General features: G+C 64.4%; 57 protein-coding genes, 3 pseudogenes and 2 riboswitches (1 of these 62 cut by a window edge). Of the genes and pseudogenes, 32 read left to right on the plus strand and 28 right to left on the minus strand.

Annotated features, from left to right (window positions below):
- Positions 1–3: 3 nt before the first annotated feature.
- Both WA965_RS05855 and WA965_RS05860 read right to left on the minus strand, forming a co-directional pair.
- A complete protein-coding gene (locus WA965_RS05855; RefSeq protein ID WP_526303102.1) occupies positions 4–939 on the minus strand; it encodes a 3'-5' exonuclease in 936 nt (311 codons plus the stop codon).
- Positions 940–1012: 73 nt separating this feature from the next.
- The gene (locus tag WA965_RS05860) at positions 1013–2125 is read right to left on the minus strand and encodes a UvrD-helicase domain-containing protein (RefSeq protein ID WP_526303047.1); all 1113 of its coding nucleotides are present in this window, start codon (positions 2123–2125) and stop codon (positions 1013–1015) included.
- Positions 2126–2506: 381 nt separating this feature from the next.
- Between WA965_RS05860 and WA965_RS05865 the strand changes: the two genes are divergently transcribed.
- From WA965_RS05865 to istB, 8 genes and pseudogenes are all read left to right on the plus strand, one after another.
- Positions 2507–2857, plus strand: a complete 351-nt coding sequence (locus WA965_RS05865; protein WP_526303048.1) for a hypothetical protein — start codon at positions 2507–2509, stop codon at positions 2855–2857.
- Between the two features lie 510 nt (positions 2858–3367).
- Positions 3368–3502: a hypothetical protein gene (locus tag WA965_RS05870; protein WP_526303049.1), complete on the plus strand. Its 135-nt coding sequence runs from the start codon at positions 3368–3370 to the stop codon at positions 3500–3502.
- A 1378-nt stretch (positions 3503–4880) separates the two neighbouring features.
- A complete protein-coding gene (locus tag WA965_RS05875) occupies positions 4881–7277 on the plus strand; it encodes an AAA family ATPase (RefSeq protein ID WP_526303050.1) in 2397 nt (798 codons plus the stop codon).
- On the plus strand, positions 7274–7618 hold the full coding sequence (locus WA965_RS05880; protein ID WP_526303051.1) for a hypothetical protein: 345 nt from the start codon (positions 7274–7276) through the stop codon (positions 7616–7618). The genes WA965_RS05875 and WA965_RS05880 overlap by 4 nt, the downstream gene beginning before the upstream one ends.
- An 11-nt stretch (positions 7619–7629) precedes the next feature.
- Positions 7630–8469, plus strand: coding sequence for a DUF6884 domain-containing protein (locus WA965_RS05885; RefSeq protein ID WP_526303052.1), 840 nt, complete (start codon positions 7630–7632; stop codon positions 8467–8469).
- Positions 8454–8627 (plus strand): hypothetical protein, encoded by a 174-nt coding sequence (locus WA965_RS05890; RefSeq protein ID WP_526303053.1) that lies wholly within the window; start codon positions 8454–8456, stop codon positions 8625–8627. Before WA965_RS05885 ends, WA965_RS05890 begins: the two co-directional genes overlap by 16 nt.
- A 227-nt stretch (positions 8628–8854) precedes the next feature.
- Positions 8855–9486: pseudogene (locus WA965_RS05895) on the plus strand (Mu transposase domain-containing protein); the annotation flags it as partial.
- Between the two features lie 59 nt (positions 9487–9545).
- Positions 9546–10279 (plus strand): annotated as a pseudogene (gene istB / locus WA965_RS05900) (IS21-like element helper ATPase IstB).
- Between the two features lie 426 nt (positions 10280–10705).
- On the opposite strand, the gene WA965_RS05905 reads toward istB, so the two are convergent.
- Both WA965_RS05905 and WA965_RS05910 read right to left on the minus strand, forming a co-directional pair.
- Positions 10706–12976, minus strand: a complete 2271-nt coding sequence (locus WA965_RS05905) for a GmrSD restriction endonuclease domain-containing protein (protein WP_526303054.1) — start codon at positions 12974–12976, stop codon at positions 10706–10708.
- 276 nt (positions 12977–13252) lie between these two features.
- Complete coding sequence (locus tag WA965_RS05910; RefSeq protein ID WP_526303055.1) at positions 13253–14590, minus strand: hypothetical protein; 1338 nt, start codon at positions 14588–14590, stop codon at positions 13253–13255.
- A 399-nt stretch (positions 14591–14989) separates the two neighbouring features.
- Here WA965_RS05910 and WA965_RS05915 point away from each other — a divergent pair, with 399 nt between their 5' ends.
- Entirely contained in the window at positions 14990–15487 is a 498-nt protein-coding gene (locus WA965_RS05915; RefSeq protein ID WP_526303056.1) for a hypothetical protein, read from the plus strand.
- Between the two features lie 228 nt (positions 15488–15715).
- Here the strand turns inward: WA965_RS05915 and WA965_RS05920 are convergent, their stop codons facing one another.
- From WA965_RS05920 to WA965_RS05950, 7 genes are all read right to left on the minus strand, one after another.
- Complete coding sequence (locus WA965_RS05920) at positions 15716–16360, minus strand: VWA domain-containing protein (protein ID WP_526303057.1); 645 nt, start codon at positions 16358–16360, stop codon at positions 15716–15718.
- Between the two features lie 23 nt (positions 16361–16383).
- Positions 16384–16764 carry a hypothetical protein gene (locus WA965_RS05925; RefSeq protein WP_526303058.1) on the minus strand — a complete coding sequence of 127 codons (381 nt, stop codon included), beginning with the start codon at positions 16762–16764 and terminating at the stop codon, positions 16384–16386.
- A gap of 64 nt (positions 16765–16828) precedes the next feature.
- Entirely contained in the window at positions 16829–17533 is a 705-nt protein-coding gene (locus tag WA965_RS05930) for an endonuclease/exonuclease/phosphatase family protein (RefSeq protein ID WP_526303059.1), read from the minus strand.
- 425 nt (positions 17534–17958) lie between these two features.
- Positions 17959–18363, minus strand: coding sequence for a hypothetical protein (locus tag WA965_RS05935; RefSeq protein ID WP_526303060.1), 405 nt, complete (start codon positions 18361–18363; stop codon positions 17959–17961).
- Positions 18364–18434: 71 nt separating this feature from the next.
- Positions 18435–19880, minus strand: a complete 1446-nt coding sequence (locus WA965_RS05940; RefSeq protein ID WP_526447232.1) for an ADP-ribosylglycohydrolase family protein — start codon at positions 19878–19880, stop codon at positions 18435–18437.
- Positions 19881–19967: 87 nt separating this feature from the next.
- On the minus strand, positions 19968–20579 hold the full coding sequence (locus WA965_RS05945) for a hypothetical protein (protein ID WP_526303062.1): 612 nt from the start codon (positions 20577–20579) through the stop codon (positions 19968–19970).
- A 33-nt stretch (positions 20580–20612) separates the two neighbouring features.
- A riboswitch (SAM riboswitch) is annotated at positions 20613–20724 on the minus strand.
- Positions 20725–20764: 40 nt separating this feature from the next.
- Complete coding sequence (locus WA965_RS05950) at positions 20765–21736, minus strand: metallophosphoesterase (RefSeq protein WP_526303063.1); 972 nt, start codon at positions 21734–21736, stop codon at positions 20765–20767.
- 158 nt (positions 21737–21894) lie between these two features.
- Here WA965_RS05950 and WA965_RS05955 point away from each other — a divergent pair, with 158 nt between their 5' ends.
- Complete coding sequence (locus tag WA965_RS05955) at positions 21895–22548, plus strand: NrtR DNA-binding winged helix domain-containing protein (protein WP_526303064.1); 654 nt, start codon at positions 21895–21897, stop codon at positions 22546–22548.
- A gap of 88 nt (positions 22549–22636) precedes the next feature.
- Here WA965_RS05955 and WA965_RS05960 read toward each other — a convergent pair whose 3' ends face one another.
- Entirely contained in the window at positions 22637–23914 is a 1278-nt protein-coding gene (locus tag WA965_RS05960) for a type II toxin-antitoxin system HipA family toxin (RefSeq protein ID WP_526303065.1), read from the minus strand.
- Positions 23904–24155, minus strand: a complete 252-nt coding sequence (relB, locus tag WA965_RS05965) for a type II toxin-antitoxin system RelB family anti-toxin (RefSeq protein ID WP_526303066.1) — start codon at positions 24153–24155, stop codon at positions 23904–23906. Before relB ends, WA965_RS05960 begins: the two co-directional genes overlap by 11 nt.
- A gap of 232 nt (positions 24156–24387) precedes the next feature.
- Between relB and WA965_RS05970 the strand changes: the two genes are divergently transcribed.
- Both WA965_RS05970 and WA965_RS05975 read left to right on the plus strand, forming a co-directional pair.
- A complete protein-coding gene (locus WA965_RS05970) occupies positions 24388–25065 on the plus strand; it encodes an SIMPL domain-containing protein (protein WP_526303067.1) in 678 nt (225 codons plus the stop codon).
- Positions 25066–25251: 186 nt separating this feature from the next.
- Positions 25252–26337, plus strand: coding sequence for a fatty acid desaturase family protein (locus WA965_RS05975; RefSeq protein WP_526303068.1), 1086 nt, complete (start codon positions 25252–25254; stop codon positions 26335–26337).
- A 26-nt stretch (positions 26338–26363) separates the two neighbouring features.
- Here the strand turns inward: WA965_RS05975 and WA965_RS05980 are convergent, their stop codons facing one another.
- Entirely contained in the window at positions 26364–26936 is a 573-nt protein-coding gene (locus WA965_RS05980; RefSeq protein WP_526303069.1) for a Uma2 family endonuclease, read from the minus strand.
- A 259-nt stretch (positions 26937–27195) separates the two neighbouring features.
- On the opposite strand from WA965_RS05980, the gene WA965_RS05985 reads away from it, so the two are divergent.
- On the plus strand, positions 27196–28176 hold the full coding sequence (locus WA965_RS05985) for a hypothetical protein (RefSeq protein WP_526303070.1): 981 nt from the start codon (positions 27196–27198) through the stop codon (positions 28174–28176).
- Positions 28177–28424: 248 nt separating this feature from the next.
- Here WA965_RS05985 and WA965_RS05990 read toward each other — a convergent pair whose 3' ends face one another.
- A complete protein-coding gene (locus WA965_RS05990; protein ID WP_526303071.1) occupies positions 28425–29078 on the minus strand; it encodes a nucleotidyl transferase AbiEii/AbiGii toxin family protein in 654 nt (217 codons plus the stop codon).
- Positions 29079–29106: 28 nt separating this feature from the next.
- Positions 29107–29556 carry a helix-turn-helix transcriptional regulator gene (locus WA965_RS05995; protein ID WP_526303072.1) on the minus strand — a complete coding sequence of 150 codons (450 nt, stop codon included), beginning with the start codon at positions 29554–29556 and terminating at the stop codon, positions 29107–29109.
- 133 nt (positions 29557–29689) lie between these two features.
- A riboswitch (cobalamin riboswitch) is annotated at positions 29690–29822 on the plus strand.
- A 48-nt stretch (positions 29823–29870) separates the two neighbouring features.
- Here WA965_RS05995 and WA965_RS06000 point away from each other — a divergent pair.
- Genes WA965_RS06000 through WA965_RS06010 form a run of 3 tightly spaced genes read left to right on the plus strand, consistent with a single transcriptional unit; the run spans position 29871 to position 32691 of the window.
- Entirely contained in the window at positions 29871–30911 is a 1041-nt protein-coding gene (locus WA965_RS06000) for an ABC transporter substrate-binding protein (RefSeq protein WP_526303073.1), read from the plus strand.
- Positions 30908–31933 (plus strand): FecCD family ABC transporter permease, encoded by a 1026-nt coding sequence (locus WA965_RS06005; protein ID WP_526303074.1) that lies wholly within the window; start codon positions 30908–30910, stop codon positions 31931–31933. Before WA965_RS06000 ends, WA965_RS06005 begins: the two co-directional genes overlap by 4 nt.
- Positions 31930–32691, plus strand: a complete 762-nt coding sequence (locus WA965_RS06010; RefSeq protein WP_526303075.1) for an ABC transporter ATP-binding protein — start codon at positions 31930–31932, stop codon at positions 32689–32691. Before WA965_RS06005 ends, WA965_RS06010 begins: the two co-directional genes overlap by 4 nt.
- A 16-nt stretch (positions 32692–32707) precedes the next feature.
- Here WA965_RS06010 and WA965_RS06015 read toward each other — a convergent pair whose 3' ends face one another.
- Positions 32708–33643 carry a ribonuclease HI gene (locus WA965_RS06015; RefSeq protein ID WP_526303076.1) on the minus strand — a complete coding sequence of 312 codons (936 nt, stop codon included), beginning with the start codon at positions 33641–33643 and terminating at the stop codon, positions 32708–32710.
- 107 nt (positions 33644–33750) lie between these two features.
- Between WA965_RS06015 and WA965_RS06020 the strand changes: the two genes are divergently transcribed.
- The 4 genes from WA965_RS06020 to WA965_RS06035 all read left to right on the plus strand — a co-directional run bounded on the left by WA965_RS06020 (position 33751) and on the right by WA965_RS06035 (position 36433).
- On the plus strand, positions 33751–34860 hold the full coding sequence (locus WA965_RS06020; RefSeq protein ID WP_526303077.1) for a hypothetical protein: 1110 nt from the start codon (positions 33751–33753) through the stop codon (positions 34858–34860).
- 103 nt (positions 34861–34963) lie between these two features.
- A complete protein-coding gene (locus WA965_RS06025; RefSeq protein ID WP_526303078.1) occupies positions 34964–35209 on the plus strand; it encodes a type II toxin-antitoxin system VapB family antitoxin in 246 nt (81 codons plus the stop codon).
- The gene (locus WA965_RS06030; protein ID WP_526303079.1) at positions 35206–35601 is read left to right on the plus strand and encodes a type II toxin-antitoxin system VapC family toxin; all 396 of its coding nucleotides are present in this window, start codon (positions 35206–35208) and stop codon (positions 35599–35601) included. The genes WA965_RS06025 and WA965_RS06030 overlap by 4 nt, the downstream gene beginning before the upstream one ends.
- A gap of 85 nt (positions 35602–35686) precedes the next feature.
- Positions 35687–36433, plus strand: coding sequence for an alpha/beta fold hydrolase (locus tag WA965_RS06035; RefSeq protein WP_526303080.1), 747 nt, complete (start codon positions 35687–35689; stop codon positions 36431–36433).
- Between the two features lie 21 nt (positions 36434–36454).
- Here WA965_RS06035 and WA965_RS06040 read toward each other — a convergent pair whose 3' ends face one another.
- Genes WA965_RS06040 through WA965_RS06050 form a run of 3 tightly spaced genes read right to left on the minus strand, consistent with a single transcriptional unit; the run spans position 36455 to position 38872 of the window.
- Positions 36455–37267 carry a hypothetical protein gene (locus tag WA965_RS06040; protein ID WP_526303081.1) on the minus strand — a complete coding sequence of 271 codons (813 nt, stop codon included), beginning with the start codon at positions 37265–37267 and terminating at the stop codon, positions 36455–36457.
- Positions 37219–38583, minus strand: a complete 1365-nt coding sequence (locus WA965_RS06045; protein WP_526303082.1) for a WXG100 family type VII secretion target — start codon at positions 38581–38583, stop codon at positions 37219–37221. The genes WA965_RS06040 and WA965_RS06045 overlap by 49 nt, the downstream gene beginning before the upstream one ends.
- A 4-nt stretch (positions 38584–38587) precedes the next feature.
- Positions 38588–38872: a hypothetical protein gene (locus WA965_RS06050; RefSeq protein WP_526303083.1), complete on the minus strand. Its 285-nt coding sequence runs from the start codon at positions 38870–38872 to the stop codon at positions 38588–38590.
- A 218-nt stretch (positions 38873–39090) separates the two neighbouring features.
- Here WA965_RS06050 and WA965_RS06055 point away from each other — a divergent pair, with 218 nt between their 5' ends.
- Positions 39091–40749: an NERD domain-containing protein gene (locus WA965_RS06055; protein WP_526303084.1), complete on the plus strand. Its 1659-nt coding sequence runs from the start codon at positions 39091–39093 to the stop codon at positions 40747–40749.
- Between the two features lie 119 nt (positions 40750–40868).
- Positions 40869–41675: a hypothetical protein gene (locus WA965_RS06060; RefSeq protein WP_526303085.1), complete on the plus strand. Its 807-nt coding sequence runs from the start codon at positions 40869–40871 to the stop codon at positions 41673–41675.
- 230 nt (positions 41676–41905) lie between these two features.
- Here the strand turns inward: WA965_RS06060 and WA965_RS06065 are convergent, their stop codons facing one another.
- The 3 genes from WA965_RS06065 to WA965_RS06075 form a co-directional block, all read right to left on the minus strand.
- Positions 41906–42259: a type II toxin-antitoxin system PemK/MazF family toxin gene (locus WA965_RS06065; RefSeq protein WP_526303103.1), complete on the minus strand. Its 354-nt coding sequence runs from the start codon at positions 42257–42259 to the stop codon at positions 41906–41908.
- Positions 42256–42468 carry a ribbon-helix-helix domain-containing protein gene (locus WA965_RS06070; protein ID WP_526303086.1) on the minus strand — a complete coding sequence of 71 codons (213 nt, stop codon included), beginning with the start codon at positions 42466–42468 and terminating at the stop codon, positions 42256–42258. The genes WA965_RS06065 and WA965_RS06070 overlap by 4 nt, the downstream gene beginning before the upstream one ends.
- A 94-nt stretch (positions 42469–42562) precedes the next feature.
- Positions 42563–43579, minus strand: a complete 1017-nt coding sequence (locus WA965_RS06075) for a TIGR03617 family F420-dependent LLM class oxidoreductase (protein WP_526303087.1) — start codon at positions 43577–43579, stop codon at positions 42563–42565.
- Between the two features lie 115 nt (positions 43580–43694).
- Between WA965_RS06075 and WA965_RS06080 the strand changes: the two genes are divergently transcribed.
- The 3 genes from WA965_RS06080 (at position 43695) to WA965_RS06090 (ending at position 45228) form a co-directional block, all read left to right on the plus strand.
- Complete coding sequence (locus tag WA965_RS06080) at positions 43695–44567, plus strand: hypothetical protein (RefSeq protein ID WP_526303088.1); 873 nt, start codon at positions 43695–43697, stop codon at positions 44565–44567.
- A gap of 74 nt (positions 44568–44641) precedes the next feature.
- Complete coding sequence (locus WA965_RS06085; RefSeq protein WP_526303089.1) at positions 44642–44839, plus strand: antitoxin Phd; 198 nt, start codon at positions 44642–44644, stop codon at positions 44837–44839.
- Positions 44836–45228 (plus strand): type II toxin-antitoxin system death-on-curing family toxin, encoded by a 393-nt coding sequence (locus WA965_RS06090; protein WP_526303090.1) that lies wholly within the window; start codon positions 44836–44838, stop codon positions 45226–45228. Before WA965_RS06085 ends, WA965_RS06090 begins: the two co-directional genes overlap by 4 nt.
- Before the next feature lie 2 nt (positions 45229–45230).
- Here WA965_RS06090 and WA965_RS06095 read toward each other — a convergent pair whose 3' ends face one another.
- Positions 45231–46196: a hypothetical protein gene (locus tag WA965_RS06095; protein WP_526303091.1), complete on the minus strand. Its 966-nt coding sequence runs from the start codon at positions 46194–46196 to the stop codon at positions 45231–45233.
- A gap of 126 nt (positions 46197–46322) precedes the next feature.
- Here WA965_RS06095 and WA965_RS06100 point away from each other — a divergent pair, with 126 nt between their 5' ends.
- From WA965_RS06100 to WA965_RS06110, 3 genes are all read left to right on the plus strand, one after another.
- Positions 46323–47111, plus strand: coding sequence for a maleylpyruvate isomerase family mycothiol-dependent enzyme (locus WA965_RS06100; protein WP_526303092.1), 789 nt, complete (start codon positions 46323–46325; stop codon positions 47109–47111).
- A complete protein-coding gene (locus WA965_RS06105; RefSeq protein WP_526303093.1) occupies positions 47108–47806 on the plus strand; it encodes a mycothiol-dependent nitroreductase Rv2466c family protein in 699 nt (232 codons plus the stop codon). The genes WA965_RS06100 and WA965_RS06105 overlap by 4 nt, the downstream gene beginning before the upstream one ends.
- Before the next feature lie 148 nt (positions 47807–47954).
- Complete coding sequence (locus WA965_RS06110) at positions 47955–49343, plus strand: WS/DGAT/MGAT family O-acyltransferase (protein WP_526303094.1); 1389 nt, start codon at positions 47955–47957, stop codon at positions 49341–49343.
- Positions 49344–49463: 120 nt separating this feature from the next.
- Here the strand turns inward: WA965_RS06110 and WA965_RS06115 are convergent.
- A pseudogene (locus tag WA965_RS06115) lies at positions 49464–51067 on the minus strand (MFS transporter).
- Positions 51068–51256: 189 nt separating this feature from the next.
- Between WA965_RS06115 and WA965_RS06120 the strand changes: the two are divergent.
- Complete coding sequence (locus WA965_RS06120) at positions 51257–52693, plus strand: sensor domain-containing protein (RefSeq protein WP_526303095.1); 1437 nt, start codon at positions 51257–51259, stop codon at positions 52691–52693.
- 10 nt (positions 52694–52703) lie between these two features.
- On the opposite strand, the gene WA965_RS06125 is transcribed toward WA965_RS06120, so the two are convergent.
- Both WA965_RS06125 and WA965_RS06130 read right to left on the minus strand, forming a co-directional pair.
- A complete protein-coding gene (locus WA965_RS06125; RefSeq protein WP_526303096.1) occupies positions 52704–53558 on the minus strand; it encodes an NAD(P)H-binding protein in 855 nt (284 codons plus the stop codon).
- A complete protein-coding gene (locus WA965_RS06130) occupies positions 53551–54009 on the minus strand; it encodes a nuclear transport factor 2 family protein (RefSeq protein WP_526303097.1) in 459 nt (152 codons plus the stop codon). The genes WA965_RS06125 and WA965_RS06130 overlap by 8 nt, the downstream gene beginning before the upstream one ends.
- Before the next feature lie 107 nt (positions 54010–54116).
- Here WA965_RS06130 and WA965_RS06135 point away from each other — a divergent pair, with 107 nt between their 5' ends.
- The gene (locus WA965_RS06135; protein WP_526303098.1) at positions 54117–54725 is read left to right on the plus strand and encodes a TetR/AcrR family transcriptional regulator C-terminal ligand-binding domain-containing protein; all 609 of its coding nucleotides are present in this window, start codon (positions 54117–54119) and stop codon (positions 54723–54725) included.
- 85 nt (positions 54726–54810) lie between these two features.
- Here the strand turns inward: WA965_RS06135 and WA965_RS06140 are convergent, their stop codons facing one another.
- A complete protein-coding gene (locus WA965_RS06140) occupies positions 54811–55809 on the minus strand; it encodes a TerC/Alx family metal homeostasis membrane protein (protein WP_526303099.1) in 999 nt (332 codons plus the stop codon).
- 140 nt (positions 55810–55949) lie between these two features.
- Between WA965_RS06140 and WA965_RS06145 the strand changes: the two genes are divergently transcribed.
- Positions 55950–56495, plus strand: a complete 546-nt coding sequence (locus WA965_RS06145; RefSeq protein ID WP_526303100.1) for a YceI family protein — start codon at positions 55950–55952, stop codon at positions 56493–56495.
- A 75-nt stretch (positions 56496–56570) separates the two neighbouring features.
- On the plus strand, positions 56571–56761 hold part of the coding region annotated (locus WA965_RS06150) for a serine/threonine-protein kinase (RefSeq protein ID WP_526447234.1) (this coding region is incomplete at its 3' end). The annotated region continues 643 nt past the right edge of the window; 191 of 834 annotated nt are visible.

Here is a 56761-nt window from a genome sequence, read left to right on the forward strand (position 1 = left end):
TTCTCACTGACCGCGACCCTGCCATCTTCTGCGGCTAACGTCGCCCCACCGACGCGGACGTCCGAACCGACCGAGGTGGAGCCAAATCACGCCGTCACACCGGGGCCAGTTCAAGTTGACATTGCCAGGCGACGCGCCGCGGTTATTTCCATTGTCCTGTAGCGAGAAGCTCGAGAGCAGCACCGCATCGCGCGCCCGTGTGATCGCCACGTAGAACAGTCGGCGCTCGTCGGCGTCGGTCCCTTCGTAACGTTGTCGGTCGAACCGGCCGAGTAGGTCTTTGGGGAAGCCCAGTGAGCGTCCCGTCATGCTGGACGGGAACCGCTTCTTCACTAGTGACGGCAAGAAGACGACAGGCCACTCAAGGCCTTTGGAGCCGTGAACCGTTCCGAGAGCGACGGCGTCGGCGAGATGGCCTTCTTCACCCGCGAAGTCGTCGTAGCTCCCCACCGCGTAGTTGGTTAGCAGGATGGCGAGGTTCTTGTAGAACCACACCCCGCCGCTTCGGCCACCGACCTGCTCACCCGGATTGTCTTTGTCCTTGCGGGCGCGCCAGCTGACCCCCTCGTAATCGGCGAGAACCGTAGTGAAGCGGGCGATCGTTCCGAGGCGGTTACGCGTCAGCTCATCGGAAAGATCCCACTCGTTGACGTGGAGCAACTCCATCAACGAGTAGAAGTCACGCACCAAGCTCTCGTTGAAGTGGCTTTCGAGAGCCCTCGCCTTCCACTCCGCGAGATGCGTCGACAGCTCCGAACGCCTTGCTGTCGGGATGTTGAACGTCGCACAGTAGTCGTCGAGGAGGCGATCAAAAGTGACTTTCTGCCGCTGGGCGAATTTCGCAGTCGCCCAGTCGATGTCGGCGATCCAGGCATATGTGGCTCCGAATACCTGCGGCTCGGGTTGGGCGAACAATCCTGATCGACCGCCCGCTTGCACGGGTATGGCTGCCCTGGCAAGGGCGTCAATCAGCGCGGGATAGGCAGCCCGTCCGCGAACGAGGATCGCGATGTCACGGTAGGGGAGGCCCCTCGAGTGGAAGTCGAGGATCTGCCGGGCGATCTCGTCTGCCGCGTCGCCCTCTTTCCCCGGGTCGCGGACCAACGCAACGCTGGGGCCATTCGCCTCGCGAAACGGCAGCATTGCCGACCGACGAACCACGCCACTGGTAAATCGCTTGGTCGTCGTCGCCGACAACCACGACTTCTGCGTTGCCGAAGGGCTTCGCGAGCAGCTCAACCAGCCGCTCCTGCGCGGGGTTAACGTCCTGGTATTCGTCGACGACGAGGTGCCTTAGCGGAGAGGTCACCGCGGCGTGAACCTCGGGATCAGTCAGTGCCTCGACGGCGCGCACGATCTGTGTGCCGAACGACATGAACTGGTGACGATCGAGCGCCGCGTAGTACGACTCCACCGCGGCCTTGAGATCGCCAGCCGGCAGAGTCTCGACGTCGATCAACTCGTTCTCGATCACGTCGATTCCGCGTTGGAAAGTCGCAATGTTCTTGAACGTGCCGTCGGTAGGGACGAGTGAGGTGATGCCGATAAGCCTGCTCTGCTGGTACAGAAAATTTGTCAGCTGGTTTGCATCGAGCGGCGTGTACGTCTCGTACCGCGGTACGTACGTCTGCAGCATGCGGAAGCAGTATGCGTGGATCGTGCCGACGAACAGCCGGCCGAGTTGATCGGTTGCCTCCGCACCAATGCGGGCGGTCACGCGCTCGCGAATGCGCTCTTTCAGCTCGGCAGCGGCCTTCTCCGTGAACGTGAACGCGACGATTGACTCCGGAGGTGTGCCGTCGGCGAGCAGTGACGCCACCCGCTGGGAAACAACCTCCGTTTTGCCAGAGCCAGCCGCTGCGATGATCTGGATGTGGGTGCCACGATGCGAGACGGCCTTCGCTGCGTCGCCCTCGAGAGTCGGGATGTCGGCGGTGGTCGCCGCCGGACCTTGCGTGACCGGGTCGACGCGTGGACCGGGAACGATGGGAGCTGGAGGGGGAGTGATTGGGGGCTGCGCCTTTGGCGGGTTCGTTGCAAGCTTCGATGCCGTAGGCGCCGCGGCGAACGGCTTCGGGACCGGTCGCGCCGTCGTCTCGGTCGGAGCCACCCACTTGAACTTCACTGCACTCCTTCCACCTTCCTAACTAAGTGATTGCCCACGTCTTGGTCACTCTGCGTTCGGCCACCGGCCAGAGGAGGTGACGCTCTGACGGTAGCGGTTTGACGCAACTAGCTGTCATGGCATCCGGGCGAGGGTGGTGCTACGTCAACGGGCCTGGGTGAAGCATCATATTTTCAGCCTCGGCCACGGTCAAAACTTCTGTCGATCGACTATCTCTAAACTGAACATTTGGTGCAGACTTCAACAGCCCCGACTTGTGAATATTTAGTGTCGCTGGTGTGGTCGATCTTTACGGTCAGGATGAGGAACACAAGGCCGATCGCCCGAATCGCACAACATGCACAGTTAGTGTGTCATCGCACTGCCTCGATAGGAGTTGCCATGCCTGCGAACACCGTCTCACTGACCCGACTGAATGGCTTTTCAGCGTTTCACTGTTTGTACTGCGGAGCGGTGATCGTCGGTGAGGGCGGTCCTGGCGAACATTTCTGCGAGCACGTGTCAGTTTTCGTGGACTGGGTCGGAGAATCCCAGCTGGGGCCAGCCGCAGCAGATGGCCTCGAGGAAAAGCTTGACGAGATCGAAGCGGATGTTCTTGACGAGCTCGCTAGCCTGTTCGGTGACGACACCATCGTGTTCGAGTTGTCTGAGCAGGCTCGGGGTGGTGGGCATGACGGATCGGGGTGCCTCGTAGCACTTACCGCCGCCGAGTTCGGTGATAGCCGGGGCTAGGTTCCATATGTTTTCGCAGTGCGCGGCGCAGACCGCTTCCTGATGGGCATTCGATTTCTGCCGAACTGCGCCCGTCCAAGGGCAAGGTGTCCTGTGTCCCCGACGGAGTCACCAGAAGTCTTGCCGTAGGACAAATGCACTCAGCCGCAGGACTGAATTCCGCAGCGCACTTTAGCCCCGTTGATCAGGTAGGTCCTGCCCGTGATGTCGGTGTCGTATGCGGTGCCGCCTGCACTCAACGGATGGCATAGCGGTGGGTGAGACGGAGCTCTGACTCGGTTGAGGCCGACGACAAGGGACCTCTACGTCCAATCGGCAGACCATAACGTCGACAACTACGCGGAGAACGACCCCGTCGTGCCGTTCGGTATGGCGAGTCCCCGATACTGAGTCCACCCGGTTCGCGAGTCGGGTTGGCACTTGAATCGGTCAGGTGGCTCAAGAGAGGTCTCAAAGTTCGATATGGACAGATATCGGGACAAAGACGGAAATGAATACACCGAGGAAGAGATGCAAAACCTCTTCTCCGAGGACCTCGCAGATCTCGATTCCGAACAACGGGAGGAGATCACCTTTGAAGACTGGGTTTCCGAAAGTTGGGGCGGCTACTCCCTGATCGACGACGAAGACGAAGCCTCCAGTTAGGCAGGAGACTGCTCGGCTCGCGCTCATCTATTCACGGGGCGGTGGCGGTCTCATCTCGCCCATGCTCTCCTCAAGGACGTGCGTAACCGCATTGATCGCGTCTGCGAATCTGCCGCCATGGTCTGCGTGGTGTTGACAGATCAGGTTCTTGAACCGGCGGGGGTGCAATTCCGGCCACCAGGGTGACGCGAGGAACGCTGCTCTGACATGGTTCATGGGGGCGTTGCGACTCCATTCGTAACGGCGTGGCCAACTACGGGAGAGGCCGTTCGGGACTCCGGCAAGCGTGGCTTGCATCCACCCCGCCGGGATCGAGCGGCGCCATCCGGTGCCGTTGGCAAGCACGCAGAGCGGATTGTCATCTGCCGTGCAATTGGTGCCCTTCGAGAGGAGCCTGCCGCACCACGTGCAGGGGGCAAAGCGTTCGAGAATGAGACGGACACACGGTGCGATTCCGTCGGCGTCGGGCGTCTCCCCAATCTCGACGCCTGCGGTATTGGGTTTCGCCGAAATCCATGTCCGACCTGTACGCCCCCGGTGAATTTCCTCCTCGATGAAATGGGTGTCGACGAAACGGAATCCAAGGAGCCGGATGTTGCCCGTGGCGACTGCCCTGCGGACTCCGGCCAAGTCGGGTTCGACGTCGGGATGATCTAGCGCAATGATCTCGTCACCGCGTCTGATGACTCGGTGGTCCGCACCGCCACATATGACGGCGACTCCAGCCGCGTTATCCCAATCCGGGAGCTGGACGATTCGGGGGGGCCAAACAACCTTATTGCTCATGCCTGGTGTGTCCCTCCGCCTGGAGCAACATCCGCCACCTTGCCTGCCTACGATGACTCGGACGCCATCCCTCGATCTTAAAAATGCGGTCCCGTTTCTCACGTTTGGCGTGGCCCCAGGCGTTGCGGACAAGCGCCGGGTTCTTGACCATCGCATCGTCACCACCGGCTTCAGGCTCGATGGTCGACAACGTTCGCGTGTGTCGGAGTGGTTGGCCGTGCGGAGATATGACTTCAGGGACCATTCCGTCGTGGCGGACCGGCTTGAACGAGACCGCTGCCGACGTCATCTGCAAATCCTCCATGGTCGAGTGCTGGTCTAGACGTTAGCGGGTGCTTGGGACATGGAGGTGTGTTTGCTGGACGATCTTGCGGGCCGGAAAACCGTCTTGCATTCAGCGTTGCGAGCAGAGTGTCATGTGCGGCACGTAAGTGCATTCTTGGATGCGGTGCATCAGATTTTCCCGCATTGAACGTATGGGTCTCGTACTTATGGCTGCTCACAACGCGTTCGTTGCCGGCGCACCGTCGCTGAGTGTCTCGTCTCCCCGAACCGCCCCCGCCGTGTCAGTCGTCCGTAGTTCAATGGGGCGATGGGGGCGACAGGCGAGGAATCAGTACAAGACGCCATTCTGGAGCTGCTGAACGATGACACTGCAATTGCTGGCGACGTCAAGGATGTGGTACTGAATGCGCTTGCCGAGGTCACCGACGCTAGCGCAAACATCGAAGCCAAACCGACGCCCACCTTCCTAACCGCAATCTCCGTGGTGGGGTTCCGCGGAATTGGTGGGCAAACACAGCTCGACCTCTTTCCTGCACCTGGGCTCACCGTGGTCAGCGGCCGAAACGGTTCGGGGAAGTCCAGCTTCGCCGAAGCGCTCGAACTCGCGCTCACCGGGACCAGCTACCGCTGGTTCAACAAAAAGGAGACGCTGTGGGCGGAGTCGTGGCGAAACGTGCATCGTCCGCATCCTTGCGCCATCAGGGTGGGCTTCACCGCTGAGCAGGTCGGTTCGTTCACCGTCGGGGTGACGTGGGAAAAAGATGCCGAACTCGATGCACGCACGTCGTACACGCGGATGAGCGACGGTGAGCGCCTGCCGGGCACCACTTCCCTCGGATGGACGCGTCCGCTCGAACTCACCCGGCCAGTGCTTTCCTACGAGGAGTTGGGCCGGCTGTTCGACGGTGGCCCGTCCGCTCTGTACGACGCCCTTGCCAAGTTACTCGGCCTTGAGGTGCTCGCCGATGCCGAGCGATGGCTTTCGGCTCAACTCAAGTCCTCGAAGATTCTTCGCGATCGTGCTGACGACGAGCGCAAGCGCCTACTCGGCGTTCTCGCCGAGAGTGCTGACGAGCGGGCACAGCAGGGCACCGCGCTGCTGAAGAAGCGCGGCGGCGCGCCTTTGGACGACCTCCTGACTTTGGCCACAGGGTCAGATCCTCACGGGCAACAGGCGGTATCCGCGTTGCGTGCACTGGCAGCGCTCAGTGTCCCGACAGTCGACGACATCGCGACGGCGGCTGCGCGGCTCCGTGCGGCATCAATGGACCTGCAGGCTGTCTCGGCATCGTTGGCAGATAGCACTCGGCACCGCGTCCAGCTTCTGCAATCGGCGCTTCGCCTCCATGAGCACGACGGAGACATCGATTGTCCCGTCTGCGGTCAGGGCCGACTCGACAGTCAGTGGGTCAGCGCAGCGGAGCAATCTGTCGCCAGTACCGAGGAGGCGCTTGGGAAATACCAAGCCGCCACCGCTGAACTCACCGCGGCGCGTGCAGCTGCGATCGATCTCAGCAGCACCGGTCAGCACGCCGACGAGGTGCCGAACGTGGACCTTCCTGCACTGGCCGATTACAACGGGGCCGTAGCTGCCGCCAAAGTCATGCCCGACGACGACGTGGAATTAGCCAATCATCTCGAATCGGCGATGCTGGCCGTCTTTGAGTCGGCTGGCGCGCTACGGGTGCAGGCACAGTCCGCCCTCGACGCCCGAGAGAGCACGTGGGCGCCGATTGCCGCGCAGCTCGGCGGCTGGATCCCGCTCGAGGATGACGCCCGCGCGGTCGACGGGACTGTCAAGACCATGACCGCGGCCAAGAAGTGGCTCAACCAACACGCCGGTCCATTTCGCAATCAGAGGCTGGAAAGCATTGCCGCGCACGCGCGAAAAATTTGGGGGCAGCTCCGGCAGGAGAGCAACGTCGACCTTGGCAGCATCACACTCGCGGGCACCAACACCCGTCGCAAAGCGGTGCTCGAGGGCACGGTCGATGGGGAGTCGATCAAGGCACTGCCGGTCATGAGCCAAGGTGAATTGCACGCCCTGGCCTTGGCACTCTTCCTACCGAGGGCCACCTCCATCGACAGCCCATTTAGATTCGTCGTCCTCGACGACCCGATCCAGGCGATGGACCCCGCCAAGATCGACGGCTTCGTCCAGGTGCTGTCGGAGATTGCGCAGACCCATCAGGTGATCGTGTTCTCCCACGACGACCGACTCGCCTCGACGATCCGCGAGACGGGCACAGACGCCAGGCTCATCGAGGTGATTCGCGAAAAGGGCTCCAGGGTCACCACTCGCGACAACGTCAATCCCGCGCAGCGCCAAGTCAATGATGTCTTCGCGCTGCTCATGGATCAAGAGCTGCCGGAGGAGATTCGAAAGCGGTTGATGCCCGGACTCTTCCGACTGGCAGTGGAGGCCGCCGCTAAGCAGGCCTACTTCACCAAGCGTGCGCTCGCGGGCGAAAGCCGGGAGGATTCCGAGATGGCTTGGGCCTCAGCACCCAAGACGGGCCAGCGACTCGCGCTGGCCTTGCACGGCGACTCGACGTCTGACATTACTGCCTGGCTCGATGCGAAACCTGAACGGCGGTACACGTTCCGAGTCTGCAACGCCGTGCACGGTGATGGAATGCACATCACGAAGCCGGAGGCGAAGGAACTAGAACGCACGGTGCACACTCTGTTGGCCCTGCGTTGAAAGCCGTTGCGCTACTGGCCCAGGCGGAGTCGATTCTGACGACGCGTGCCGCCAAAGGTTTTTCCGCGAGGATGGCGGCGTTCCTTGCCCGCCGCGCGCTTGAGGAGATTATCGATGTTCGTTGCATTAGCGTTGACGCACGCGCGCCACGGGCAAACACCCGCAGTCAATTGCTGATCCTGCGAGTCTTGGATGACGCCGATGCGGCCGGTAAGGCGGCGGTTGCGTGGCACCGCTTGAGCAATGCTTGCCATGTGCACGCTTATGAATTGCAGCCGTCGGTGGCTGAGATCGAGCAGTTGTGTGGTGTGGTGGCCCGTTTGATTCCGGCCGATAAGTGAGTGGGTCTCAGGTGGCCGATGTCTTGCTGGTGACGTGCGTGAAGACGAAGCGATCGCAGCCAGCGATGGCGAAAGATCTGTACACGTCGACCTTGTTCAAGAAGCAACGAGCTTATGCAGAACGAATTGGAGTGCCGTGGTTCATTCTGTCCGCCGAGCACGGGCTGGTCGCACCGGACGAGTATCTCGCGCCGTACGAGCGTTACCTTCCGGACACGCCGGCGGCGTATCGCGACGCATGGGCCGGGTGGGTGGTCGCGAGGCTCCAGCTCCTGGCGGGGCCTTTAGCAGGACGAATAGTCGAAGTCCACGCCGGCGCCGAGTATTTGGAAGTACTCAGGCCGCGATTAGAGGACGTGGGTGCGGAAGTTGTCGAGCCGCTGCGGGGCCTGTCGATGGGTCCGCGGTTAGCGTGGTACGTGCGACAGAATGTCATTCCCGAGGACGCCGCTCTCGTTCCTCACGACGATGATCAGTCGGTCGTCGAGCGCCTTCTGCATGTGGCACTGGCGATGTCTCCCAATGACTTTCTCGCCACGGGACCAATAGCGACCAACTCACCCGGCTTGTACAGCTGGTGGGTCGATGAGGTAGGGGCGAGCGACCTCAGCCGCGGGCTCGAGATCCCAATCGCAGCTGGTCTCATCTACGCCGGTTTGGCCGGTGCGACAAGGTGGCCAAGCGGTAAGCAGTCGAACAACACTCTTTGGCTTCGCATCACGACGATGCACCTGGCGGGCAATCATGAGTTTTCCACGTTTCGGAGGACGCTCGGGGCGATCCTCGCCAGCATCGACGGATCGTCCCGTGTGGCGAAGCAGCTCTTACCGAGTGGATGCACCATCACCTGAAGGTTGTCGCGGTCCCCTTCGAGGACCGTGACGAACTCGGGCGGCTCGAGACCCGCGTCCTCAAGATTCTGGACCCCCCGCTCAATCTGCAAGGTATGACTGAAACGCCGATTCGACAGCGGCTAAAGGCGCTTCGCAGGGTTGTGGCGTCGAGATGATTCCAACAAGAGGTCGGGACAACTGAATGAGGTGTGGCACGAATACACAATTCGAGTGCGGGAGGAACGCAGCGAACCCGTATGGTTTCTCGGGGACCTGCCACGACCACTGTCACAGACGCAAGGGGATCAACGGCCTTGAGCTCGGTGACCTGCGCGCTCAGTGCTTCGATCGCAGGTCGTCCGTAGGTCGTCGTCGTGACTTCAATCTTGCTTCCTCCGATTGACTGCTGCAACCACTCCCATCGCTGCGGTTGCAGATCGGGGCACCCTCGGTGCTGCGCAAGGTCGACCGACTGTCGTGCATCCGGTACGGGTCGGCCCGCTACTCGGTGCCGATGCGGTTGATCGGCACCACCGTCGCCGTGGTCGTCGACCACGGCGCGATCGTCCTGCTGGAACCGGCGACCGGGGTGATCGTGGCCGAACACGAACTCGTCGCCCCTGGCGGCACCTCGATCCTCGACGAGCACTACGACGGACCCCGGCCCGCGCCGAGTCGCGGGCCGCGGCCGAAGACGACCGTGGAGAAGCAGTTCTGCGAGCTCGGTGAGGATGACCAAGCGTTCCTCGTGCGCCGCGGCGATCGGTAACACGCGACTGGCCTCGGAGTTGGAGGTCCTGCTCGCTCTCGGTGCCGCTCACGGCACCGAGACCCTGATCTCGGCGTTGCACCGTGCGGTGGCGTTCCGCCGGTTCCGCGCCGCCGACGTGCGTTCGATCCTGGCCGCCGGCACCGGGACACCGCAGCCCCGCCCCAGCCGGGGATGCGCTCATCCTCGACCTGCCGGTTGCCCCGACCCGCTCCCTGGACGCCTATAAGTTCAGCCCCGTCATCGACGGCGAGGTGATCCCGTAACCAAGACAACACCGCCGACCAGCGACGTCGAACCCGTTGGAGCACCATCGGTTCTACCACTGGCCGCCGACCTCGACGCGGGGTTGCGACGATTGAAGCTGGCCGCGGTGCGGCGCACCGCACCAGAGGTCCTCATTACCGCGAAGACCCAACGCTGGACACCCGAGGAGGTCCTGCGCACCCTGATCGAGACTGAACTGGCCGCCCGTGACGCCTCCAACATCGTCAACCGACTCAAGGCCGCGGCGTTCCCCGCCCCGAAGCCGTTGGAGTCCTTCGATGTGGCCGCCTCCTCGATCCCGCCGAAGACCTTCGATTACCTGTCGAGTCTGGAATGGATTTGGACACAACAGAATCTGGCATTCATCGGCCCGGCACCGGTAAGTACCACACGCTGATCGGGCTGGGGACCGCCGCGATCCACGCCGGACTCAAGGTGTGGTACTTCACCGTAGCCGACCTCGTCGAAACCCTCTACCGCGGCTTGGCCGACAACACCGTCGGCAAAATCATCGAATCTCTGCTGCGGGTGGATCTGATCATTCTCGACGAACTCGGCTTCGCCCCGCTCGACGACACCGGCACCCAGCTGTTGTTCCGGCTCGTCGCCGGCGCCTACGAAAGCCGATCCCTGGCCATCGGCTCGCTTTGGCCCTTCGAACAATGGGGACGCTTCCTGCCCGAGCAGACCAGAGCCGTCAGCATCCTCGACCGACTCCTGCACCACGCCACCGTCGTCATCACCGACGGCGACTTCTACCGCATGAAAGACGCCAAAAACCGAAAGGAGTAACCCAAGCCAACCTAGGAACTACAGCACGGGGTGGGTACTTTTATCCGGCCACCAGCGGATACTTCAACTTGGCCATTGACAGCGGCTTTGGGGATACACGCCTCCGAGCTCCTCTGGCGAACGGGTGGGAACGCGATATGGTCCGCCTCAAAGGTGGCTCGCACGATTACTTTGTAGTCGGGCAGATCGCGACTTCGACAGATTGCGAGCATTTCAGTCGATGGACGTCTAGCGCAAAAGCCACCTACAAAGACTCCGAACCATGAAAAAAGAGTTATAAGCCACTGCCTGATGGCTTTAAGATGGACTCAAGACGGACCTGAGGGGCGCCTATTCGCAGAGTGCCGCCGCGTTGCCTTTGCGCGACCTACCCGCGTGTCAAGGGAGTTTGAAACTTCGCCGAGCAAGTCAGCCGGGTAGGGCCTGTCAGCCCCAGTGCTGCTCTTGATACTCAAGCATGTCATCGCCGTGAAATTGCTTGGTCGCGTTTCCGGTCCTGACCCAGAATTCTTTGGCAGAGAGGCCTGATCCCTTCGGCGGTTCTGCGAAAACCGGCTTGCCCGATGCGGCTACAGAGACCACGCAAACAGTCGAGTCAAGGCGCGATTCGAAGCGAACCCGAACCGTGGTTGCCGTGTTCACCGATAAGCCGTTGTCCAACAGCTGCCTGACGAAGAGCTCGTATCCATCTACGTTGTTCCTGCTGCCGAGGGTCTTGAAGTCGTCCTCCAGGCCCAAGATCTTGCCGGCGTCGTCGACACCGATGAGGAGTGTTCCGCCTTCTGCGTTCAAGAAGCCGCATACAGTCTTGACAATCACGTGTTCCAACTTCGGATCAGCCTGCTGCGTATGGAGATTCCATCGCGCAGACGACTTGAATTCGATGGTCTGAGATTCACCCGCGGCTATAACGTCGTCGATCGTCGCTTCCCGTGGCGCTGGGGCTGACCCCCAAAGCGTCCCAAACCCTTCGCGCACAACCTTGGCGATCATCACGCGGCGTCGCTCCAAAAACTTTTGATAGTCAAGCTGTTCCCAGCCGACAGGCAGTGCGTGGTGGTGGATCTGGCGCTTCAGTCGATCCGCCGGCACCTGGGCCGACATCTTCGCCCAGTAGTCATAGGGGGCGCTTGCACTGATCGACGAGTTCTCCGCCCAATCGAGGAACGCCATATTGGCGATAGCGTTCATCTGGCGGGTGTTGGTGATGCCCAAAGTGGCTAGGTGTTTCTTTGGGAAGAGGTGATGGCGCTCCATTGATCGTGGCGCCGTCGTCGACGGGTCTAATAGGTAGGAGATCTTGATCTCGCTAAAGAGGACTTCAGCGTCAAGAAGGTTGAGTGCCGACAGATAGGCGAACAGAGCAGGCGAGCGAGGCGACGAATTGTCGAGCTTGTTGGGAAGCGTGATCTCCCAGTAGTCATTGGTGAAGTTGGCGGACACGATCCTATCGAGCTCCGTGATAAAGGCTTGGCCGTCGCCGATGGGCAGATCGGCGATCCGACCAAGGTCCGACTCCAACTGCGACTCGGGCGAAGATGTATATCGCCCCGTCGTGTGGGCCATAAAGAACCATCGACTGATCACCGGGCGGAGCGTATTCAAGTCGAGCCCGAAGTCAACTCGACCAATCAGCCATAGAGCATAGGCGAACAGAATTGTGTTCTGAGAGGTAATCATTCGGCCGCTGCGGTAGCCAGCCGCGTAGACGCACTTCAGGTACTCATGCCAGTTAGTCAGATCGAGGGCGCGGTCCTGAGCCCCGGACAGGATTTGGAATTGTGCCTCGCGACGCGACGCGCTTACGTTACCTGTTTCCAGATCTTTGCCGCGCAGGATGTTGTAGACGTACTGGAGTCTTGCTCGTCGGAAGGCAAGTGCGACTCCTACTCGCAACATCTGGTCCGGGCTGGGTTCGATGTAGGGATTTCGCGAGCTCGGACCAACTATGGACCGATCGACAGCAGCGCGGCTAAACGCTTCTAACTGGCGGCGCCCTTTCTCCCAGTGAACTGACATCAACGTCAGGATGAAGTCGGCCTGGTTGAGCTTGACGCCCTCAGAGTTGATACGCACGAAGATCTCGGCGACTTGCTCTTCGTCCGCTGTCTTGTCCAGTTCGATCACTTGGAAGCGAAACGCATCGAGATCGTGGACTCGATTTATGCGGTCTTCCAGCAAATCCTCGTCGGCCTCCGATAGGCCTCCGTCGCGGATGTCGTTCAATCCCTTCAGGAACTGCCTGACCGTGGGCCGATATCCGGTCGTCCAAAGTGCTGTGATGTCCGGAATGAATTCCGGGTCGCGCTCAATCGCGGCGTCGGTAACCTCGAACGTCTCGTCCGATGGCCGGAATCCGATCCGTATACGTCGACTCTCGAACGTCTTCGTAAGGACCTGCTGGCCCGTCAATACTGCGTAGAGCGAGGTCAGTCGTTGCTGTCCATCGACTATCAGAAGGCGAGGCGTACCAGTGTCACTCTCGCCGATCTTACGAGTCTCTGCGTCAACTCCGGTCTCCCACAGCATGATTGTGCCCACGGGATAGCCCCGATACATCGAGTCAAGTAGATCCCTTGCCTTCGCCGAAGACCATACGAATGGGCGCTGGATGTCTGGTAGAGCGATGCGCCCCGCCTTGATGTCGAGTACAAGGTAATCGAGCGTGTAACCAGTGTCCCGGTACAACGTAGGCATCCAGATCCTCCCCAAGTCGCTCCTGGCAAGAGTGTGCTGAGCTGGCCGCAGCCGCAAAGTTGACCCCTTGCCGACCATAGCTTGCCTGCTGGCAATGACACCACCGGTACTGCCCACCCACGATCGACCGGTGACTTCAGTTCGCAGTACAGATATCACGAGCGCAGATCCTCTATATATGAATCTGAGACGTCATTGGGGACGGGAGTTCCCGTTCAAAGGCAGGGGCCGCTGCCTACGGACCTGTTTGAGGCACGAAGGTGGGGGTGGGTTGGCTTACGTTGTTCCATCGCCTTCATCGGCACCGTCCCGACGCCAGACCTTGGTCTTCTCGCGCGAGCGGCCGAAGAGTCCGCTAATTCGATCGATGCCTTGACTCGCCGCGCCCAGCGCCAGCGTCGCCGCACCACCAGCGGCCTCCAGGCCCTTGGTGGCCGTGTCACCCACGAGATCGACTGCAGCGCTGGCGCCTTCGAATGCCGTTGGAGCCTTGAACTCCGACCATTCCTGCAATTGCGCCCGTCGCGCTTTCGCGAATCGGTCCAGATCTTCGCGCAACGCCGGAAGGCTCCGCTCCAGATTGCTCACCGACCAGAAGCGCAGGCCGTCGATGGCCTGGGTCTTTGCGACTGCCTCCAGGATGTCTCGAGCTCGTTGAAAGACTGCACCGTCCTCGGCGAGCTGGCGAGCCAATAGGTCACGGGCGTCGTCGAGAACCTGCTGAAGGTGCTGCGGCTGTGTGGCTTCGACTCGGGCAATTCGCAGCCGCTGCCATTTGAATAATGACTCTTGCGCGACGACAAGCAGGCTCAAGGTCTCGCCGAGCTGGTTGTTGTCGACTGCGTTGACGATGAACTCGGCGCGATCCTGAATGGGCTTGGCCGGGTCGAATGATTTCAGCGTGCGATCGGCATGGTGGCGAAGCTGCTCGACCGTTCGGTTGAGTGCCGGCCCGATTCCTGCGATCGCGTCCCAATCAGCATCAGAGAATGAGCCGTGCCGATCGAGATAGGCCACCATCCGGTCTACAGTGACCCGATCACCCAGCACATCGCCGGACCTGTTGGCATGAGCCAGGCGCAAGATCTCCTCGACCTTGCCCTCGACGCGGCGGACTGATTCTTCGACCTCGGCGATCGCCGACTTGAGCGCGAGCTGGACAGCCACCATTTGGAGCGACATCATGCGTGTCGGCGTCAGGTTGGCGTTTCTCCACTGCAGCTGGCTGACGAACTTCTTGTCCGCGCCGCGCGTCATCATGCGGTAGAAGCCGTCGGTGCCAGGGATCAACTGGCCCTTTTGAATGGCCTGGACGCTGTCTGGGTGCAGTTGCACGAACTTGGCTGACTGCCCCAAGAACGCTGCCGCACCTGCCGCGAGCCCGGCTGTGTTGCCGAGCGATGCTCTATCCACGCCCGAGACATCGATCGCGTGGCTGACAACGCCTTGAATCCTCTCGACGTATGCCTCGATCTCTTTAGGGTCGCCCGCGACCAGAAGGCCCTCCGACTGGACGGAAATCGCGATCTCACCGCTATCCGGGATGGTCGCCGGCAGTGAGTGTGACTCACTGTCGACGTGCGCCGGTGTCACCGGAACAAGATCATCAGCCAACAGGGTCCCCTTTGCTCGCGCCCGCAGTCTAAGGCACTGCACAACGGTCGGGGAGCGGCTGCCAACTGGTCATGAATCTCAGACGACGCGCTCTTGTCGGAGGGGTCTGCCATTCGGATCGGTGCGTCTCCGGGGGCACCTAATCTCGGACCGAGATCCCAATGACAGAAAAATGCTTGTGCGGGGCGATTGCCTCTGGCGGTGGGCTTGCGGCCGCAAAGCCACGACTGGCAGGAGTTATCGTGATCGGCGCACCCGGGTGGAGGCGATGCTGGCTGCATCTGGGTTGATGCGCCGGGCGGAGACGCTATTCGATGCGCGCCGCCGATTATGACCCGCGGTGAGGCTATGCACGTCAACCTGGCGCGTAGTCCGAACCTCGCTCCTACACTGCGGCATGTGAATGTCGAACGATCCATCGCTGCGATCACTGACAGGCACCTGGGCCGTCTCTTCAAAATAGCGGAGGCGGATCGCGAAGGACTGTTCAGGCGCAAACCCCACCTCGCTGTGTACCGCGACCGGATTCTCGTGACGGCGCTTTGCCAAGGCGCAGCCTTGCATTACGTGAACGGCACCAACGGCGTGAAGGATCTGGACGTCTACACTTTCTTCTCGGAAGATCCAGGCATCGGGTACCCGTACCGCCGCCGCGGTGTTACCGACTTCGGCGAGTCCGAGCACGGCCGCCATCCCGCCGACCATGATTTCGTAGGTAGGCGCGTGGACCTGCTCGGCCGCTCGCTCAAAGTTGCACCGTCGGCCGATCCGATCGTCGCTCTCCGCAGCTATCTCGACGCGGGCCCTACTGCGACGGCCAGGGAGCTGGCGAAGAAGGCTGTGGTGGTAATCGATCCTGGGCCGAGCTTCGGACAGATCGTGTGGCCGTCGGCCTGAACCGATCAGATAAAAGCGTCCGCTTTGAGCCACCGGGGGAATTGCCCACATAGGCTGAGCCGTCTGCTTGGGCGAGGTTTGCTTGGCAGCCAACGGAACTCATGCTGGGATCGTCCGCAGCTCTGAACTTGATCGCGTCACCCGGGAGGTGCGTGGCGGCCTGCCGGGCTCGCGGCGGGGGCACTGAGTCCATTGTGCGATAACCCTTTAGGGGCGCCCGAGCTTGAATCAGTCGTCCGTCAACTCCGACCGCTGATCCGGACTGAACGCCGGCATAGCCGCCTCCGCGTCTACCATCTTCGCGTTCCGATACCCCCGCACATTGCCCGACATCGCGGCCAGCGCCTCCCGGGACTTCCCCCGGCCGTAGGTGACAGCCTGCTCTGCCCGAACCCCGAGATCCTTGCCGACCTCCACGGCATCCTGATCGGCGCCCATGTACAGGAAATCCCAACCGAATTCGTTGGTCTGCTGCTCAACCAGCGACTTGATCGCAGGCCGGCTCCATTCGTGGCTGGCGTTCTCCAGACCATCGGTCATGATCGCGACGATGACCGAACCCGGCTTGTCGTGCTTGTCGAGTGCGGCGATTTCTGCAGCGGTGTCGGTGATCAGCTTGCCCATCGAGTCCAGCAGCGCCGTGCTGTTGCGTGGGTTCAGCTCCAGCGGAGGCACTTCATCGACAGGAACCGCGTGATAGACGACCTCGTATTCGTTGTCGAACTGCGCGAGCGTGACGCGGCATTCACCCTCGCCGGCGCGCTGCTCGGTGAGGAAGGCATCGAAGCCCCCGACCACGTCGGACTTGATCGACTGCATCGATCCGGAGCGGTCGAGCAGGAAGGCGATGAGGGTGAGGTTCTGGTTCGGCATGGTGGATCCCTTTCGGTTGTTGGTTAGCGAGGCTTGTTGTTTCGGCGCGGTTTGAACCGCATTGGTTCGGCTGGGGGAGCGGGTGGCAGTGGAGTATTGGCATGCTTGTCGTTACGGGCACGTTTGACGTCTTCGGCGGTGATCCGGTCACCGTTGCTGACGTACGGGTTCAGTCTCGGCGTACTGGCCAGGCGTGGGCCGACCGCGTTCTCGGTGAGGCCCGCACTCTTTCCGGCCGCCGCGATCGACATTTCGTCGTCGACGACAGCGCGGGCCAACTGCTCGTCGAGAAGTTGGCTGACCTCGGTCAGGACCAACCGAAGGTGTTGTAGCGCTTGGTCTGCGGATGTCGCAGTCTCGGCGTGGGTGAGGTCTGCGCGGATGCGGTCGTACCGGCTGGGCATGTACCACCATACCGCATAAAGTGCGGACTCCGCAATAACTGCGGATTGGAGGTCTGGTCATTCGTCAGTCGCTCGCCACTGCCACCAGGCCCGAGTGATCCGTCTCCCCGGCCATCCGTGGAGCGTGATCGAACTCGCAGAACCCGATGTGCTGCTGCGCCAGATCCGATGCCGCGAAGACGTAGTCGAGCCGGAACCCATTGTCGCCGGGCCTGCTGTACCACGAGTACTCACGCACATCGGGGTGCAGTGACCGCCATATATCGTTATAGCCGGACGCGATCAAGCGCCCGGGCATCTCCGGTCCGATGAATTTGGCTCCCCGCGGATCCTTGTCGAGATCGTTGTTGCCGGTGTTGAAGTCTCCGATCAACAGATCGATGCCGTTACGTCCGGCGTCGTTGATCAGCGCCTCCCAGTAGGGGAGTTTCGCGGTGTTCTGCGGCATGTAAACACCGCACACATTGGCTCCGCGGATCTCGGTGCACCACAGATGTCGCGGGTCGAGCGATTCACTGAAGGCCCAGGATCGCTCGATACCGGTGCGGGCGGCGATAAGCACGGTGTTCTCCTTCGGCCCCACCGCTGGATGCGATGTGTCGTAGTCGAGTTGCGAGAGGCGGGTGATCAGCCGCGCGCCGACAACATTGGCGCGAAACTCTGTGACCACCAGGATGTCGGCGTCGTAGCCGAGCAGCCGGGTGGCCAGGGCATCACTGGACTTGCTGCCGCCGTGGCGGATGTTGAGTGTGGCGATCCGCGTCGTCATCCCGATTTGTTTCCCCCTGCTTAGCGTGCCATTTCCAGCGAGCCGCTCAGTATGAAGATCACCACCGACAAGTCGCGCGCTGATCGCGCGCGGTCACATGGACACCCGCGGCCCAGGCAAGCTCTCCGCGCGCCAGAAGCTTCTCATGAAGGTCAAACGATTCGGTCAGACTTGGGACGTGCACTATACAGGGATCCACTTGATCTCGAGTGCCAACTTCGACTGCTTGCCGAACGCACTGGTCCCGCGCCGACTCCCGGCTTGCACTCGATCGTGTCCCCGTACGCGCGCAGCGTCGAGCGACACATTTCGTGTAGAGGTCACTCGCCCACGAGCCGGGCAGCTGCGCAGCCGATGTGATGGTCGCTGAGCGAGGCGCGGCGCCGTGTCGTTGGGACTGGTCGTATGAATCTGTTCCCCAACGCCTACTTGTCCACGGCGGCAAAGTAACTTCTCAGTGACGCGCGGAGTCTTTCAGCGTCGCCCTCGTACTCCCAATCTTTGTCGGCCGTGTACAACATGGTTAGCGCCTCGCATACTGCAGCTCCCGCTCGTAGCTCCTGCGCAAGATCGCCGGCGAACTCGCTCAGCTTCGGGTCATCAAGACCGTGCGTGTACTTGATGTCGCCGTCTGCCGCGTCGTAGACACTGCGCATCCACCATGCCAACAGTTCAAAAGCTGCTCCAATTCTGGGGTTGACCAGTTTCTGGGTGTCACGGTTGAGCTCTTGAGCCAAGGAGGCGGTCAACACCAAGCGTTGGGTGTAGTGCGCGCGAACCTCAAACCTGCTGACGTCATCCGGATTTGATGACTTGACCAATCTCAGCATGTCACACCCCTCTTTCTGAATTGCTTGCTGTTTCGACCGTGGAGGTGACTAGCAGGGCAGTCGTCCCGCGGTCACTCCCACTTCGCATTGCCGAACCGCCGCAGCGCTTCTCGGAATGCGGGATTCGGTGAAGCATTAGGGAGTGCCGCCGTCACGGCTTTGAGCGCCTCGTCGGCGCCGACCCCTTGCAGTCTCGCCCCGTACAGCGCCGCGACGGTTGGCGTGCGGCTTTGAGCCTCGACGCAGTGCAGCAGCACGGTCCGGCCCTGGCGGCGAAACCGCTCGACAGTCCGCACCGCCTCCAGCAGTACGAAGTCCAGGTGTGGATTCTCGTCGGCATCCTCGCGATCGATCAACCGCACCTCAACGTGCGGGATGTCGGTGCGAACATCATCGTCGCCGATCCGGCACAGCGACACCACTGCGCCAACACCGTTCGGCAGGTCACGCAGCGCACCGATACTGCCGAGCAGAACCTTCTCGTCGTACGGGTGCGCCGCAAGCGCTCCGGTCCGGTAGCCCTGATAGCGAAAGTCGAAGCTGTCTGGTCGTCCCCGCCGGGCGATCGCCCCGGCAAGGCTGACCACGTCCCGTGCGCTCAGATCCGGCCAGCCGTGTAGCAGTTCGCGCCAGTCCAGCGGGACCGCTGAGGCGCCGTGTGCTGCCCCCAGCAGTCCGCCCGCGATCGCCGCGACCGTGTCCGTGTCGAACCCGGCGCGCACCGCGGCGTCGAGCGCCATGCGCAGGTGGTCCGCCCCGAACGTCCCCGCGGTGGGATGATAAGTCGGCATGGGTGTCGTCGCGATGGCCGACCACGCCGCCTGCAGCGCGGAGACCACCCAGCCGTTGTTCGGGAAGCCCACGGGGCGCCCCGCCTCGGCGGCATCCAGACGCGCCGACCACAACTCGCCTCGTTCGGAGTCCATGTGGCGCAATCCGATTCGAACGTCGAGCTGGCCGGTGATTACCGCGTGACGGATCGCGCTGCACCACAGCACGCACGCGTCGCCGGCATCTGGATCGAAGTGGGTGAGCTCGCTGATGCTGCGCGCTGCCTGGACCATCGCGTCCTCGTCGTCCAGGTAGGCCAACGCAACCGGGGCGGTGCGCATCAGCGACCCGTTGCCCGCAGTGCGGCCGGTGTCCTCGTGCAGCGCCGCGGCCGCAGCGCGCGCTCGCTCAGCGGTGATCACACCACCGGTCGCCGCCGAGCTGAGCACTGAGCGTGTCTGGATGCCGACGTCCTTGGCGCCGAGCGACCATTCGTGCCAGCGTGCGACGATGGCGTCCTGCGCCGTCTCGTCGCGCAGGTCAGCACCCGTCGCCGCCACTTCGGCAATCGCCACGGCCATGGCGGTGTCGTCGGTCCACTCGCCGGCCGCCCACGGACCGCCGCCAGTCATCACGACGTCGAGTTCCGGTCCGCGCGGTGGCTGGAACTCGTACGGTGCGCCGAGCGCGTCTCCTGCCGCCGTCGCCAGCAGCACTCCCTCGATGCGGTCAATTCGTGATGCCATACTTCCCCCTATAAAACAGTTAGCGCGAATATGAGCTAATAGAATTACTGTACACCCCGTCCCCGACAGGAGCACTGCGGTTGTGCTCTAGTGCGGCAAAGCCAGCGGGTACTCGGGACCGATCAGGCGGGCAAAGGCATCCCGCGAAGCGACTCGACTGGGTGGCCAGACCTGCTGCCACACCTGCAGTGGAACATCAGCCTGCGGATCGAAACCGCCTGCCAGTCGACGGAATTCATGCTCACGCCAATCAGGCAGACGGTTATCGCCCTTCGCGAAATCGGCCAGCCGCGTGATCTGCTCCTCCTGCAGTTCAGTTGGAGCTCCGCCGCGGACGCCGATGCCGTTCATCAGACTGTGCCGCCCCAGCGCGAAGGGCTGGAATCCCCACACCGTCTGGATCGCGGAGTTGACCGAGCGGCAGTCCTCACATGCCCGCCATGACCAGCGGCTGCGGCCGCCGGCTGTGGCGCGGAAGCAAATGATGCAGAGGTCGTGGTCGCGTGAGACGTCGGCACCTTTCCACTTCTCAGGGGAGTCCTCGTCCTGGCAGGACTGCCACCGCACCGGCCGATCCGGACGCGACGGGCTCCGTCGCTGCAGCGGACCGCGGATCCCGCCGCACGGGATGTGCACCGACAGTTCGGTAATGCGTTCGCGCAGAGCCGCATCGGCTGCGCTCAAGTCGGGCTGTGTCATCGCTCGCCGTTCCTGGCGACGCCACCGTCGGACGTCCACCGCTTGCACGCATCGCGTGCCCGCTCTTCCCCTGGGGCACCGTGCGGTGGTCGCGCGGTTGCCGGGACGACGGGCCAGGTACCCGAACAGTCGTCCGCTCGTGAGCTGTGTCCAGAATAGCCGAGGGCCCTGACAAGCCGCCCGGATCAGGCGAGTTGCACGAAGTTCTCGGCGCGCACTTCGCTCTCGCCCGACCACCGGTACGCGGTCAGCGCCCCGCGCTTCACGGCGCTGAAGTCCAGGCATGCCGCGCGTGCAGTCCAGTCGACCAGATGGCTGGGTTCGCCGCTCCGCCAGTAGTGGCCGAAGAACACCGGCACTGACCCGTCGTAAACGTAGGAGCGTGCGGCGGCATTGATCTCAATTTCCGGCAGCGTCGGGTAGGGCGAGCCGTCGGCAGTGGTGAAGTTGCCTTCTATCAAAGCGACGTCGCGCAGTGTCGTCGCGGTCTCATTCCACCAACGCACTCTCGCGCGTGGGCGGTCGTGGCCGTCCTTGTCGCGATACGGGGGCTGACCGTGTTCGGTCAGGCTGACTTCGGGGCCCTTCAGGAGGATTTCGACGGCCTCGTAGAGCGGGTCGCCCTTTGTGCTCGCTCGGACGAGTTGATCGACCGACGTGAAGCGGTCTCCGCCGAGCGCGTTCTGCACGATGGTCATCGACTCGGTGTGCCAGCAGGCGTGGATGATTCGAAGCTCTCCGAGGTCCAGCCACAGCGGCATGGACATGAACCAGTCCAGGTACTTCTTACGCTCGGCGCCAGACACCTTCTCCAGGAACACCCGATGCTGAGAGTTGTTCTTGTCGATGTGTTTTCGCAGATAGCTGCCACTTCCGACGGGCCACTCGGTGGCGTAGGCGAGCGCGTTGAACTCGTGATTGCCCATCACGATCTGCGCGGTTCCGGCGTCGGTCATCGCCTTGGCGACCTCGAGGACTCGCAGTTGGTCGTCGCCTCGGTCGATCAAGTCGCCGACGAAGATCACGGTGCGCTCCGGATGCCGGTATGCGCCATTCGGACCATCGGGCCGGTAGCCGAGCTGGGTGAGTAGACCTTCCAGCTGGATGCCGCATCCGTGAACGTCGCCGATGATGTCGTATCCGTGGTTTGCGTTCAATACCGTCTCCTTCTTGTGATGATCTGCTTCGTTGGCCGTCACCTGGGGCTGCCGTCTGCAGCGGCTGCACGTCGGTGGAGAGGTGGCGGCACCTGACCTGTTGCGCTGGATTCGCGCAGAACTGATCTAATACGGTAAAGGTATCATATCGTTCCGACATGACCGAGCGAACGTATCGAGACAGCAGCGGAAAGACCCTCGCCGACTACCCGCAGCCGTCGGTCGCCGTCGACACCGCGCTGCTGACGCTCGACGGCGACCGTGGCTTGGTGGTTCTCGAGGTGCGTCGCAACAACGGCAGGGGCTGGGGTCTGCCGGGCACGTTTCTGCACGAGGGGGAGACGCTGGCCAAAGCCGTCGACCGCTCGCTCCGTCAGAAGGCCGGCGTCGCCGGACTGCAGCCACGGCAGTTGTACGTCTTCGACGACCCTGACCGCGACGATCGCGGGTGGGTCCTGTCGGTAGCCCACATCGACGTCATACGGGTCGACCGCCTGGCGTCTCGCCACGTCGATTCCACCCGGCTCGCGCCGGTGGACTCTCCGGGCCAACTGCCCTACGACCACCGCAAGATCATCGAACTCGCGGTCGACCACCTTCGGTCCCGCTACAACGAGAGCCCCGATCCGGACCACCTGCTCGGCGACGAGTTCACCATGCTGGAACTGCGGCTGGCACACGAGGCGATCGCAGGGCGGCCGCTGCAGCGCGACTGGTTCCGCCGCACCATGGAACCCCAACTGGTCCCCACTGGGGAGATGGCGGCCGGCACTCGAGGGCGCCCGGCGGAGCTGTTCCGGCGGCGTAGCTGACGTCGAGACTGCGCTGGCGGTGCGCGCTACTCGAACTTCGTCGCCGTCAGCGCAGTGTCAACGCCGCCACTCACCGCTGTCGCGCGGCTCAGTGTCCGTCAGCGTTCCCCTTTGGCCATGCACGTCGCACCCACATCGCTTCGAGGTTGGACTTCACGTGCTCGGCGCCCGGCGGCAACGCGACCGAGTCGATGGCACTGTGCGTACTTTCCATGCAGGACTCCACAATTGCGGTGGCGCGGCGCATCGACATGCCCCAAGAGGCCCCTTCGGCAGCCAGGTCCGCGACATCGACCCGGTCGATCGTGGTCTTGCCGTTGATGACGTGGCCCGTCCCCTTGTATTTGGGATCGAGGTAGGCCGTTGGTGCCACGTCGTAGATCGGCGCCAAGGTCACCCGCCCACTGCGATCGATCATCAGCGAGTAGTTCTTCGAATGCGCGTCGCCGTTGCCGATCACGATGTTGAACGTGACTGCCTGCAACAGCGCGGCGCGAAACGCGTCGGGATCTGGAGCGCGTGCAGCTGCAAGGCGAGCCACTCGCTTGAGTCGGGAGCCGTACCGGTTGAACTCCGGAGTGCTCTCGTACTTCGCGCGTGGGCTCATACCGAGCGCCTGGCAGAAGTCCTCCTGATGCTGGCGCTCGCCGGAGGGGTTGCGGTCGTAGCGGGCGACGATGATCGCCTCGCGCACATCAAATTTCGCAAGTTGGGACTTCGCAGCGCGCAGGCCGGCGGCCGTCGCCACCCGCAACGCCCAATCTTCGGTCTGGATGAGGTGCGGCAGCGCCCCGATCAGGGCTTCCGGCTTGACGACGTGCGTCGACACCGCCCCCTGCTCCGGCCATCCCCACCCGCCGCCATCAAGTGCGGTCAACAAGACCTTGTCCTGGATACCGGCAAGGGACGCCTGAGGCGTTGCGCCGTCGGGTAGGTGATAGGCCGGAAGGTCGGCGACCAGACGGGTCACCTCCTCGTCAGTAAGCCGACGTACGCGACCCGGTCCGGGGCGCTGTCCGGTTTCCAGGATCTGCACCGCACCCGCGCATTCGGCGCCGACTCGGCGCAGGAGTTCCATGCTGTCGGTGACGGGCACTCCTGCCTCGGAGGCGATGTGCTCGCGCAGATTTCCCTCGGGCAGAAGCCCTTCGATGAAGGCTGACACCTGTTGGCCGGCGCCGGGCCGCTTTCCGTCTTCGACAGGGTGACGGGAGATCGGCACAGCGAGTGAGAGGACGCGGCTACCTTCTCCGAACGCATCAAATGCATCCTCGTTGAAGTCCAAGCGGAATCGAAAGCGGCTTGGCTCGGTCAGTCGCGCGATGTGCACACCGTGCAACCAGACCTCCAGCGACCTACTGGGCATCGACGACCGCTACGCGCGTGAATTTCGGGACAACTGCGATCGCGTGACCGCACTCTGACAGCGCCCGCAGTGCGGTGTCGACGTTGACGGCTTCGCCCCGTTCGAGGCGGGAGATGGTCATCCGTGTGACGCCGATGCGGTCGGCGAGTTCGTCCTGGCGCAGTCCCTTCTGATGCCGAAGCATGCGAATGCGGGCGCCGAACTCGGTGGTGTCGTAAACGAGCGCCACGCTGTGATTCATTTAGCGATCATAGCTGACCTTCGGTCAATTGATCGTTATTTTGATCAAAGACGTCGTCGAGTGCGAAGCACGGAATATGCATCATGGCGTCTGGGGTCGACGACACCATTCTCCGACGTCGAGACTGCAGCGGCGGCGGGTGCCACTCGCACTTCGTCGCCGCCAGCGCAGTCTGAACGGCCTGCCCCGCGCACTTCGAGGGGTGTCGGCCGGTCCCACTAGCGTGGCCCGGATGTCTACTGAGATCACAGTGCGGGGTTCGTTCTCCGCCTTCCAGCCGCCCGAGCGGGGGACCGTGCACGCCTCCATCAGCTATCACGGTCCCGAGAAGGACTGGGTCTACGACCAGGTGGCGCGTGACCTCGAGGTCGTGAAGCAATCGATCGTCCGGCTCGAAGACGGCGACAGCGGCGCCGTCACTCGGTGGTCAGCGGCCCAGCTGCGGACCTGGTCGCATCGGCCCAGAAACGAGGACGGTGACGAGCTCCCGCCCGTCCACGACGCAAGCGTCGGGGTCGAAGTGAGGTTCCGCGACTTCACCGCACTGTCGCAGTGGGTGGGAGGGCACCTCACCGGAACCGAAGGATTCGAACTCAGGTATGTGGAGTGGGCGCTCACCACCAAAAGTCGGGACGAACTGGTCACGAGAGTCCGCACCCGCGCTGTTCAGGATGCGGCAGCCCGCGCGCAGCTGTACGCCGACGCCCTCGAGCTCGGAACGGTTCGTCCTATCGCGATCGCCGATGCGGGGATGCTCGGTGCCGAAGCGCATTCTCAGGGTGGCGACGGGATGGGTTTCCTGCACGCGGCACCGGCGTCATCTCGCGGCGGCCCGGACGTCGAGCTCGTACCGAAAGACATCAGCGTCTCGGCGACCGTTGATGCGCGGTTCGTCGCAGCACCCTCGTAACCACGCCGGTCGTCGAGGCCGTGCCCGATGTCGCTACGGTGCAGGTGAGCTGTTCGGCGGCGTCGCAGTTCCGGCTGCACCGCGAACCTGGATGCCCGCTGTGAAGTCTGAGCCCGTAGGCTGGTGTCTCGACACCGACGGTGGCTGGACGCGCCGATCTGACGCACCCACCCGAGGACTCCCCTGATGGCGATCGCCGATGTCTCCACGTACACGCACCTGAGCACGCAAGACATCGAAGCGATCGCCGACGAACTCGACACCATCCGCCGTGACGTCGAAGAGTCGCTCGGGGCCAAGGACGCGGCATACATCCGTCGCACGATCGTTTTCCAGCGAGCGCTCGATGTCGGGGCGCGTCTGGTGATCGCACGCAGTCGGTCGAGGACCGGTTGGTGGCTGGGAACCGCGTCGCTGGCGTACGCGAAATCCATCGAGAACATGGAACTCGGCCACAACATCTCGCACGGCCAATGGGACTGGATGAACGACCCCGAGATCCACTCCACCAGCTGGGAGTGGGACATGGCGGGGGTGTCGGCGCAGTGGCGGTACTCGCACAACTACCGGCATCACATCTTCAGCAACGTGCTCGGCATGGACGAGGACATCGGCTACCGCCTGCTGCGGGTGACCCCCGACCAACCGTGGCGCCATCCCCACCTGTGGACACCGCTGCGAAACCTGTTGCTGGCAGCGACCTTCGAATGGGGCATCGCCCTGCACGGTCTGCGCTCGGAGCGGGACCGGGTCGACACCCCAGCGGGCAGGGCTGCGGAGGAACGTCGGTTCTTCGGCAAGGTCGCCCGTCAGTTGAGTAAGGATTATGTGTTGCTCCCGGCGCTGAGCCTGCGACGGTGGCGTCGAACTCTGGCAGCCAACTTCACTGCGAACCTGCTTCGGAATATGTGGGTGTACGTGAACATCATCTGCGGGCACATCCCCGACGGCGCCGAGACGTTCGACCCGGCAGTGCTCAAGGGGGAGACCAAAGGCGAGTGGTATCTGCGGCAGATGCTCGGGGCTGCGAACTTCAAAGCGTCTCCGCTGCTGGCACTTTCAGGCGGTCACCTGTGCTATCAGATCGAACACCACCTGTTTCCCGACCTTCCGAGTAACCGCCTCGCTGAGGTCAGCGTCCGGGTACGGGAACTGTGCGCGAAGTACGACCTGCCGTACAACACCGGATCGTTCGCGAGCCAGTTCTTCCGTTCGCAGCGGACCATCCACACGCTGGCGGTTCCCGACGGTGTTCTGGCCGCCGGCCGCTGAGACGGCGGGCTCCCGGCCACGGTACCTCAGCGGCCCGTCAACTCCTCGAGCGCGAAATCCATCTCTGCTGGTTCGCTCACCTGAACCCTGCCGCCGTCGAGTGCATTGACTCGTCGATAGATTTCGCCGTCGAGGCGGTAGGCGAGGAATCGTCCGTCAGACGGTGCGTCGGGGTCGACGATCCAGTAGTGCTCGATGCCTGCCTTGGCGTATTCGTCCAGCTTCATGACGTGATCCGACCCTCGCGAACCCGGCGAGACGATTTCGACGACGAGCACGACGTCGGCCGCTAGTACTCGGGCGGGGCGTCGTTCGAACACGCGGTCCGGGACGACGACGATGTCGGGGTCCCGGACGCTCGGCGGGAACGATGCTCTCGTGATCACCTCGATCTCGGGCAGTGCTTCGAGGCCCTCGGGCAGATGATCGTCGAGGAGGCGAGTGAGCCGCTTTGAAATGCGTTGATGCCATAGCTGCGGCCGCGGCGACATGGTCAGGGTTCCCTCACTGAGTTCCCACCGTCGCGTCGGGTCGAGCTCGAGCGCATCCCATTGCTCGAGGCTGAGCAAACCGGGAGGCAGGTGCGCAAGGTCGGACACCGGACACCTCCTTTCGGATCGAACTCAGGTAAGTGCAGGTTACGCGCAACAGCGATCACTTCGGAGTCTGGTGGACCCCGCCGACAAACGAATGTCCGCGATGGCGTCGGTGATGCGTATCCACGCTCATTCATCACAAGTCTGCGCGTTATCCACAGTTGACGCCGTGCAGCTGCATTCACGCGTCGGTTTGTCGAACCCGCGACCGACACTCGACTGACATCGGCGCGCGATCCGCGTCATCACAGATCGGGGCGACATGGGAAACAGGGCGAACTTCGTCATCGTCAAAGATCAGGATTGGCAGCTGTACTACTCACATTGGGGCGGCTGCCGCATGCTCGACGCGTTGATCGGCGGACCCGGCCTCGCGTTGCGGTACGCGGCCTCGCTTCGGCAATGCGAGAGGGATGCGTGGTGCGACCCGGGGTGGGCCGATGGCGGCGCGGTGGTGGATCTGGACCGTCACCGCGTGCTGTTCTTCGGTGAATCCCTGATGGTGGAGATGAACACGCGCCGCGCGTTGATGAGGGTGCTCGCCACGGTCTGGTCGGGCTACGAGATCTGCTGGGCATACGACGGAACTGCTGAGCTGGCAGGCTATGTCGGAGCGGAGCTGCGTCAGTTGCCGTGGGACAGGAAGCCGACGCTGAAGCTTGCCCGGCAACGAAATCAGATGTGCCACCTCGTCTCAGTGATCGACGCCGAGGGCAACCTGCGGTTCTGGCCGTTGTGGTGGCACCTCAGCAAGGGGTGGCACGGACCGGAGCTGTTGAACAGGTTGCCCGGTCGGGGTGTCGGCCGCATCTTGCTCGGCAAGGTCCCGGAGGGCGGCATCCACATCGATGTGCCTCGAAAGACTTTGGGGGCGTGGCAGACAGCCGACACAATGGGGTTCTTCGCAGCACTTCCGGAGGTGTGGAACGGTTGGCAGGCGGAAGTATGGGAAGACCGCTTCGAGGAACACGTCAAGCGGTGTGGCGGCGATCTTCGGGTACCTGTACTGGACGTGGTCGCCGGCGTTGACAGCGCCGAGGTGCGGATCCGCGAGCGGGTATACGAGAGCTTCGAGGACAGCCCGTCGGGGCAGGTCGTCAAACTCGCGGAACTCCTGGCGCCCACAGTGCCCGGGTTCGTCGTCAGTGAGGACGCGGTGTCCGACGCTGCGGTCCGCCCTACGACCGCCGAGTGGTCGCGATTCGTCGCCGCGTGCGATCTACTGCGTGCAGAGGCGGCATGAGCCTAGCTGCCACGGTGGCTTCCGTCAGACCACCTCCGGGACAGATCCGCAGTGAACCACCCCGAGCCGACTTGGAGGAAGGCGGGGGTGTGCGCCATCCTTGGCGGCCCTATGGCCGAGATCTACGTGACGGCTGTCGATCGCGGCGACTTCATGCCAGTTCACGACCCTGAGGTCGATGTGGCCACGACGTGCTGAACGGGCTCACAACGGCAGGCGCAGCGGCCCGCATGTCGGCGGCGCCAGTGCTAACGTCCGAGCCTTGTGATGTTCTGCCATAGAACGGATTCGGGAGTGTCGAACATCTGCAGTGCGCGCATACATTGACCGAGCCTCGTCGGGTTGTCGGCCAGGTAGCTGATCGCGGAACTCAGGCAGCGTTCGATGGCGTTTCCGTATGCGTTCGCCGCCTTGCCGATTGCGGTGTCGAGTTGCGCTGCTGATGGCGTGAGCATTGCCAGATCGATCAGGTCCCGGCTGAACGTCGAGCGGTCGGCCCAACGGTCGGCATTTGCCAGGAGCTTGCTTGCGGCCATATCCAAAGAGCTCAACGTTGTCACGCCGCAAACCTGGTCTACGGAGTCGGGAACGTCGAGTGCGATGCGTCCTTCATGGATGATCTCGAACTTGATCGGATCACCCTCGACATCAAGCAAAGTGCGAATCCCGTACTGATCGGCCCGGATCTCACGAAGAGGTTTCAGCGGCAAGCGGGTGAGGGCGTTGACGCCGGCCGTGCTGGTGAGGAGTTCACGTAGTTCGCGGTAGCCGTTGATGTCGGAAACGAGGAAGTCGATGTCTGCGGATTCTCGGTACTCCGCTTTGCGTAGAACCATGGCGGTGCCGCCGCCGAAATAGCAGCGGTGGGTGCGAAGCAGGTCAGCGTTGAGCGCCTGCAGCACGGTGGCAACCCGACGGTGTCGCTGTCGCTCAAACAAGAAGTCTCCCGTGGCCCCAGGTATCGGTGATGTGCTGCAAGAACACCCGCTCCGCCGGCAGCAACGCCGCGTGGTCAATGTGCCGCCAATTGCGTTCATAGAGCTGCAGTGCGTCGGGCTCGGAGATCTCGGTGTCGTCCCCGAGCTGCCATGCGATGAGTCGCAGTTGTGGATGATCTCCGATCCGGACGGTCGCGGCCGACAACGTCGGGGTCAAGTCCACGGTCAGATTCAGCGCCGTGATCACATTCAGGTAGGCGCCCATCGTGACGGAGGGTCTGCCGCGTTCGATGCGATGAACCGTGACCCGCGATACCCCGGCGGCGTCGGCGGTCTGGTTCATGGTGAGTCCCAGTTCTTCGCGGCGCGCTCGGATCTTGTTGCCGAGCTTCGCCAAACTGGCGAGCGCGGCAGCGTCCACGGGTGGAGAACTCGCCGGCATAGTGTTTCCCATTGTATACCCGAGCGCCAGTGAGCTGCGGCGACGCGAGGCTAGGTTGGCTGTCGGCCGCCGGCTACTGCAGCCCCAAAGCTGCGCGCAGCCGGTCGGCGTCCCTGTCGAGGGCCACGAACGTGAGCGGGAAGGCCTCTACGGTGCTTGCTACAGTGCCAGGCGAGGGAGTCGGGAATCTGGTGTGAATCCAGGGCTGACGCGCAACGGTATGGGCCTCCACAGGGCCTGAGTCCGACCGCCGGCTTCCTCACGAAATGTCGGGTGGCTCCGCGAAATGAGCCTGACACCGAAGGAAGTGCGCTGTGCGCTCCGTCGCCACGTTGGTGGTTCTTGCCTTTGTCGTTGTCGTTGTCGGATGCGGACGCGCCGACGATCCTGTACCGGTCGTCGGTGCGGCAGTCTCTGCCGATCCCGGCAGCACCAGCTATCCGCTGACCCTCACCAATTGCGGCCGCGACGTCGTCATCGACGCCCCGCCGCAGCGGGCGGTGTCACTCAACCAGAGCTCCACCGAAATCCTGCTGTCCCTGGGGTTGGCCGACCGGATTGCCGGCACCGCGACCTGGACTGACCCCGTGCGAGACAACCTGGCGGCCGCCAACGAGGCGGTGCCCCGTCTGGCGGACAACAAGCCGTCATTCGAGACCGTGCTGGACGTGGATCCCGACCTCGTCACCGCGTCGTTTGTCGGCACGCTCGGACCGGGTGGGATCGCCGACAACGGCCAGTTCGAACAACTCGGAGTGCCCACGTATATGGCGCCCAGCGACTGCGAGGGCAAGGTCAGCTCCAGCGAGGACGGCGCCCGCACCGACCCGCTCACAATGGAACTGATCTACAAGGAAATCAACGAATTGGCAACCATTTTCGACGTGTCCGATCGTGGGGATCAGCTCTTCGGCGAGCTGCAGCAGCGTCTGGATGCCGTGCAGCCGGTGGTCTCCGACATCGACGCGGCGTTCTGGTTCTCCGACACCCGCACCCCGTACATGGCGGGCTGCTGCGGATCGCCGGGAATCGTCGCCGCAGAAACCGGGCTGCGCAACGTCTTCGACGACACGCAGGACGAGTGGCCGCAGGTCAGTTGGGAGACCGTCGCCGAACGCGACCCCGACGTGCTGGTGCTGGCAGACTTGAGCCGTCGCACCATCGACGGCGACGCCCTGGAATCAAAAATTGCTTTCCTGGAATCGAATCCGGTGACCAGCCAGCTCAGCGCGGTCCGCGACCAGCGCTACATCGTCGTCAGCGGCGCCGACCTCAACCCCTCCATCCGCACCGTCGACGGCGTCGAGAAGGTCGCCGATGGGCTGACCGAGTTCGGGCTCTCGGCCCCGCAGTGAGAACCCGACCCCGGCTGCTGCCTGCGCTGTGGGCGGCCAGCCTGGTGCTGCTGATCCTGTCGGCGGCGGTGGCGATCACCATCGGGCCGGCGTCGATCTCGGTGCCCGACGTCTACGCCGTGGTCGTCGACCACCTCGGCGGATCCGCGTCCGGGGTATCACGACTGCAGGACGGCATCGTCTGGCAATTACGACTCCCACGCGCACTGCTGGCGGCGCTGTGTGGCGCCGGACTGGCGCTCTGCGGTGCGATCCTGCAGTCGCTGCTGCGCAACCCGCTGGCCGATCCGTTTGTGCTCGGGGTGTCCTCGGGAGCGTCGACCGGGGCGGTGCTCGTCGCGGTGCTCGGGGTCGGGGGCGGCGCGCTGACGCTGTCCGGTGGCGCGTTCGTCGGCGCGGTGGTGTCCTTCGCGCTGGTGCTGACCCTGGCGTACTTCGCCGGCGGCGGCACTGACCGCGTGGTGCTCGCGGGAGTCGCGGGCACGCAGCTGTTCTCGGCGTTGACGTCGTTTGTGGTGCTGTCGTCGGCCAACGCCGAGCAGACCCGCGGTGTGCTGTTCTGGCTGCTCGGCTCCCTGTCGGGGGCATCGTGGACCGACGTGTGGCTGTGCGCCGCGGTGGTGGGCTTCGGCCTGGCGTGCTGCCTGCTGATGGCGTCGACGATGGACGCGTTCGCGTTCGGGCAGGACACCGCGGCGACGCTCGGGGTGTCGGTGCAGCGCACCCGTGCGGTGCTCCTGGTGCTGACCGCGCTGATGACCGCGACGGTGGTCGCCGCGGCGGGCGCGATCGGCTTCGTCGGCCTGGTGCTGCCGCACGCCGCTCGGTTCCTCGTCGGGCCCGGCCACACCAGGTTGCTACCGACCGTCGCGCTGCTGGGCGCGATCTTCATGGTGTGGGTCGACGCGCTGGCGCGGACGGTGTTCCAACCGCAGGAACTGCCCACCGGGGTCGTCACCGCACTCATCGGTGTGCCGGCGTTCGCGCTGATCCTGTTCCGCCGTCGAGGTGTCGCCGCGTGACGCTACGGGCGATCGACGTGACCTGGACACGGTCGGGAAAGGTGGTGCTCGACCGCGTATCGGTGCATCCCGGACCGGGATCTGTGCTCGGGTTGTTGGGACCCAACGGATCTGGCAAGTCGTCGCTGCTTCGGCTGCTGGCCGGACTCGATCATCCCGACTTCGGGCGGGTGGAGTTGCACGGTTCGCTGCTGGGCAGCGTCCGGCGCAAGGAGGTGGCCCGGGCGGTGGCGATGGTCGGCCAGCATGCCGACACCGAGTTGGACATCCGCGTCGCCGAGGTGGTGCGGCTGGGTCGACTGCCGCACCGGCGGGTGTTCGGCGCCGACCCCGACGCGGACATCGCGGTGCACGATGCGCTGGCGGCGACGGGGCTCGACGACATGGGGGATCGGCTGTGGCACAGCCTCTCCGGTGGAGAGCGGCAACGTGTCCAGATCGCGCGGGCTCTTGCGCAGCGTCCCACCGAGCTGCTGCTCGACGAGCCGACCAATCATCTCGACATCGCGCACCAACTCGAGATCCTGTCGCTGGTGCGCCATCTCGACGTCACCGCGATCGTCGCGCTGCACGATCTGAACCTGGCCGCGATGTTCTGCGACCAGTTGGTGGTCCTGGACGCGGGGCGGGTGGTGGCCGCCGGTGCGCCCGCGACGGTTCTCACCGAGCAGCTGATCGCGCAGGTTTACGGGGTGCAGAGTCGGGTGGGCTCCGAGCGCGGACGTCCCTTCATCCGGTTCGACGCGCCACGCCGGTGATCCCGCCTGGCGACGCCTATGCCGTCCGCTTGCTGTTGAACTCCCGCGCGAACGTCTCTGCCAGATCCTGCGCGCGGCGGTGATACTCGGGGCCGTCGAGGGTGTTGTCGCCCAACGCATATCGCGAAGCAAGGCGCGCCAGGGCGTCGGCGCCCTCATTGAGGGGCTCACCCCGGTGGTCCTTCATCCACAGCGGCGTGATCCGCGCGCGGTCTTCGTGGATCATCCGCTGCGCGCGAACGAGTCCCGGCGTCTTGCCGCTGGTGCGGAAGGCCGAGTATCCCTCCGGGAGCACATCCTCACCGGCCATCCAGCGCTTCACCATCGCCACCGCGAGCTTGCTGTCACTGAGGACTGTGATGTTGCGTCCGCGCAGTTTCTGCACCGCCGCCCCGATCGCGCGCAACTCCGCGACCAACACCACCTTCGGGCCGATCAATTTCGTCGAATGACGGAATCCCTGCAGGCCGTACTCACCCGTCGACGCGAGCCACCCGTAGCCGGTGAACTTGCCCCGCACCGAGCCGTCCGTCGCAACGCACACCGGCTCTGTCTGCGCCGCAACCGGTCTGGATTCACGCAGCCCCGCGCAGGCATCCCGTATCAGCTTCTCGTCGGAGAGCCTCGGCCGTTCGATCCAGACCCCGGGCATCAGCAGAGCGATCTCGTCGCGCAGCGCCCACAGCATGCTGCGCGTCGGCACTTGCAGGAGGAACAGAATCCGCTCCGAGTCGGATGCCGCCCGGATCCCGCTGATGACGTCGAGTAAAGCGGTGTCGATGGACTCGGCCTCGACTGTGCCGCTCCAGCGTTGCTCGTCGGCCCCCGCCGCGGAGTACCGGAACATGGTGTCGCCGCGCTGGGTGACGACGACCGCGACCGAGAGCATCGGGCGCGGCCGCGCCGGCACGATGTCGATCCGGCGCGACGGCGCCGTGGGCTTGGGTGCCATATCCGTCTCCTCCCCAGGTGGATAGGTGTGATCGCACTCTATGGGGAGGGTCTGACACGCTGCCCGACCGCGCCGACCTGTCGCCCGTCGCGGGTAACGTCCGCTCCGTGAACGAGGCACGCAAGCGTCGAAAGGCCAAGCAGGCGCGTCGTGATGCGCAGCGGATCAGGACGCGCGAGCCGGAGACGCCTGACGAGACGCCGTTGATCGACGAGGTGCGTAGTGCGTTGGCCGGCCTTCCGCTCGAGCTACTCGGCATGGTGAGCCTGCTCATCGAAGCGACCAAACCCGACCCGCTGGCGTGGCTGCCGTCGCGCCGGAAGCGGGAGACGGTCGACCTCGCACGCCTGCTGGACAGCTTCGTCGGATTCCAGGTCCGCGAGACGACCGCCCTGCTTGCCGTACTGGGCGAACTCCTCGATGACAGCGATGCACAACTGCGATGCCGCCGGGAGGTCGCCGCCCGGCAGGACGTCATGCCACCGTGGGTCGCAGATCTGGCGGACGTCGACGTGTATCGGGCGGTGCGGAAAACGCATGTGCTCGGTGACGGGGACGAGATACTCATCGGCGCCAGGCTCGCCACCGGCGACGAACTGACCTGCGCTGCGGATATCGACCACCACCGGTACTCCGTCGTCAAAGATGCCTTCGTCGTGCCGGATTCGATCGACACCGTGGTTCGCGTGGCCGCGGAGCTCAACACCGACCCCGACACCACCTTTGTCGACATGGACCTGGCCGACGCGCGGGCCTGGCTCGAGCATGGACTGGCGCGGGATCCCCTTTTTGCGGACCAGACGGAGACGTGGCCCGGCTGCCGTCCTCTCCTGCACTGGCTGATCCGTCACCTACCGACCGGCGGTGCCAAACACGGGTCGCCCGACTGGGATACCGAATCCCTCGAAGAGTTGTGTGACGCCTTCTTCGCCTCCGAGCGCGGCGCAACATTCGACCGACGCGAGCATCGCACATTGCTCGAAGGGCTGCTCGCCACCGGTGACCCGCTGCGGTGGAGTGTGCCGAGGATCGAGCGACTGTTCCGTAACGAGGACTACGAAGGCGACGTGCCGTTGGCTGTGGTGCTCGACGCCCCCGAACTGCTGGCACGCTTCATCCCATTCGCCCACGCACGCAGCGGAATCCGCGACGAACTCACCGCGGAAGCGCTTGCCGCGATCGAGGAGATCACCAGGAAGGCGGCGTCTGACAACTGACCTTCAGCCCTTCGAGATGCGCCCGAACGTGCGGAGTGCGGACCTTCGATGGTGGTGATCAGCGGATACCAAGGTACCATCGTTAAGGTAGAAAGGTACCAACATGGCTTTGAACATCAAAGACGAGTCGGTCCACGACGCTGTCCGACAGCTCGCCAAGCTCACCGGTGAGTCGCAGGCCCAAGCGGTGGCGACTGCCGTGACCGACCGCTTGGCCAAGCTCCAGCAGGATGACCTCGCGGCACGTCTCATGGCGCTCGGACACCGGACCGGGCAAAGGATGTCTGCGGAGACCAAGAGGCTCGATCACGCCGAGATGCTCTACGACGACAAGGGCCTTCCAGCGTGATCGCCGATACGTCAGCGTTTATCGCAATCCTGCGCGATGAAGGCGACGCAGCGGTCTACGCCAGAGCGATCGCGGCGGCTGATGTGCGGCGGCTTTCCGCTGCCAGTTATCTCGAATGCGGCATCGTGCTGGATTCACAGCGGGACCCAGTTGTGAGCAGAGCGTTGGACGAGTTGATCGAGGAAGCCGGGATGGCGGTCGAGGCGGTCACTGAGCGCCAGGCGCGTCTGGCCCGCCAGGCCTATGCGGATTTCGGCAAGGGAAGCGGGCACCCTGCCCGGCTGAATTTTGGTGATTGCCTCTCGTACGCGCTTGCGACCGATCTACGCGAACCGCTGCTGTGGAAAGGGGACGACTTCGGCCATACCGGCGTGCGATCCGCACTCGAGTAACCCATGGCGGGGCCGCGGCGTCGATTGTCCGCGCATCACCCACGCATATGGCCCCGGCGCGCTGTGAGGTGTCAGGATGAGTCGCATGACAGTCGTATTCGTCCATGGCAACCCCGAAACCCCGGCGATCTGGGGCCCGCTCGTCGCAGTCCTCGGACGCGACGACGTGGTGCTTCTGTCCCCGCCGGGCTTCGGTGCACCGCTGCCCGACGGGTTCGGCGCCACCTATCTCGAGTATCGCGACTGGCTCGAAGGTGAGCTCGAGTCGATCGATGGACCGATTGATCTGGTCGGCCACGACTGGGGCGGAGGCCACGTGGTCAACGTCGTCATGCATCGCCCCGAGCTGGTGCGCAGCTGGGCGAGCGACGTCGTCGGCCTCTTCGATGCGGACTACGTCTGGCACGACATGGCCCAGGCGTGGCAGACACCCGGGGCGGGCGAGGAACTGCTCGACAACATGATGGGTGGCGGCCTGGCTGCGCGGACCGAACTGATGACTTCCCTTGGCATTCCCGCCGATATCGCCGCAGCCATCGCCGAGCATCAGAACGATGACATGAGGACCGCGATCCTGGCGCTGTACCGCTCGGCCGCCCAGCCCGCGATGGCGAAGGCGGGCCGTGACCTGGAGTCGGCCGCGGCCCGGCCGGGCCTCTCCCTGCTCGCCACCGAGGACCCCTACATCGGGATCAACGACACCCGTCAGCGCGCCTCCGAGCGTGCGGGCGCCCGAATCGAGGTGCTGGAAGGCCTGGGCCATTGGTGGATGGTCGAGTCACCCGAGCGGGGCGCGGCCGCACTGACGGCGTTCTGGGACTCCCTGGGGTAGCGCGAGTGCGACAACGGGCTGTTATTCGGGTACGAAGTCTTCGGTCCTGAGTCGCTCGAGCGCACGACCATCGGCGAGCTCACCACGGTTTTCGGGATGCAGCCAGTAGTGCCGAACCATCCAGTACAGCGCTGCGCCGTTGGATGCATATCCACTCGCGTTGTTCACGACCATCGGACGCTCAGTGTCTTTGACATAGAACGAGAACGGATCACGCCTGGGCTTCTGCGGCGCGGTAGGGGTGATCGCGGTGACGTCATCCCACGTCGCTGAGCTGATGCGGAAAAGCTCGCTGTTCTCGATCCCGGTAGGAGTCAATCGAAAGTGGCCCCGGCCGCGCACGATGAGCACACCCAGGCCGATCACCGCACAGATGAACAGCACTAACAGGAGACCCGGCTCGCGAACACGATCCACCGACGAAAACGGAAGCTCGTTACCTTCGCGGTTGCGGAACAGCAGGGTGAATCCAGATGCCAAGGCGCCACCGAGGAAGCTGCACCCGAGCAGCCAGGCCGCGAGCGGATCCGGGCGGAACGTGACACCGGACTGCTCGATGGCGCCAACACGTTGCTCCGATCGCAGCCAGCCGACGGCGATGCCAGCGAGCATGCCCAGGAAGAACATTGTCCAACCGCTGGCAACGACCGCGGCGAGTAAGTCGTTGCGGCTGATGGCAATTGCGGTGAGAACGAGGCCTTGAATGGCACCACCGATGAATATCAGGAGGCCGAAGATGGTGAGCCAAACTCGTCGCTTCCAGGTGGGAGGAGATGGCAGTTTCCCTACTGGCAAAATCGTTCCCCGACCTTCGCACCGAGCGACTCCATCCATCCGCCGATGGCCATGGAACCCGCTATAGCGCCAGCGGGAACCATAAATGCCTGCGCCGGCGGGAAGGGAAACACTGCGCCTGCAATTGCGCCCCCACCCGCTGCCCCGCCCACCTCACCCACCACCCCGAAGCTGCCCGCGAACCCCGTCACGCAGCGGTCATACGGCGTCTCGGCCGCGGCCACGGAGTAGATCGAGCTCAGGATGCTGACCGCCGGGCCGCCGAACCTGGCGCCCTTGCCGATGGTTTCCGTCGCGTCCATCGACACCATCGGCAACCTGCCGCCGCGGCCGACATGCGCGTCCAACCCCGTCAGCGCGCTACTGATCGTGGCCGGCACCGGCCCGGTGAAGAACGGATTGTCCGGCGGAAGCACCCCGTGGCGACCGTCGGGCAACGTGAAGCCGGCCGTGCGGACTCCGTCCGGGGTTTCCGTGGCCTTGAAGATCGTGCCGTCGGCCCATTCGATCTCGGTGTTGCGGATCCCCTCGAACGTGGTCCACGACATCGTGCTGGATATGACGTCTCCATCGGTGTCGTAGTGCAGGTGGCTGACCGTCGGATACTCCGGCGGGCCGTATTCCCAGATGACGTGCTTGCTGCCGTCCTGCATGATCAGCGTCTTGCGGAACTCGTCTCCGTTGACGATCTCTTCCTTGGTGTCGCGCACCGTGGTGGCCATGTCTTCACCGCGCATCACCGACTGTTGTACGAGGCCCAGCGGATCCCGTGGGTTGGGGACTTCGTTAGCGGGTTTGTCGGACCCAGGAAGCATCATTCCGCCGAGACCGTCCGCGTTCGGTGCGACAAACCCGGACGGTTGCGCGGCGGCAGTGACACTTTCGGCGGCGGCGTTGTCGGCGTCTCCGACAGCCAGCAGCAGATCGTTGACGACGGCCTGCTCGGCGGTCACCTTCTCCATCAGCATGGCCACCTTCTCCGCCGACATCGCCGCCGGCTTGATCAGCACCACCCACTGGTCCGTCACCTGCAGCTCACCGGAGTCGATCTCGTCGGCTTTGTTCAACAGTGCGGTTCGGGTGGCGCCCAACGACGTCGCACCGTCGCATAAGGCCTTTCCGATCGTGGCGGTGTAGTCGCCGAACTCGGAAGCGTGGGTGTGCCCGCGGTCGAACATCTTCGACGCCGCGGTGTGGGCCGGGCCCTCCCACGACCGGGTTTCATCCATCGCTTTGAGATTGGCGTTGATCTCGTCCACGGAGTGTTCGACGGTCTTGCCGGCAGACGTGACGGCAGGACCTGTGGACGACAGCGTGTCGGGGTTCCAGCTGGTGAGTCGTGAGCGGGACGGCAACACGTCAGAAGATGCGCTCGAAACTGCTGGCCAGGTCGGAATCTGTCACCTCGTAGGCGTTGCCCGCCCCGCGGACCGCGACGCCCATGTCACCGATCTCGCCGGCGAGACTCTCGGCGCTTTCGGTGACGTGGCCGCCTACGAGCCGGGCCGCCCATTGCGTGGTGGATCCGGAGAGTCCGTCGGCGGCCGTGCCCACCCGATGGCCGACGTTGGTGCTGCGAATGACTCCCGATGCCACGTCCACCTGACCGGCGAACGCTCTCAAGATCTCAGGATCAACCAGCACCACTGCCTCCTCACACGACCGGACCAGCTACCAACCTAAGCGACTGCGGTCGACCGTCATGACACCAATTTGGCGGAGTCGGCGAACGGTGTTGAGGCTGCGCTGGCGGCGGAGTTTCACCGGATTCCCCGCCGTGGCTGCAGTGTCAACGTCGGGGAACGGCCAGATTCGTCGGTCCCGCTCGCTACCATCCCAGGGACGAACGGGGGGACGTCCGCATGAGCATCACCGTCGCCGAGACACCTCGGCTGGCCAACGGCGCCGAGCGCAGGGTGTACCAGCTGCTGATCGACCAGCTCGAGCCCGGTGATCTGGTCATCCCGGGCAAGCGGGTCACCGACCACCTCAAGGACCACGAGGTCGACTTCTTCGTCGCCATCGAGGGCGCCGGCATCATCTGCGTCGAGGTCAAGGGCGGTGAGCTGTGGCACGACGGTGAGACCTGGTGGCAGAAGCGCGGCGGACACGAGCACAAGATCGACCCTGTGCGCCAGGCCCGCGAAGCCTGCTACGCGCTGCGGGACTTCATCGAGAAGGACCCGCGCTGGAGCCAGAATCGGCTGCGCTGGGACCACGTCGTCGTGCTGCCCAACACCGACCTGCCCGAGGACTTTGCGCTGCCCGAGTGTCCACGCTGGAAAGTCATCGACCGCACCGATCTGCCCACGATGGTCGCCAAACTGCGGGCGATCCTGCTCGCCCAGGAACTCGACCGGCCGATGCTCACCCAGGAAGGCATCGCGCAGCTCAACGAGGCCCTCAGCGGACGCGGCCTGCCGCAGCGCAGTGTGGTCGCCCGCGCCCTCGAAAACGAAGACGCTGCAGACGTTCTCACCGAGCACCAGTCCGTCATCCTCGATGCGGTCCGGCTGCTGAACCGCGTCGAGGTCCGTGGCGGTGCAGGCAGCGGCAAGACGTTCCTGGCGATGGAGCAGGCCCGTCGGCTGGCCCGTGCCGGTCAGCGCGTGGCGCTGGTCTGCTACTCCCACGGCTTGGCGTCCTACCTCGAGCGGATCACCGCGGCGTGGAACCGTCGCCATCAACCCGCCTACGTCGGCGAGTTCCACGACCTCGGCAAGACCTGGGGTGCACCTGAGGGGCCCGACGAGACACTGCGCAACGACGAGACCGTCAAGTTCTGGGAACACGACCTCCCGCTCCAGATGGCCGAGCTCGCAGCAGAACTCGAGCCTGGGCACCGGTTCGACGCGATCGTCGTCGACGAGGCACAGGACTTCGCCGACTCCTGGTGGGATCCGCTGCTGGCCGCGCTGAAGGACGACGAGACCAGCGGCATCTACCTGTTCACCGACGAAGGTCAGCGGGTGTTCAGCCGGCACGGGTCGCCGCCGGTGCCGTTGGTCCCGCTGATCCTGGACCACAACCTGCGCAACACCCGCCAGATCGCGAACGCCTTCCAGCCGTTGGTGGATCACCCGATGCGGTTCCTCGGCGGTGAAGGGCCGGCGGTGAAGTACGTCGCGTGCGCGCGCGAGGACGCGATGGACGTCGGCGACGACGAGGTCGAGGTGCTGCTCGAACAGGGCTGGCGCCCCGAGGATGTTGCGCTACTGACAACCGGCACAAGACATCCCGAGCAGAAGGAACGCCAGGCGGCCGGCAGCTCGGCGTACTGGGACAGCTTCTGGGACGCCGATCAGGTGTTCTACGGCCACGTGCTCGGCTTCAAGGGTCTCGAACGTCGGGCCGTCGTGCTCGTCGTCAACGAGGATGCCGCCTTCGAGCGCTCCCGCGAACGCCTCTACGTCGGGCTGTCGCGCGCCCGCGACCAACTCGTCGTGTGCGGCGATCCGGAGTTCATCCGGACTGTCGGTGGGCCCGACCTGGCGCGACGGTTGAACATTCCAGAGGTCTGACGGCGGGGCTTTTCCACGGTTGTCGGCGAACGACTTGTGCCGCGCGTAGGCAGGTCCTGAGATTCTGACTGATCTGAAATGGAGAACGTCATCGCGTTTCCTAGGTAGAGGAGTAGCTGGTGGAGACAGAACTACTATGGGAATCGCTTCTTCCCCTGCTTCCGCACAACCGAACGGTCTGTCGTGGCATCCTTGGCCACCGAGTGGCTACGCAGGGGAGCGGGCCGTGCGAAGAGGGAGAGTTCGACGAGTTCTTGGACGCGTGTGGGATCGGTGTCCATGTCCTCTCGAATGACGGCACCCCACCTGCTGTGGTGATCTTTGGCCGCGAGGAATGGCAAGAGGCGGATGTCGACGCGCTTTGGGCTCGGACCGAAGGCGAGGGCGTGCGGGTCTATTCGCAGGAGATGGTACTTGCGTCAATGGCTATTGGCGTAGATCTGTATGAAATCTCGAATGGCGAGATCACCGACCTGATGCATAACTTCATAATTGGCCACGCAGCTCTCGAACGATTCTTTTATGTCGAACCCGACTCTGCTGTCAACACTGTCAACTTTCCTGACACCGTGAGCGTTGCTCCGAAGTCTGATCGGAAGCTTGTAGTCAACTTAGATACCGGCCATTGGCCGAGTTCGGGAGTGCTCGGGGCTTTGGGGTACCGCGTGGGTCGAAACGGGCTCCCTCAATCCGAAAGAAGAACTATTCTTGCCGAGGTTCTGACGGTCGAGTTGGTGGCTGGATCTCCCGCGGCGAATGAATACATCAAGCAATGGGGCGAGCCGGACAGCGTTCGTCGCCTTCAGAAGATGATCAACTCAATCGCCGCTTTCGCGCGGAATGCTCGTCGCAGGACGGGCGACTTCTCAGAAGCGATTACCGACTGGGAAAGTGATCTGCAGTGGCTGCGATCAAGCTACGGGTAGAGAAGTCCGCCCGTCACTCGCAAATTCCCGTGGCGCCAAGGCTGGTAGCCATTTCGTCGAGTGTTGTGATCTTGGATAGATCGTTCCTGGCGTCGGCGGGCTCGATTCGCGACTCCTCAAGGTTTTATACTCTTGAGACCGCTTTCCGCCGCATTGAGACTGCGCTGACGGCGGGTTTTTCGACGATTTCGCCGCCGTGGCTGCAGTCTCAACGGAGCGGCCGAATCGGTTCACAATCCGAGATGGAGCCGCAGGGCGTCGTCGAGGAGGCGCCCCTCGTCCGGCGAGATTCTTCCGATGCGGCGGGAGAGACGTTGCACAGCAACTGATCTGACCTGCTCGGCTTGTGCTTTGGAATCCACCGGGAGGCCGTTGTCGGGATCCGCAGCGAGCGCCACTTGGAACGGATAGACGTTCTCGACATTGCGGGTCACCGGGACCACCGTGACGACTCCGCGCCCCAGTCGGTACGCGGTGGCGTTGGCGCGGTCATTGCTGACAACGACCGCCGGTCGGGTCTTGTCGGCCTCGCTGCCTCGAACAGGATCGAGCGCGACCTGCCAGATCTCACCGCGCCGCATCAGCCGACACCATCGCCGCTCGCGCTCTCCCAGGCCTCGTCGTCGCCGGACCACTCCGACCATGCGTGCGCGTAGTCCTCTTCCAGGCCGGGATACCGCAGCATCTGAATGGCGCGTTGGATGGCCGCCGATCGCGACGACAGGCCGGCTGTTTCCACGTACGCGTCGATCACGGCGACGTCATCGTCGGACAGGCTCACGCTCAACTTCATATCCGCGTATGCTACCCCGGTAGCATACGGGTAGCTACGTTGAGGCTGCGCTGACGGCGGGCATTTCGACGATTTCGCCGCCGTGACTGCAGTCTCAACGCTCCGTTATGCGCTGCGCCACTTCGCCGTAGCGTTCGATCCGCTCAGGATCGGCCAGCGCGTTGTACAGCACCAGCCGGGACGCCTTGTCGCCGTATCTTTCGACCAGCGCATCCGCCAATCCGCCCCACGTCGACTCGGTTGCGAACGCCGCGATGTGCTCGTCGGAGATCTGCGCCGCCATGCCTGCGATATCACCGGCCTTCTGCTTCTCCCGGATCCGCGCCGTTGTTCCCTCGAAGCCGGCCTCGTCCCAGATGAACGCGTAGTTAGGGGTGCTCCCGTAGAAGCTCATGCTGGCCCGCACCAACTCCCGCTCGCGATGGCGTTCCTCATCGGTGTCGCCGACGATCGTCATCACCGGCACGATCACCGCGATGTCCTTCGCCGACCGACCCGACTTCGCCGCTCCCTCAGCCAGTTTCGGCAGGACATGCCGTGCGATGTACCCCGGCTCGCCGAGCGGGTGCACATGAATGCCGTCGGCCACCTCGCCGGCCATCCGCAGCATCCACGGATTGACCGCGGCGACATCAACCTTCGGATCCGGCGCGTCGATCGGCCCGGCGCTCCACTGCGGGGTGATGAAGTCCAGGTCGTAGAACTCGCCGTGATGGTCGAGCGTGCCCGTCCGAAATGCCGCGAAGCACGCCTTGACCGCGAGCACGTAGTCCCGCAGCCGTGGACCGGGATGCTCGAACGGCACGCCGTATCGGCGCACCACATGGGTGCGCACCTGAGTGCCGAGACCGAGCCGGAAGTTCCCGTCGGTGGCCTCCTGCAGCTCCCACGCTGTCGCGGCCGTCACGAACGGGCTGCGCGGAAATGCCACCGCGACGCCGGTCGACAGCTCCAGTCCCGGCGCTGCCTGCGCGGCGACCGCGGCGTTGAGGTAGGCGGTTCGGCCTGTCTCGGTGAAGAGCATCCCGGAGAAGTGCGCGGACTGCGTTCGTCGGGCGAGGTCGCCGATCGCGCGGAGCGGCTGGGGCGTGGTCATCACGTCGACGTGCACGGTTGAACCCTACGCCGGAATGCGGCTACCGCGTTCGAAATCCGGCCAGTCCGAGTCCTCGCGCAGCAATCTTCCGCAGACGCGAATTGTCTTAGTGCTCTGGAATAATGGCCCAGTGACGCAAACACTGACCGAACGTCTGCACATCATCGAAGGCAGCATCTGGAAGGACGCGGTGATCTCCCTGCTGGACTCCCGCTCACCCTACTGCCCTTGGCGGTACGGGTTCGGCGAAGCTCAGATGGGCGATCCGGTCGCCATCGTGCTGAACACCGATCCGCCCTCGGTCTTGACCGTGTTGGGCCGGATCGGCGCCGACGGAACGCCCGACCGTGCCTTGGTCAATTGGCCCATGAGTTCGCCCGGTCTCGTTGATCTGGCGACGCTGGCAGTCGTCGGCGATTTTGCGGACGATCCTCGGTCCACGTGGCAGCTGCGGGGCGACGCGGCGATCCAGATGGAGCTGGCGTTGACCGAGAGCGCCTACCGCGTCGACGAGTCCATGCGATACGGCCACTCCTCGGTGGTGCAAGCCCGGATTCTGCTGCACTCTGAAGGCGAGTGCACGGGGTGCGGGGATGACATCGATTTCACCGGCGAGGATGCCCGCGACGCCGTGCGCATCCACACGGTCGACGCGCCGTCACGGGCTTCGTCACCGCCGGTGGTCAGGACGGAACGTCGTGCCAGCTACACCTACGGCTGGGTTCACGACAAGTGGTGGCTGCCGGAGTTCCCTGACGACCTCCCCGGTGTTCTGTGCCGTCGGTGCGCACAGCATATGGACGACGAGGGCTGCTCGAGCCTGGTCGATTTCAGGTTCGAACGCCATCCGAAGTGTCCACGCTGTCGCGTCAGTCGGACGCAGAAGGTGATTCACGGGGACATGTCGAACCCTCGACGGCTCCCGTGGTTCGACTACCGCGGATGCATGAGAAACGATCAACACACCTGGACCTGCGGTGCATGCGGACTGGAATGGTGGTGATGCGGCCAGTTCGGTGGCGTGCTGATATAGCCAGTTGGTACCTGTTTCGGTACCGAAAAAGGTATCGTCGTGGTATGCCCTCGCTGAACCTGGACTTCGATGACGCCGAGATGGAGCAGATTCGTGCTGCTGCCCGGGCCGATGACTTGTCGCTGAAGAAGTTCGCGCATGCTGCGGTCATGGAGCGTGCGAGCACGCACAAGCGCAGGGTCGTCGAGGCAGCAAGATTGGTTGCTGAGCGTTCTGCTGAGCTGAACCAACGTCTGGCGTGACCGAGTACCTCGACCGCGACGATGTCCTCATTGCAGGCTCGATCGCTTTCGGCGGTGAACTGAAGGTGCGTGACTACGGTTTGCTCGATGCCGCCGAAGCTCGGCCGCAGGCAACCGTGTTCGGAGTCGATGCGTACCCGACGGCGTGGGACAAGGCCGCCGCATTGCTGCAATCGTTGGCGCGTAATCATGCGCTGGTTGACGGGAACAAGCGTACCGCCTGGGCGGCAGCGTGGACCTTCCTGCATATCAACGGTTTTGAACTAGCTGCCGATTTTGATGTCGATCGTGCTGAGAAGTTCATGAATGACGTGGCGACCCGAGAATTCGACCTAAGCGACATTTCAGAGCTGTTGCCGATATTCGCCGCGCACCACCCACGAGGATGAAGTTATGGCCGGCTGATCGCCCTCAAGCGCTTGAAAATCCGAGATTCGAGCTGGGCGTCGAGGTCCAGGTCCAGCACCACCGAACCCATGTGCACGTCGCCCGTCGCGTGCTGCAACACCTTCGGCAGCGCCTCGACCACGTCGACCATGTCGGCGATGAACACGCGGTAGCTCTGCAGCGGAACATCAAACAGCCGTGCGCAATCGGTGAGAATATCGGTGTACTGCGCCGACGCGGACAGCCCACGGCATCGTTCCGACAACTCGAGAAGTCGCTCATGGTAGTCCATCACCCGGTGTGCGACGTGCTTGACCGCCTCGGCGTCGGTGGGATCGGCGATCGACCCCATGAACGCCGGCGAACCCATGAAACTCTCCAATTGACTTGCTGCCGTCAGCAATTCGTCCATCAGGCCGAGTAACGTGCCTGCCAGCTCCCTACCCGAGTACACCCTGGTGGTGTCCGCAGGGGTGAAGCCGAGCTCACTGTCCCGAAGGCGCGAAAGCAGAGGAGTCGTCCGCTGCACCAGGATCGACGTGAACAACGCCCACTGCCACGCCTGCGGTTTGTCCCGCTCCAGCGCCAGCAGTTCCGCGGGCGTCTCGGCCATCGTCGCGATCGGCTCGAGCGCCTCGCCGTCGCCATCTGGCAGCACGGGCGGCGGCGCTACCTTGCGCATCGCGTCCGCTCCCTTCTGCCCGTAGATGGCGCGCGGATCGCCGGCCAGCATCCACCGGTGCTGGCGGTCCGCGCGACGTTGCAGCTCCGCCGCTCGCTCCTCGGCCAATTCCCGACGCTTCTGCACCTCCCGCGTGACCGATCGTCCGACGAAGAACAACCCCACCAGCGCCCCCGCGCCGACGACCCACCAGATGTACTTGATGATGAACCCGACGATCAGCAAGAGGACGACAATGGCAACGAACACGGACCCGTCGCCCAATTGAGGTTGCCGTCGTGCTGCCATGGCGTAACGGTACGAGGGACCACCGACACGTTGAGACTGCGCTGACGGCGGATGTTTCGCTGATTCCGGCGCCGCCACTGCAGTGTCAACGCTAGACATAAGCGGGGAACGACCGAAGGAGACGATGTGGGCCAGCCCGAGACCAGGAGCGTCGACGAGCTCCGCGCTGCCCTGGAGCACTGTTACGCCGCCATCGAAGCGCTCTGCGCGGACCTGAGCGACGACGAGTGGCAGGCGCAGTCACTCTGCCCGGACTGGACAGTCCGCGACGTCGTCGACCACGTCACCAGCATCGAAGCCGTCATGGCCGGCTGGTTGCCCGACGACGACAAGACCCCGCCATCGTTCGAGAAGGCCGGGGAGTTCCTCGCCGACACGAGCCCCTACCCGGACAAGGTCCGCGGCATCTACGACCTCCGGCGTCGTGACCTGGCGGCCCTGACCGACGAGGACGTCGACCGCCCGTCGTGGATGCCCGTCGGCCCCGGAACCTACGGCCGGTTCCTGGCCATCCGGGTCTTCGACTTCTGGGTGCACGAGCGCGACATCACGACCCCGCTCGGTCGCACCACCGACGACACCGGAATCGCGGCGGAGCTCGCCCTGGCCGAGGTGGAGAACTCGATCGGCTACATCGTCGGCAAGAAGGTCGGCCTGCCCGACGGTAAGAGCCTCACGTTCGACCTCACCGGACCCATGGCCCGTCAGCTGCACGTCGCCGTAGACGGGCGTGCCGCGAGGGTCGACCACCTCGACCACCCCGACGTCACGGTGACCACCGACTCCACGACGTTCATCCAACTCGCCTGTGGGCGCATCAATCCGCAGGCCCAGATCGACTCCGGCGCGATCAGCTGGACCGGCGACGACGAGCTCGGCGACCGCGCCGCCCGCAACCTGAGGTTCACGATGTGACGAATCGCCCTGTCTCCGTGGACTTCCACTTCGACATCATGTGCCCGTACGCCTACCAGACGTCGCGGTGGATCCGCCAGGTGCGCGACCTGACCGGCCTCGAAGTGAACTGGTGCTTCTTCAGCCTCGAGGAGATCAATCGCCTGGAGGGCAAGAAACACCCGTGGGAGCGGGAGTGGTCCTACGGCTGGTCGATGATGCGCATCGGAGCGCTGCTGCGCCGCCAGTCGATGGCCGACGTCGACGCCTGGTACGAACGCGCAGCGCGGGCGCTGCACGTCGAGGGGCACAAACCGCACGAAAAGGCCGTCGCACAACACCTTCTGGAGGAACTCGGCTTCGACCCGGGGTTGGTCGACCAGGCGATCGCCGACCCGACCACCGGCGACGAGGTGATGGCCGACCATCAGCGCGTCGTCGACGCGGACGGATACGGCGTGCCCACGCTGTTCTTCCCCGACGGGCAGTGCCTGTTCGGCCCGGTGCTCATCGACCCGCCGACCGGTGACGCGGCGGTGCGACTGTGGGACGCCGTGGTCGCGTGGACGGAGTTCCCGCATCTGTACGAGTTGCAGCGGCCCAAGGCTGCCGCTGACCAGCAGGCGATCGCGGAGACCTTCCGCCCGTACCTCGAGGCCAGGGATTGGGTGTCGATCAACCGCGGCAAGGTCGTCACCTTCGACAAGCCGCGTTGAGACTGCGCTGACGGCGGGATTCTGCCCGAAACGCCGCCCTGAGCGCAGGCTCAACGAGGGGGCTGCCCAGCCTCAACGAGGGGGCTGGCGCAGCCTCGACGAGGGGGCTCGGGTTTGGCCTACCGGCCCGCGGGGGTACCTGGGCCGGGTGGAACGGCTGAGCGGTCTTGATGCAGGGCTCCTGTACAGCGAATCGTCGCGAGTGCTTCTTCATGTGTGCTCGGTCGTCGAGTTGGACACCGCGACGGTGCCCGGTGGCTACGACTTCGAACGGTTCAGCGAGGACCTGGGGTCGCGGATGCAGGCGCTACCCGAGCTGCGGGCGAAGCTCGGCGACAGCCAGCTGAACCTGGATCATCCGGTGTGGGTGGAGGACAACAACTTCGACCTGACCCGGCACCTGAAGCGCATCGCTCTACCGGCGCCCGGTGGCCGCGTCGAACTGGCCGACATCTGCGGGCACATCGCGTCGCAGCCGCTGGACCGCAGCAAGCCGCTGTGGGAGATGTGGGTGATCGAGGGCGTCGACGGCACCACCCCGGACGACGACGGTGGCCGGTTGGTGTTGATGCTCAAGGTGCACCACGCCGCGGTCGACGGGGTATCGGCAGCCAACCTGCTCAACACGCTGTGTGATCTGGAGATCGACGCCCCGCGTCCCGAACCGGTCGAGGGGCCCGGCGATCCATCGCCCCTGGCGATCGTCGCGGACGGGCTGGTGCGGTTCGTGACCCGGCCGTGGGAGCTGACCAAGGTGATCCCCGAGACGGCCGCGATGGTGGTCAAGACGGTGAACCGTGCGGTCAACGGCACGGCCATGGCGGCGCCGTTCTCCGCTCCGGCGACCCGCTTCAACGCGGAACTGACATCGGAGCGCTGCATCGCGCTGGTTCAGTTGGACCTGGCGGACGTCAAGAAGGTTAAGAACCTGTGCGAGGTCAAAGTCAACGACGTGGTGATGGCGCTGTGCGCGGGCGCGCTGCGTGGTTTCCTGGCTGACCGCGAGGAGCTTCCTGACAAGCCGCTGATCGCTGTGGTGCCGGCGTCGGTGCACGACAGCTCCGACCGCCCCGGCCGCAACCAGCTGTCAGGGATGTTCTGCAACCTGCACACCGATATCGACGACCCTGCGGAGCGGCTGCGCGCGATCGCCGAATCCGACCTGCGGGCAAAGGAACACAGCGGATCGCTGGGGCCGACGCTGCTGGTGGACCTGGCGCAGAGCATCTCCCGCGGCATGTTCGGGTGGCTGCTGGGGCTGATGTCCCGGACCCCGCTGGCCAGCACCCCGATACTGAACGTGATCATCTCCAACGTGGCGGGTCCGGCGACGTCGTTGTACAGCTGCGGCGCCGAGGTGACAGCGTTGTATCCGCTCGGCCCGATCTTCCATGGCTCCGGCCTGAACATCACGGTGATGTCGGTGGGGGACACGCTGAACGTCGGCATCATCTCCTGCCCGCAACTGGTCGATGACCTGTGGGATCTCGCTGACCGCTTCGAAGTCGAACTGGGTGAGCTTCTCAGCCGTTGCTGAGCCTGTGCGCGAGATTGCGCTCAGGGTCGTGATCGCCTGGTGTAGAGCCGAATCCGCAGCCCTTGGTGCAATCTCGGCTACAGGGCCCCGGACCGTCACCTGGCCGGCCAGCGCGTCGCGTCACGGCAGGTTGCGCACCGCGATCAGATGATGGGAGACGGGTACGCCGTCGACGTACTTCTCCACGGCCTGCTCGATCACCAGATCCTGCCCGGTGAGCCGGACGTAGTGCTGGTGCAGATGCTCGCCCCACGACCGGACGATGAACGTCTCGACGAACGTGTTCTCTCTTTCCACGCTGCGATACAACCGCCACCGGGCGGCACCGGTGCGCTGCCGGGATCGGCCGAGAACCGCCATGACGGCCAGGAACTCGGCCTCGTCCTGCGGGTCGACGCGGTAGGACGTCACCACCAGCACCGGACCGTCGAGCGGTTCGGGCTCGAAGAGAAGAGTCGGTTCCGGCCAGTGCGTCGACGGGGTCAGGTCGAGGTCGCCGGTCCGCGCGTGCAGCGGCCACCAGAGCGACGACAGCGCGCACACCACCAACAAACCTGCGCTCACCAGCAGGCTGGTGACGCTGGTCGTCGCACCCGCGAGCACACCCCACACCAGCGACCCCAGCGCCTGCCCACCCATGAAGATCAGCTGGTACACCGAGAGTCCCCGCGCGCGCACCCACGCCGGCAGGCTCAGCTGCATCGACGCATTGAGCGTCGACAGACACAACAGCCAGGCCGCGCCGCCGATCACCAAGGCGCCCAGCACCACACCGAAGTTGGGCACCAACGCCAACACCGCGGCCGCCCCGGCGAAACCCGCGGCCGCGACCGTCAACAAGGTGTTCTGATTGAACCTCGCCCGCAACCGGGACAACCCGAACGCTCCGAGAACCGCGCCACCCCGAGCGCCCCGAGCAGCAGGCCGTATCCCGCCGACGACAACCCCAGCTGGCGATCCGCGATCACCGGCAGCAGACCCCACAGCGCGCTGCCCGGCGCGATGAACAGCGCCGTCCGCAGCAGAATGCGCCGCACGATCGGCGCGCTGCGGATGAACCTGCCGCCGGCACTGAGCGCCGCCAGCGCCCGCTCCGACGGGTAGGACTGCTCGACGGTAGGCCGGCGCCACATGACCAGCACGAGGACGATCCCGGCGAAGGACACGGCGTTGAGCGCAAACACCAGCGTCGGCCCGGCCAGCGACACCAGCACACCCGCGATCGCGGGGCCGATCGCCCGCGCACCGTTCATGCTCATGCTGCCCAGTGCCGCAGCCGCCGGAATCTGCTCGGCCGGAACAAGATCAGGCTGGATGGCCTGCCACGCCGGCGCGGTGAGCGCCTGCCCGCAGCCGATGATGAAGAGCAACAGCAGCAGCACGGTGGGGGTGGTCAGGCCGGCGCCGGTCAGTGTCGCCAGCGCGCCCACCGTCGCGGCCATCGCGCCCTGGGTCGCGATGAGCAGTCGACGCCGGTCGATCAGATCGGCCAGAACCCCGGAGGGCAACGCCAGCAGCATCACCGGCAGCGTGGCCGCGGTCTGCACCAGCGGCACCAGCACCGCGGCGCGGGGGTCGCCGACCAGCATCCACTGCGCACCCACCATCTGCATCCAGGTGCCAAGGTTGGAGACGAACTGCGCGATCCACAACGCGCGGAACACCGGCGAGCGCAGCGGCGCCCACGTCGAGACGGTGGCAGCACGTGGTCTCGCCGATGTCATGGGCCACCTCGATGTCGAGTTACCCGAACAATCTAGCGGCCGAGCCTGGCCGTCCACCGCGTTGAGACTGCGCTGAGGGCGGGCCGCACTCACATCTCGTCGCCCTGGGTGCAGTCTGAACGGGGGATTCACCCCGATCCTTTGCTAACGTCTGCGTCAGGCGATACATGGGCAGGCAGGGGTGGATGGATGGCCGTCTTCATCAGTTACTCCAGCCATGACGTCGCGCGGGTGGAGCAACTGGCGGCCACGCTGCGGCGGGCGCGCGAGGAGATCTGGTACGACAGCGAACTCGGCGGCGGCGACGCCTGGTGGCGGATGATCCTCGACCGGATCCGGATCTGTGACGTCTTCCTCGTGGCTTTGTCCCAGAACATGGCCCAGTCCAAGGCGTGCCAGCTCGAGCTGCAGTACGCCCAGGCGCTCGGGAAGCCGATCGTGCCCGTCCAGGTGGGGCACATCGACAGCATGCGCACCAATCCGCTGGCGGCGACGCAGGTCATCGACTTCCAGAACCCCACCATCGACACCGGCATCGAGCTGGTCGCCTCGCTGAACGCGGCCCGTAAGCAGTCGGCGCCGCTGCCCGATCCGCTGCCGGACGAACCGCCCATGCCGTTCGCATACCTGATGCGGCTGGGCGGTCTGATCGCCGGCCCGGCTCTGACAGCGCAACAGCAGACCGTCGTCGTCGCCGAGTTACGGGCCGGCATCGAGGACGACGGTGACGACCCGTCGGCGCGCCAGGACATCCTGTCGCTGCTGCAGAGGCTGCGCGACCGGTCCGACGTCACCTACCGCACCCGCACCGAGGTCGACTCGCTGCTGGCGGCGATTGCTCCGCGACCGGCAGCGCCCCACTACCCGCCGCCGCCGATGCAGCGCCCGCCGGCCCCGCCGAAGCCCACATCGAAGAAGGGGCTGTTCATCGGCGCCGGCGTGGCCGTCGCAGCGATCATCGCGGTGGTGGTGGTGATCATCGTGGCGACCTCGGGCGGCGGATCCTCCGACAGCGAAGCGGCCGCGCCGTCGGACTCACCCTCGGACGACACGCCCGTGTCGGCGAGTCCCCGGTCGATGCTGCTCACACCCGAAGAAGTTGCGTCGACGGTCGGGCTCGACAGCATCGAGCCCAATCCGATTGTCGCCCAAATGGACCTCACCACAGGCGAATTGTCGCGACCGGAGTGCCTCGGCGCCTCGTACGTCACGATGGGAGACGCCTACCAGAACAGCGGCTACACGGCGGTGGCCTTTCAAGGGTTGAAGGCCGACGGGTACGACTCCGTCTGGGTCGGTCAGGGCGTGGTGGCCTTCCCGTCCGGCACCGAAGCGCAGGCGTTCCTGGACGCGGCCGCCAACCAGTGGTCAGCCTGCGCCGGGGACATCATCACCGTGACGTTCAGTGGCGCGCCGACACAGCAGTGGTCCTACAAGGACATCGAGCGCAGCGATGCGCAGATCACCCAGCAATCGCAGCAGATCGGTGCGGCGGGATACGGGTGTCAGCACACGCTGCGCCGCGAAGCGAACGTCCTCATCGACGTGATGGGCTGCCGTACGCCGCCCGGCGACGAAGCCGCTCAGCTTGCCGAGAAGATCGCCTCGAAGGTCGACCCCGCCTGAGCCTGCGCCGTCATCGCACGGCGACAGGCGTCAGCGCGTGGGTCAGGAAGTCACGCAGTGATATCGGTGCGCGACCGGTGATGTCGAACACCGTGGAGGTGACGAAGTCCTGTTCACCGGCGCGGATCCGCTCATCGAGGGCGGCGAGCCCCGCCGCAAAATCAGCCGAAAGACCCGCTGCCACAAGGCGGTTCGCCAGCGCGTCGGTGGTGATGTCGATATATCCGACCGGCTCGCCGAGGATCTCCGACACGATGGCCGCAGCCTGCGGGTACGACAGTGCCTCCGGTCCGGTGAGCACCAGGTCGTCGCCGACGGACTCGACCGACACCAGCGCCTGCACGGCGACCGCGGCGATATCGGCGGCATCGATGAATCCGAGGCGGCCGTCACCGGTAGCTGTCATGACCTGGCGGGATTGTCGAATACCTTCGGCCAGTGGACTATTGCCGACGAAGTTCTGCATGAACCACGACGGGCGCAGCACCGTGAAGTCGGTGAACAGTCCGGCGACGACGTCGTGGATCTCACCGAGCGCGGGCTCCCCGCGTGCTACCGCCGACGAACTCAACTGCACCACACGGCGCACACCGCCCGCGGCGGCCTGCTCGAGAAACGGCCGCACCAGAGGGACCGGATCGGCCACTCCGACCGGAGCGACGAGGTAAACGGCGCCCACATCCACCAGCGCCGACGCGAAAGTGGTGTCGTCGGCCCAGTCGAAGCGCACGGCATCGCGGTCGCCGATGTCGGGCCGCCGGCTCGCCGCCCGCACCGGATAGCCTCGGCTGCGCAGCCGAGCCACCACCTGGCTGCCGGTGTTGCCGGTCGCGCCGGTGACGAGAATCCAACCGTCGTCAGGCATTCTGATCCTGCTGGAAACCTGCCATCAAGCTGTCGGCCCCGCCCATCGCGATGGCGGCGGCCAGCGAATTCCAGTAGTCCCGATAGTGTTCGATGCCCTCGGGCCCGATGGTCATCACCGCGATGTAGTCCATGTGATAGTCGGTGCCGGTCCGCAGTGCGGCGCCGTCGGCGGTGAACTCCAGGATCACGGTGCCGGCGTCGAGGGTGTGCAGACGTCGATGCTCGGTGATCTCGTCGAGTCGGATGCTGGCGTTGTAGTCCTTCACGTAGTCCCAGACCTCGTCGCGGCTGCGCAGCACGGGGTAGCCGGGTGGGGCGAACGGGAACTCCATCACGCCGCCGGGCGCCCATTGGTCGGCGAAGGCCCGCATGTCTCTGCGCCGCAAGCTGTCGAGCAGGTCATCGATCACTCGGTCAGCGTGGTCGCGACGTTCGCTGTCGGTGGACATTGCTTCCCTTTCGGTCGTTGGGAGTGTTCCGAGACGGAACGGTTCCGTATCGCGATAGTATGTCGACATGATGCTGACGTCCAGTGGCCCGCTCGTCAGGGTGCGCAATGTCTGAGGTGACCGCCGGCGGCCGGGCCGCGCTGAAGGCCGATGTCACCGACGGGATCATCGAAGCGGTGCTCGACGAACTCGCCGACGTCGGCTACGGCAAGCTGTCGATGGACGGAGTCGCCCGGCGAGCCCGAGCGGGAAAGGCCGCACTGTATCGGCGGTGGCCTGCCAAGCAGGACATGGTGCTCGATGCGGTGACACGGATCAGCCTCCCGGTGGTGGTGGGCGGCAGCTCAGGCGACTTGGTCACCGACGTCGTCAACCTTGTTCAGAGCGTGGACGATTGGCTGAGCAACCCTCGGATGGCGCGGATCCTGCCCGATCTGCTGGCCGAGGCCAAGCGCAACACCAGCCTCGCAGACGCGCTCACCGAGCAGGTGGGTGTGACCCGTCGTGAGTACGGCCACGCGATGATGCGGGAAGCGGTGAAGCGCGGTGAGCTGAGCGCGGACCTCGACTTCGAGTACGCGCTCGACCTGGTGGCCGCACCCGTCTTCTGGCGTATCTGCGGCCGCCGTCAGGACACCACACCGGAGTATCTCGACCGGGTCGTCGACACGGTGCTGCACGCACTGGGGGTGCCACGCCGCGCTGACCCGCGTTGAGACTGCGCTGCGCACGTTGAGCCTGCGCTGAGGGCGGTCCCCACTCGATCTTTTCCGCCCAGACTGCAGTCTCAACGCGCGGCGTTCAACGCTCGTTGTCTTCCCGGTGCCCGCGCAGGGAACCCGGATGTGCCTTGGCCGTCGGGTCGCGGCGCGTCTTGAGCAGGCTGGCGACGGTTACGACCGCGAGGATCACCACGATCACCACCAGGCTGACGTAGGTGTCGATCTCGGGGATCTGCGGATTGATGTCGACGTGACCCCAGTGCAGCACCAGCTTGACGCCGATGAACGCCAGGATGATCGACAACCCCGTCGACAGGTACACCAGCCGGTCCAGCAGGCCCTTGACGAGGAAGAACAACGCCCGCAGGCCCAGCAGCGCAAAGGCGTTCGCGGTGAACACGATGTAGGGCTCGGCGGTGATGCCGAAGACGGCGGGGATGGAGTCCAGCGCGAACAGCAGGTCGACGCTGCCGATCGCGATCAGCACCGCAACCAGCGGCGTGAACATCCGCCGCCCGTCGATGCGGGTGACCAGCTTGCCGCCGTGGTAGTCGTCGGTGACGGGCAGGAAGCGACGGGTAGCGCGGACCATGATGTTGTTCTCGATGTCGGGGTCCTCGTCGCGATGCCGGAACAGCTGGATCGCGGTGAAGATCAGCAGCAGGCCGAACACCAGGAACATGAACGAGAACAGCGACAGCAACGTCGCGCCGAGCACGATGAAGATCGCGCGCATAATCAGCGCCAGGATGATGCCGAAGGTCAGGACCTTGTGCTGATGCTCTTCGGGCACCGCGAACGTCGCCATGATGATCACGAACACGAACAGGTTGTCGACCGACAAGCTCTTCTCGACGATGTAGCCCGCGAAGTACTCGGTGCCGAAGGTGCCGCCGTAGGTCGCGGTGAACCACACACCGAACAGGATGGCGACCATGATGTAGAACACCGACCATGCGGTAGCTTCCTTGAACCCGACGCGATGGGGCCGGATGGCCGCCAGGGTGAGGTCCAAGGCGAGCAGGGCGATGATCACGCCGATCGTCGCACCCCATACCCACGGGCTGATATCGAGCATGCGGTCCGTTGACCTCCGTCTTGTCGAGTTCTTCCATATTTACGGGGGATGCGCGACCCGTCAAAGTGCGGAGCGTCTGGTCGCCGAATCGTAAGGTTCGCCACACCGGGGCGTCCGGTTGATAGCGCTACATTCGGCTGATGGCGACGACGGTGTGGGAACTGGATTCCGCGGACGGTCAGTTGCTGGTGAAAACAGGTGTCGCGGGCCCGGCCGCGAAGATGGGCCACCGGCTGACGCTGTCGCTGACCTGGCAGGCGACCGTGCACTGGATCGACGACGCACCGTCCGAGGTCGAGGTCGTCGCCGATGTCGGCTCTCTGCGGGTGCTGCGCGGCGACGGCGGTGTCAAAGGGCTGACCAGCCCGGAGAAAGCGCTGGCGCGATCGAACGCGCTGAAGGTGTTCGACGCCGACCGGTACCCGCAGATCCGCTTCCACGCCGACGACGTCGCACACACCGGCGACGGCTACCGCCTCACCGGCACGCTGGAGATCCACGGCACCGCCCGCCCGCACGTGGTGGACCTACAGGTGGAGGATCTCGGCGACGCATGGCGGATGTCGTGCGAAGACCAGGTCAGCCACTCCGACTTCGGTCTGAAGCCGTACTCGTTGATGATGGGTGCGATGAAGGTCACCGACGAGGTGACGGTGTCGTTCAGCGCTGAGCGCGCCACGGGTTAGCAGTCACGTCCCGCGGGAACCCTGACCGGGCCGTGGAGACCCGCTGCGCGTGTCGCGAGAGGAGGAGCAACGTAGATGAACCCGAACGGCGTCGCTCGTCTGGGCACCCGCTTTGGTCCCTATGAACTGCAGTCGCTGATCGGCGTCGGCGGCATGGGCGAGGTCTACCGCGCCTACGACACGGTCAGGGAGCGTGTCGTGGCCATCAAGCTTCTTCGGGCCGACATGGCTGCCGATCCGAGCTTCCAGCAGCGCTTCCGGCGTGA

Source organism: Mycobacterium sp. (genome assembly GCF_049683935.1).
In the GTDB taxonomy this organism is placed as follows: domain Bacteria; phylum Actinomycetota; class Actinomycetes; order Mycobacteriales; family Mycobacteriaceae; genus Mycobacterium.

Excerpts from the sequence above, each read along its gene's own strand:
- WA965_RS05865 (WP_526303048.1), top strand. The coding sequence starts at position 2,507 with ATGCCTGCGAACACCGTCTCACTGACCCGACTGAATGGCTTTTCAGCG.
- WA965_RS05870 (WP_526303049.1), top strand. The coding sequence starts at position 3,368 with ATGCAAAACCTCTTCTCCGAGGACCTCGCAGATCTCGATTCCGAACAA.
- WA965_RS05875 (WP_526303050.1), top strand. The coding sequence starts at position 4,881 with ATGGGGGCGACAGGCGAGGAATCAGTACAAGACGCCATTCTGGAGCTG.
- WA965_RS05890 (WP_526303053.1), top strand. The coding sequence starts at position 8,454 with ATGCACCATCACCTGAAGGTTGTCGCGGTCCCCTTCGAGGACCGTGAC.
- WA965_RS05905 (WP_526303054.1), bottom strand. The coding sequence starts at position 12,976 with ATGCCTACGTTGTACCGGGACACTGGTTACACGCTCGATTACCTTGTA.
- WA965_RS05920 (WP_526303057.1), bottom strand. The coding sequence starts at position 16,360 with ATGCCGAACCAGAACCTCACCCTCATCGCCTTCCTGCTCGACCGCTCC.
- WA965_RS05925 (WP_526303058.1), bottom strand. The coding sequence starts at position 16,764 with ATGCCCAGCCGGTACGACCGCATCCGCGCAGACCTCACCCACGCCGAG.
- WA965_RS05930 (WP_526303059.1), bottom strand. The coding sequence starts at position 17,533 with ATGACGACGCGGATCGCCACACTCAACATCCGCCACGGCGGCAGCAAG.
- WA965_RS05935 (WP_526303060.1), bottom strand. The coding sequence starts at position 18,363 with ATGCTGAGATTGGTCAAGTCATCAAATCCGGATGACGTCAGCAGGTTT.
- WA965_RS05940 (WP_526447232.1), bottom strand. The coding sequence starts at position 19,880 with ATGGCATCACGAATTGACCGCATCGAGGGAGTGCTGCTGGCGACGGCG.
- WA965_RS05945 (WP_526303062.1), bottom strand. The coding sequence starts at position 20,579 with ATGACACAGCCCGACTTGAGCGCAGCCGATGCGGCTCTGCGCGAACGC.
- WA965_RS05955 (WP_526303064.1), top strand. The coding sequence starts at position 21,895 with ATGACCGAGCGAACGTATCGAGACAGCAGCGGAAAGACCCTCGCCGAC.
- WA965_RS05960 (WP_526303065.1), bottom strand. The coding sequence starts at position 23,914 with ATGCCCAGTAGGTCGCTGGAGGTCTGGTTGCACGGTGTGCACATCGCG.
- relB (WP_526303066.1), bottom strand. The coding sequence starts at position 24,155 with ATGAATCACAGCGTGGCGCTCGTTTACGACACCACCGAGTTCGGCGCC.
- WA965_RS05970 (WP_526303067.1), top strand. The coding sequence starts at position 24,388 with ATGTCTACTGAGATCACAGTGCGGGGTTCGTTCTCCGCCTTCCAGCCG.
- WA965_RS05975 (WP_526303068.1), top strand. The coding sequence starts at position 25,252 with ATGGCGATCGCCGATGTCTCCACGTACACGCACCTGAGCACGCAAGAC.
- WA965_RS05985 (WP_526303070.1), top strand. The coding sequence starts at position 27,196 with ATGGGAAACAGGGCGAACTTCGTCATCGTCAAAGATCAGGATTGGCAG.
- WA965_RS05995 (WP_526303072.1), bottom strand. The coding sequence starts at position 29,556 with ATGCCGGCGAGTTCTCCACCCGTGGACGCTGCCGCGCTCGCCAGTTTG.
- WA965_RS06015 (WP_526303076.1), bottom strand. The coding sequence starts at position 33,643 with ATGGCACCCAAGCCCACGGCGCCGTCGCGCCGGATCGACATCGTGCCG.
- WA965_RS06025 (WP_526303078.1), top strand. The coding sequence starts at position 34,964 with ATGGCTTTGAACATCAAAGACGAGTCGGTCCACGACGCTGTCCGACAG.
- WA965_RS06035 (WP_526303080.1), top strand. The coding sequence starts at position 35,687 with ATGACAGTCGTATTCGTCCATGGCAACCCCGAAACCCCGGCGATCTGG.
- WA965_RS06040 (WP_526303081.1), bottom strand. The coding sequence starts at position 37,267 with ATGGATGGAGTCGCTCGGTGCGAAGGTCGGGGAACGATTTTGCCAGTA.
- WA965_RS06055 (WP_526303084.1), top strand. The coding sequence starts at position 39,091 with ATGAGCATCACCGTCGCCGAGACACCTCGGCTGGCCAACGGCGCCGAG.
- WA965_RS06070 (WP_526303086.1), bottom strand. The coding sequence starts at position 42,468 with ATGAAGTTGAGCGTGAGCCTGTCCGACGATGACGTCGCCGTGATCGAC.
- WA965_RS06085 (WP_526303089.1), top strand. The coding sequence starts at position 44,642 with ATGCCCTCGCTGAACCTGGACTTCGATGACGCCGAGATGGAGCAGATT.
- WA965_RS06095 (WP_526303091.1), bottom strand. The coding sequence starts at position 46,196 with ATGGCAGCACGACGGCAACCTCAATTGGGCGACGGGTCCGTGTTCGTT.
- WA965_RS06120 (WP_526303095.1), top strand. The coding sequence starts at position 51,257 with ATGGCCGTCTTCATCAGTTACTCCAGCCATGACGTCGCGCGGGTGGAG.
- WA965_RS06125 (WP_526303096.1), bottom strand. The coding sequence starts at position 53,558 with ATGCCTGACGACGGTTGGATTCTCGTCACCGGCGCGACCGGCAACACC.
- WA965_RS06130 (WP_526303097.1), bottom strand. The coding sequence starts at position 54,009 with ATGTCCACCGACAGCGAACGTCGCGACCACGCTGACCGAGTGATCGAT.
- WA965_RS06135 (WP_526303098.1), top strand. The coding sequence starts at position 54,117 with ATGTCTGAGGTGACCGCCGGCGGCCGGGCCGCGCTGAAGGCCGATGTC.
- WA965_RS06140 (WP_526303099.1), bottom strand. The coding sequence starts at position 55,809 with ATGCTCGATATCAGCCCGTGGGTATGGGGTGCGACGATCGGCGTGATC.
- WA965_RS06145 (WP_526303100.1), top strand. The coding sequence starts at position 55,950 with ATGGCGACGACGGTGTGGGAACTGGATTCCGCGGACGGTCAGTTGCTG.